The 56,570-nt window shown below is 62.6% G+C and carries 53 protein-coding genes (2 of these 53 running past the window's edge); 32 read left to right on the top strand and 21 right to left on the bottom strand.

The features are described 5' to 3' along the window. Positions 1-574, bottom strand: partial view of a folate-binding protein YgfZ gene (locus J3A98_RS02550; RefSeq protein ID WP_209963772.1) — the 5' portion only. 368 nt of this gene lie to the left of the window's left edge; only the first 574 of its 942 coding nucleotides appear in the window; it begins with the start codon at positions 572-574; the stop codon falls past the left edge of the window. A gap of 133 nt (positions 575-707) precedes the next feature. Here J3A98_RS02550 and J3A98_RS02555 point away from each other — a divergent pair, with 133 nt between their 5' ends. Both J3A98_RS02555 and J3A98_RS02560 read left to right on the top strand, forming a co-directional pair. Further along, positions 708-962 carry a succinate dehydrogenase assembly factor 2 gene (locus J3A98_RS02555; RefSeq protein ID WP_003252043.1) on the top strand — a complete coding sequence of 85 codons (255 nt, stop codon included), beginning with the start codon at positions 708-710 and terminating at the stop codon, positions 960-962. Then, positions 946-1,404, top strand: a complete 459-nt coding sequence (locus J3A98_RS02560) for a protein YgfX (protein ID WP_176682679.1) — start codon at positions 946-948, stop codon at positions 1,402-1,404. The genes J3A98_RS02555 and J3A98_RS02560 overlap by 17 nt, the downstream gene beginning before the upstream one ends. Positions 1,405-1,522: 118 nt before the next feature. Here J3A98_RS02560 and nadB read toward each other — a convergent pair whose 3' ends face one another. Continuing rightward, positions 1,523-3,127 (bottom strand): L-aspartate oxidase, encoded by a 1,605-nt coding sequence (nadB, locus tag J3A98_RS02565; RefSeq protein ID WP_176682680.1) that lies wholly within the window; start codon positions 3,125-3,127, stop codon positions 1,523-1,525. Between the two features lie 435 nt (positions 3,128-3,562). Between nadB and rpoE the strand changes: the two genes are divergently transcribed. From rpoE to pdxJ, 10 genes are all read left to right on the top strand, one after another. Further along, positions 3,563-4,144 carry an RNA polymerase sigma factor RpoE gene (rpoE, locus tag J3A98_RS02570; protein WP_003252049.1) on the top strand — a complete coding sequence of 194 codons (582 nt, stop codon included), beginning with the start codon at positions 3,563-3,565 and terminating at the stop codon, positions 4,142-4,144. 33 nt (positions 4,145-4,177) lie between these two features. Further along, positions 4,178-4,768: an RseA family anti-sigma factor gene (locus J3A98_RS02575; protein WP_209963777.1), complete on the top strand. Its 591-nt coding sequence runs from the start codon at positions 4,178-4,180 to the stop codon at positions 4,766-4,768. A gap of 12 nt (positions 4,769-4,780) precedes the next feature. Continuing rightward, positions 4,781-5,746: a MucB/RseB C-terminal domain-containing protein gene (locus J3A98_RS02580; RefSeq protein WP_209963781.1), complete on the top strand. Its 966-nt coding sequence runs from the start codon at positions 4,781-4,783 to the stop codon at positions 5,744-5,746. A 176-nt stretch (positions 5,747-5,922) separates the two neighbouring features. Further along, complete coding sequence (locus tag J3A98_RS02585; RefSeq protein WP_209963786.1) at positions 5,923-7,356, top strand: DegQ family serine endoprotease; 1,434 nt, start codon at positions 5,923-5,925, stop codon at positions 7,354-7,356. 180 nt (positions 7,357-7,536) lie between these two features. Continuing rightward, complete coding sequence (gene lepA / locus J3A98_RS02590) at positions 7,537-9,336, top strand: translation elongation factor 4 (RefSeq protein WP_176682684.1); 1,800 nt, start codon at positions 7,537-7,539, stop codon at positions 9,334-9,336. 5 nt (positions 9,337-9,341) lie between these two features. Next, entirely contained in the window at positions 9,342-10,196 is an 855-nt protein-coding gene (gene lepB / locus J3A98_RS02595; protein ID WP_176682685.1) for a signal peptidase I, read from the top strand. A 163-nt stretch (positions 10,197-10,359) separates the two neighbouring features. Further along, positions 10,360-11,049 (top strand): ribonuclease III, encoded by a 690-nt coding sequence (gene rnc / locus J3A98_RS02600; protein ID WP_003252059.1) that lies wholly within the window; start codon positions 10,360-10,362, stop codon positions 11,047-11,049. Further along, positions 11,042-11,944 (top strand): GTPase Era, encoded by a 903-nt coding sequence (era, locus tag J3A98_RS02605; protein WP_003252061.1) that lies wholly within the window; start codon positions 11,042-11,044, stop codon positions 11,942-11,944. The genes rnc and era overlap by 8 nt, the downstream gene beginning before the upstream one ends. A gap of 121 nt (positions 11,945-12,065) precedes the next feature. Continuing rightward, positions 12,066-12,749, top strand: a complete 684-nt coding sequence (recO, locus tag J3A98_RS02610) for a DNA repair protein RecO (RefSeq protein ID WP_176682686.1) — start codon at positions 12,066-12,068, stop codon at positions 12,747-12,749. 43 nt (positions 12,750-12,792) lie between these two features. Beyond that, positions 12,793-13,533, top strand: a complete 741-nt coding sequence (pdxJ, locus tag J3A98_RS02615; protein ID WP_209963789.1) for a pyridoxine 5'-phosphate synthase — start codon at positions 12,793-12,795, stop codon at positions 13,531-13,533. Positions 13,534-13,659: 126 nt separating this feature from the next. On the opposite strand, the gene J3A98_RS02620 is transcribed toward pdxJ, so the two are convergent. After that, a complete protein-coding gene (locus J3A98_RS02620) occupies positions 13,660-15,042 on the bottom strand; it encodes a heavy metal sensor histidine kinase (RefSeq protein WP_209963792.1) in 1,383 nt (460 codons plus the stop codon). Further along, positions 15,039-15,713, bottom strand: a complete 675-nt coding sequence (locus J3A98_RS02625) for a heavy metal response regulator transcription factor (RefSeq protein WP_176682688.1) — start codon at positions 15,711-15,713, stop codon at positions 15,039-15,041. The genes J3A98_RS02620 and J3A98_RS02625 overlap by 4 nt, the downstream gene beginning before the upstream one ends. A gap of 310 nt (positions 15,714-16,023) precedes the next feature. On the opposite strand from J3A98_RS02625, the gene J3A98_RS02630 reads away from it, so the two are divergent. Continuing rightward, complete coding sequence (locus J3A98_RS02630) at positions 16,024-16,227, top strand: hypothetical protein (protein ID WP_176682689.1); 204 nt, start codon at positions 16,024-16,026, stop codon at positions 16,225-16,227. A gap of 69 nt (positions 16,228-16,296) precedes the next feature. Here J3A98_RS02630 and cmoB read toward each other — a convergent pair whose 3' ends face one another. The 7 genes from cmoB to J3A98_RS02665 all read right to left on the bottom strand — a co-directional run bounded on the left by cmoB (position 16,297) and on the right by J3A98_RS02665 (position 27,362). Continuing rightward, positions 16,297-17,253 carry a tRNA 5-methoxyuridine(34)/uridine 5-oxyacetic acid(34) synthase CmoB gene (cmoB, locus tag J3A98_RS02635; RefSeq protein ID WP_084850807.1) on the bottom strand — a complete coding sequence of 319 codons (957 nt, stop codon included), beginning with the start codon at positions 17,251-17,253 and terminating at the stop codon, positions 16,297-16,299. After that, the gene (gene cmoA / locus J3A98_RS02640; RefSeq protein ID WP_021785730.1) at positions 17,250-17,993 is read right to left on the bottom strand and encodes a carboxy-S-adenosyl-L-methionine synthase CmoA; all 744 of its coding nucleotides are present in this window, start codon (positions 17,991-17,993) and stop codon (positions 17,250-17,252) included. The genes cmoB and cmoA overlap by 4 nt, the downstream gene beginning before the upstream one ends. Before the next feature lie 89 nt (positions 17,994-18,082). Further along, positions 18,083-18,475, bottom strand: a complete 393-nt coding sequence (locus J3A98_RS02645; protein ID WP_103462995.1) for a protease inhibitor I42 family protein — start codon at positions 18,473-18,475, stop codon at positions 18,083-18,085. A gap of 151 nt (positions 18,476-18,626) precedes the next feature. Beyond that, on the bottom strand, positions 18,627-21,044 hold the full coding sequence (gene lon, locus J3A98_RS02650) for an endopeptidase La (RefSeq protein WP_209963795.1): 2,418 nt from the start codon (positions 21,042-21,044) through the stop codon (positions 18,627-18,629). Between the two features lie 203 nt (positions 21,045-21,247). Next, positions 21,248-23,659, bottom strand: coding sequence for a glucose/quinate/shikimate family membrane-bound PQQ-dependent dehydrogenase (locus J3A98_RS02655; protein WP_209963800.1), 2,412 nt, complete (start codon positions 23,657-23,659; stop codon positions 21,248-21,250). A 30-nt stretch (positions 23,660-23,689) separates the two neighbouring features. Next, entirely contained in the window at positions 23,690-25,024 is a 1,335-nt protein-coding gene (locus J3A98_RS02660; protein ID WP_209963804.1) for a carbohydrate porin, read from the bottom strand. A gap of 295 nt (positions 25,025-25,319) precedes the next feature. Further along, the gene (locus J3A98_RS02665) at positions 25,320-27,362 is read right to left on the bottom strand and encodes a TonB-dependent receptor (RefSeq protein ID WP_209963806.1); all 2,043 of its coding nucleotides are present in this window, start codon (positions 27,360-27,362) and stop codon (positions 25,320-25,322) included. 163 nt (positions 27,363-27,525) lie between these two features. Here J3A98_RS02665 and J3A98_RS02670 point away from each other — a divergent pair, with 163 nt between their 5' ends. Together J3A98_RS02670 and J3A98_RS02675 are read left to right on the top strand one after the other, a co-directional pair. Further along, complete coding sequence (locus J3A98_RS02670; protein WP_021785724.1) at positions 27,526-27,747, top strand: VF530 family protein; 222 nt, start codon at positions 27,526-27,528, stop codon at positions 27,745-27,747. Between the two features lies 1 nt (position 27,748). Then, entirely contained in the window at positions 27,749-28,384 is a 636-nt protein-coding gene (locus tag J3A98_RS02675; protein ID WP_209963811.1) for a Pr6Pr family membrane protein, read from the top strand. A 160-nt stretch (positions 28,385-28,544) separates the two neighbouring features. On the opposite strand, the gene J3A98_RS02680 is transcribed toward J3A98_RS02675, so the two are convergent. From J3A98_RS02680 to J3A98_RS02695, 4 genes are all read right to left on the bottom strand, one after another. Beyond that, positions 28,545-33,071: a hemagglutinin repeat-containing protein gene (locus J3A98_RS02680; RefSeq protein WP_209963815.1), complete on the bottom strand. Its 4,527-nt coding sequence runs from the start codon at positions 33,069-33,071 to the stop codon at positions 28,545-28,547. 27 nt (positions 33,072-33,098) lie between these two features. Beyond that, on the bottom strand, positions 33,099-34,781 hold the full coding sequence (locus J3A98_RS02685) for a ShlB/FhaC/HecB family hemolysin secretion/activation protein (protein ID WP_209963818.1): 1,683 nt from the start codon (positions 34,779-34,781) through the stop codon (positions 33,099-33,101). 160 nt (positions 34,782-34,941) lie between these two features. Further along, entirely contained in the window at positions 34,942-35,496 is a 555-nt protein-coding gene (locus J3A98_RS02690) for a L,D-transpeptidase family protein (RefSeq protein WP_176682698.1), read from the bottom strand. A 22-nt stretch (positions 35,497-35,518) separates the two neighbouring features. After that, positions 35,519-36,070, bottom strand: coding sequence for an NUDIX hydrolase (locus J3A98_RS02695; RefSeq protein WP_021785719.1), 552 nt, complete (start codon positions 36,068-36,070; stop codon positions 35,519-35,521). A 123-nt stretch (positions 36,071-36,193) separates the two neighbouring features. Here J3A98_RS02695 and J3A98_RS02700 point away from each other — a divergent pair, with 123 nt between their 5' ends. The 5 genes from J3A98_RS02700 (at position 36,194) to purT (ending at position 39,476) form a co-directional block, all read left to right on the top strand. Next, positions 36,194-36,793: a CoA pyrophosphatase gene (locus J3A98_RS02700; protein ID WP_176682699.1), complete on the top strand. Its 600-nt coding sequence runs from the start codon at positions 36,194-36,196 to the stop codon at positions 36,791-36,793. A 44-nt stretch (positions 36,794-36,837) separates the two neighbouring features. Continuing rightward, entirely contained in the window at positions 36,838-37,362 is a 525-nt protein-coding gene (locus J3A98_RS02705) for a gamma carbonic anhydrase family protein (protein WP_103443794.1), read from the top strand. Further along, positions 37,352-37,555, top strand: a complete 204-nt coding sequence (locus J3A98_RS02710) for a DUF1289 domain-containing protein (RefSeq protein ID WP_209963821.1) — start codon at positions 37,352-37,354, stop codon at positions 37,553-37,555. Before J3A98_RS02705 ends, J3A98_RS02710 begins: the two co-directional genes overlap by 11 nt. Positions 37,556-37,750: 195 nt before the next feature. After that, positions 37,751-38,218: a VUT family protein gene (locus J3A98_RS02715; protein WP_209963825.1), complete on the top strand. Its 468-nt coding sequence runs from the start codon at positions 37,751-37,753 to the stop codon at positions 38,216-38,218. 76 nt (positions 38,219-38,294) lie between these two features. Then, positions 38,295-39,476 carry a formate-dependent phosphoribosylglycinamide formyltransferase gene (gene purT / locus J3A98_RS02720; protein WP_176682701.1) on the top strand — a complete coding sequence of 394 codons (1,182 nt, stop codon included), beginning with the start codon at positions 38,295-38,297 and terminating at the stop codon, positions 39,474-39,476. Between the two features lie 37 nt (positions 39,477-39,513). Here purT and J3A98_RS02725 read toward each other — a convergent pair whose 3' ends face one another. The 3 genes from J3A98_RS02725 to J3A98_RS02735 form a co-directional block, all read right to left on the bottom strand. Continuing rightward, positions 39,514-40,812, bottom strand: a complete 1,299-nt coding sequence (locus tag J3A98_RS02725) for an MFS transporter (RefSeq protein ID WP_021785713.1) — start codon at positions 40,810-40,812, stop codon at positions 39,514-39,516. Between the two features lie 267 nt (positions 40,813-41,079). Next, positions 41,080-42,285 carry a transporter associated domain-containing protein gene (locus J3A98_RS02730; protein ID WP_209963829.1) on the bottom strand — a complete coding sequence of 402 codons (1,206 nt, stop codon included), beginning with the start codon at positions 42,283-42,285 and terminating at the stop codon, positions 41,080-41,082. 9 nt (positions 42,286-42,294) lie between these two features. Beyond that, positions 42,295-43,104, bottom strand: coding sequence for an inner membrane protein YpjD (locus J3A98_RS02735; RefSeq protein WP_209963834.1), 810 nt, complete (start codon positions 43,102-43,104; stop codon positions 42,295-42,297). A 311-nt stretch (positions 43,105-43,415) separates the two neighbouring features. Here J3A98_RS02735 and ffh point away from each other — a divergent pair, with 311 nt between their 5' ends. The 6 genes from ffh (at position 43,416) to J3A98_RS02765 (ending at position 47,496) form a co-directional block, all read left to right on the top strand. Beyond that, positions 43,416-44,792, top strand: coding sequence for a signal recognition particle protein (gene ffh, locus J3A98_RS02740; protein ID WP_176682704.1), 1,377 nt, complete (start codon positions 43,416-43,418; stop codon positions 44,790-44,792). A gap of 259 nt (positions 44,793-45,051) precedes the next feature. Continuing rightward, positions 45,052-45,303 (top strand): 30S ribosomal protein S16, encoded by a 252-nt coding sequence (rpsP, locus tag J3A98_RS02745; protein ID WP_003252142.1) that lies wholly within the window; start codon positions 45,052-45,054, stop codon positions 45,301-45,303. A gap of 5 nt (positions 45,304-45,308) precedes the next feature. Continuing rightward, positions 45,309-45,845, top strand: coding sequence for a ribosome maturation factor RimM (gene rimM, locus J3A98_RS02750; RefSeq protein WP_084850792.1), 537 nt, complete (start codon positions 45,309-45,311; stop codon positions 45,843-45,845). Positions 45,846-45,848: 3 nt separating this feature from the next. Further along, positions 45,849-46,601, top strand: a complete 753-nt coding sequence (gene trmD, locus J3A98_RS02755) for a tRNA (guanosine(37)-N1)-methyltransferase TrmD (protein ID WP_003252146.1) — start codon at positions 45,849-45,851, stop codon at positions 46,599-46,601. A gap of 42 nt (positions 46,602-46,643) precedes the next feature. Further along, positions 46,644-46,994, top strand: a complete 351-nt coding sequence (gene rplS, locus J3A98_RS02760; RefSeq protein WP_003252148.1) for a 50S ribosomal protein L19 — start codon at positions 46,644-46,646, stop codon at positions 46,992-46,994. Positions 46,995-47,088: 94 nt separating this feature from the next. Continuing rightward, positions 47,089-47,496 carry an acyl-CoA thioesterase gene (locus J3A98_RS02765; protein ID WP_014592194.1) on the top strand — a complete coding sequence of 136 codons (408 nt, stop codon included), beginning with the start codon at positions 47,089-47,091 and terminating at the stop codon, positions 47,494-47,496. Positions 47,497-47,499: 3 nt separating this feature from the next. Here J3A98_RS02765 and J3A98_RS02770 read toward each other — a convergent pair whose 3' ends face one another. Further along, on the bottom strand, positions 47,500-49,305 hold the full coding sequence (locus tag J3A98_RS02770; RefSeq protein ID WP_209963837.1) for a sodium:proton antiporter: 1,806 nt from the start codon (positions 49,303-49,305) through the stop codon (positions 47,500-47,502). Positions 49,306-49,373: 68 nt separating this feature from the next. Between J3A98_RS02770 and xerD the strand changes: the two genes are divergently transcribed. From xerD to J3A98_RS02800, 6 genes are all read left to right on the top strand, one after another. After that, positions 49,374-50,270 carry a site-specific tyrosine recombinase XerD gene (gene xerD, locus J3A98_RS02775; protein ID WP_209963840.1) on the top strand — a complete coding sequence of 299 codons (897 nt, stop codon included), beginning with the start codon at positions 49,374-49,376 and terminating at the stop codon, positions 50,268-50,270. A 153-nt stretch (positions 50,271-50,423) separates the two neighbouring features. Continuing rightward, positions 50,424-51,167, top strand: coding sequence for a thioredoxin fold domain-containing protein (locus tag J3A98_RS02780; protein WP_104962463.1), 744 nt, complete (start codon positions 50,424-50,426; stop codon positions 51,165-51,167). A gap of 83 nt (positions 51,168-51,250) precedes the next feature. After that, positions 51,251-52,555, top strand: coding sequence for a homoserine dehydrogenase (locus J3A98_RS02785; protein WP_003252157.1), 1,305 nt, complete (start codon positions 51,251-51,253; stop codon positions 52,553-52,555). A 60-nt stretch (positions 52,556-52,615) separates the two neighbouring features. After that, positions 52,616-54,025: a threonine synthase gene (gene thrC, locus J3A98_RS02790; protein WP_010952565.1), complete on the top strand. Its 1,410-nt coding sequence runs from the start codon at positions 52,616-52,618 to the stop codon at positions 54,023-54,025. Between the two features lie 130 nt (positions 54,026-54,155). Next, complete coding sequence (locus J3A98_RS02795; RefSeq protein WP_209963843.1) at positions 54,156-54,575, top strand: histidine kinase; 420 nt, start codon at positions 54,156-54,158, stop codon at positions 54,573-54,575. A gap of 79 nt (positions 54,576-54,654) precedes the next feature. Beyond that, entirely contained in the window at positions 54,655-54,936 is a 282-nt protein-coding gene (locus tag J3A98_RS02800; RefSeq protein WP_176682709.1) for a DUF3509 domain-containing protein, read from the top strand. Between the two features lie 188 nt (positions 54,937-55,124). Here the strand turns inward: J3A98_RS02800 and J3A98_RS02805 are convergent, their stop codons facing one another. After that, complete coding sequence (locus J3A98_RS02805) at positions 55,125-56,000, bottom strand: TIGR02285 family protein (protein ID WP_209963847.1); 876 nt, start codon at positions 55,998-56,000, stop codon at positions 55,125-55,127. A 19-nt stretch (positions 56,001-56,019) separates the two neighbouring features. Continuing rightward, positions 56,020-56,570: the final stretch of a CaiB/BaiF CoA-transferase family protein gene (locus J3A98_RS02810; RefSeq protein ID WP_209963849.1), read on the bottom strand. 649 nt of this gene lie beyond the right edge of the window; 551 of the gene's 1,200 nt are visible here — the last part of the coding sequence; the start codon falls outside the window, past its right edge; it ends in the stop codon at positions 56,020-56,022.

Consider the following 56,570-nt stretch of genomic DNA (forward strand, 5'->3'; position numbering starts at 1 on the left):
ACAGCTCACGGGTCGGGCCCATGACCTGGCCGATACCTGCGCGAATCTGCCCCAGCAGCCAGTCGTTGATACTGCCTTCGGGCAGCGCTGCGGCAAGGGCCTGGCGTACAGGCTCGGCTTCAGTTGCCGGCACCCACAGTTCAACCCGGCCAGCGGATGCGGTGATGGCGATCAGCCTATCATGGCGCACGGTGCTACCGGCGGCTGCGGGCACGACAAGCCCCAGCGCCTGCAGTGCAGAGTCGCCACCTTGCAGGCCGAAGCGTACCCATGCTGTGCTTTCGTCGGTCAGCGTGGCCTTGGAGAACACGGCGTACTTTTTCAGGTCGGCCAGTTGTGCGTCGAGCAGTTCGCTGGCCATGGCCAGCAGGTAGCCGTTGCCTTCGGGCACTATACGGAAGCTCGACTGCATGCGTCCCTTGACCATGCAGCGGGCGCCGAGGCTGGCGTATTCCTGGCTGAGGTAGTTGATGTTGCAGGTCAGCTGGCCTTGCAGGAACTTGCCTGCATCGGAGCCGCGGACGGCGAGGATGCCCTCGTGGGACAGGGGGCAGAAGAAAGCGGAATCGGCCATGGGTCATCGCGGTGGCTAAAGACTGGCGGCCATCATAGAACGCCGGTAACAAAATAGGTAGGTGACTAGACCAACGCCCGGTGTCGCTTCGCGCGCCTGGCTGTATACTGGCGGCCCATTCGAGGAGGGCCCCATGGTCGAACAAACTGAACTCAACCGGCTTTTCTGGCACAGCCGCCGCGGCATGCTGGAACTGGACGTACTGCTGGTGCCTTTCACCCAGGAAGTCTACCCCACCCTCAATGAGACCGACCGTGAACTGTACGTGCGTCTCTTGAGCTGCGAGGATCAGGACATGTTCGGCTGGTTCATGGAGCGCACCGAGTCCGAAGACCCGGAACTGCAGCGCATGGTCCGCATCATTCTGGACCGTGTCCAGCCCAAGTGAGTGCTTCGAGTGCCGCTGGCAAGGCTCGCGCCTGCTGCTGGCGGTCTACCTGGCTTGTCAGGTTCTGGCGTGGCTTGCCGTGTGGGCGAGCCCGCTGCCCGGGTGGTTGGCCTTATCGGTTGTCGCCGCCTGCTCGGCCCACGCTTGCTGGGCCATTCCCCGACGTATTCTGCTGACCCATGACCATGCTGTTGTCGGCCTGCGCCGTGATGTGCGGGGCTGGCAGGTGCTCAGCCGTGCCCGTGGCTGGCAGCGGGTTCGGTTGTGCCGGGACAGCGTGGCGTTGCCACGGCTGGTGGTTTTGCGCTTTGAGCGGGTGGGGCGTTGGCTGGGGCAAAGCCAGTGCATACCTCAGGATGCGCTAGGGGCTGACGAGCATCGGCGCTTGCGGGTGCGGTTGAAGTTCAGCCGGCGGCGCTGGGCCGAGGTGAGCCGGGCATAGATCAAGACCGGGTCAGCTTCTTCGCGGGCTCGCCCGCTCCCACAGGTACCGCGCAATGCTGCAAGGCAGTCAAATTCCTGTGGCAGCGGGCGAGCCCACGAAGGCCGCGACGCCGTTTTCAGAGCGGGCTGAGGATGGTGTCCTTGGCCTCGTCCAGCATCCCCGGATAATCCAGTGTGTAATGCAACCCACGGCTTTCCTTGCGCTGCATGGCTGACAGGATCATCAGCTCGGCCACCTGCGCCAGGTTGCGCAGCTCGATCAGGTCACGGCTGACCTTGTAGTTGCTGTAGAACTCGTCGATTTCATCCAGCAGCAGGCGAATGCGGTGCTGGGCCCGCTGCAGGCGCTTGCTGGTGCGTACGATGCCGACGTAGTCCCACATGAAGCGCCGCAGTTCGTCCCAGTTGTGCGCAATGATCACATCCTCGTCCGAGTCGGTCACCTGGCTGGCGTCCCAGCCGGGCAAGGCCTTGGGCAGGGCCACTTGCTCCAGGTGCGCCTGGATGTCGGCAGCGGCGGCGCGACCATAGACAAAACATTCCAGCAGCGAGTTGCTGGCCATGCGGTTGGCGCCGTGCAGGCCGGTGAAACTGGTTTCGCCGATGGCATACAGGCCAGGCACGTCGGTGTGGCCGCAGTCGTCGACCATCACCCCGCCGCAGGTGTAATGCGCCGCAGGCACCACCGGTATCGGCTGACGGGTGATATCGATGCCAAAGGCCAGGCAGCGCTCGTACACCGTGGGGAAGTGGCTCTTGACGAAATCAGCAGGCTTGTGAGTGATGTCCAGGTATACGCAGTCCACGCCCAGGCGCTTCATCTCGTGGTCGATGGCGCGGGCCACGATGTCCCGGGGGGCCAGCTCTTCGCGCGGGTCGAAGCGCGGCATGAAACGTTCGCCGTTGGGCAGGCGCAGCAGGGCGCCTTCGCCGCGCAGGGCTTCGGTGATCAGGAAGCTCTTGGCCTGCGGGTGATACAGGCAGGTGGGGTGGAACTGGTTGAATTCCAGGTTCGCCACCCGGCAGCCGGCCCGCCAGGCCATGGCGATACCGTCGCCGCAGGCACCATCGGGGTTGCTGGTATAGAGGTAGACCTTGGCCGCACCGCCAGTGGCCAGCACGGTGAAGCGCGCGCCGAACGTGTCTACCTCACCGGTGTTGCGGTCGAGCACGTAGGCGCCCAGGCAGCGTTCGCCGGGTAGGCCCAGACGGCGTTCGGTGATCAGGTCGACCGCCACCCGCTGCTCCAGCAGCTGGATGTTCGGGCGCTGGCGAGCCTGTTCCAGCAGCGTGGTGAAAATTGCCGCGCCGGTAGCGTCGGCGGCGTGGATGATGCGCCGGTGGCTATGGCCCCCTTCACGGGTGAGGTGGAACTCGAAGCCACCATCGTCGACGCTGTAGTGCTCATCGCGGGTGAAGGGCACGCCTTGCTCGATCAGCCACTGGATCGCTTCGCGGCTGTGCTCGACGGTAAAGCGCACCGCGTCTTCATGGCACAGCCCGCCGCCAGCATTGAGGGTGTCCTCGACATGCGACTGCACAGTATCGGTATTGTCCAGCACGGCAGCGACGCCGCCCTGGGCCCAGAAGGTCGAGCCATTGGCCAGGTCGCCCTTGCTCAACACGGCAACGCGAAGGTGGTTGGGGAGGTTAAGTGCCAGGCTGAGACCGGCGGCACCGCTGCCGATCACCAGGACATCATGTTGGAATTGTTGGCTCATGTCGGGACACTAGTAATCTTTGGGAGGGGCACGGCACAATGGTCACGCGCGGATGGCATTGTGAAACTATCGTTAAACGTGGTCGGATGCCTTTATAGCAGCCCCAGGTGGCCAATTTCCATGCTGCCTGCCAGGTTGCGATAACCTTTGTGGGAACTTTCCGACATGGCCGGAAATCCTATGAAGGCTGCCCGCACGCCACAATTTGCCGCGGCGACGCAGGGCGGCAGGCCTTTCCGGGCTTTACCCCTGCGTATTTGAAACCTGATTATCGACGTAGCCGGCCGTGACCGCGCCGCGTCTTCCGTGCAAGCCGACCAAGGGCTGCAGGAAACTTGCTTGGAGGGGAGAACTTTTGCGCAAAGCCCGAGTCTATGGTTGCAAGCCTGAACGATGGCTGATGCAACGCTCCTTCGAGTTCACTGAGGAGTGTTCATGCTAACCCAGGAAGAGGATCAGCAGCTTGTCGAGCGCGTGCAGCGCGGCGACAGGCGAGCTTTCGATCTGTTGGTGCTGAAGTATCAGCACAAGATTCTCGGGTTGATCGTGCGGTTTGTCCACGATACCCACGAGGCCCAGGATGTAGCACAGGAAGCCTTCATCAAGGCCTATCGTGCGCTTGGCAACTTCCGCGGCGACAGTGCGTTTTATACGTGGCTGTACCGCATCGCCATCAACACGGCGAAGAACTACCTGGTGTCCCGTGGAAGACGGCCGCCAGACAGTGATGTGAGCTCCGAGGATGCGGAGTTTTACGACGGCGATCATGGCCTCAAGGATCTCGAGTCACCAGAGCGCTCGTTGTTGCGGGATGAAATCGAAGGCACCGTCCATCGCACCATCCAGCAACTGCCCGAAGACCTGCGTACGGCATTGACGCTACGCGAGTTCGACGGGCTGAGTTATGAAGACATTGCCAGTGTCATGCAATGTCCGGTGGGTACCGTGCGCTCTCGAATCTTCCGCGCTCGGGAGGCCATAGATAAAGCCCTGCAGCCGTTGTTGCAGGAAACCTGAGACAGCGGCGACAGCGCCAAGAGAGGAACCGCCATGAGTCGTGAAGCTTTGCAGGAATCGCTGTCCGCGGTGATGGATAACGAAGCGGATGAACTGGAATTGCGTCGGGTGTTGAACGCCGTCGACGAAGCCGAAACCCGTGCCACCTGGTCGCGTTACCAGGTTGCCCGTGCAGCCATGCACAAGGAGCTGCTGCTGCCTAATCTGGATATCGCATCGGCGGTGTCTGCTGCACTGGCCGACGAAGCCGTGCCAGCCAAGGTCAAGAAAGGCCCCTGGCGCAGCATTGGCCGTCTGGCGGTAGCGGCCTCGGTTACCGTGGCGGTGCTGGCTGGTGTACGTATGTACAACCAGGACGAGATCACTGGGGCTGAGCTTGCTGCCCAGCAGCCAGTCCAGCAAGGCCTGAGTGTGCCACAAGCGCAAGGCCCGGCCGTTTTGGCAGGCTATAGTGAGAGCAGTGAGCAACCGACCGGGCCAATGGCCAATGGCGTGCTGCAGAACCAGGCCGGCTGGGATCAGCGTCTGCCAGGCTACCTGCGCCAGCATGCCCAGGAGTCTGCGCTCAAGGGCACTGAAACCGCATTGCCGTATGCCCGCGCCGCCAGCCTGGAAAACCGTTAAGTAAGGAGGATCATGCGCGCGCTACCTCTCCTGTCGCTGCTGATTGGCAGCTGCATGACGGTGCCAGCATTGGCGGCCAATTCTTCGCCTGAGGCGAGTGAGTGGCTGAACAAGCTGGCACAGGCCGAGCAAAAACAGAGCTATCAAGGTTCGTTCGTCTACGAACGCAATGGCAGTTTCTCCTCTCACGACATCTGGCACAGGGTCGAGGACGGCAAAGTCAGCGAGCGGCTGTTGCAGCTTGATGGCACCGCCCAGGAAATCGTGCGCGTGGATGGCAAGGTGGAGTGCGTCAGTGGGGCCTTGGCCAGCGGTGTCATGGCGCCGCCGGACACCGCACCGCGTGTGCTTGATCCGCTGAAACTGATGGGCTGGTACGATTTGAGTGTGGCAGGCAAGTCGCGGGTCGCCGGGCGCGATGCCGTGATTATCACGCTCACTCCACGCGATCAGCACCGCTATGCTTTCGAATTGCATCTGGACCGTCACTCGGGCTTGCCGCTGCGTTCGTTGATGCTCAACGACAAGGGGCAGTTGCTGGAACGCTTCCAGATGACCCGTCTCGATATCGATGACATCCCCAGCGACGCAGACCTGCGTCCAGGTGCTGCTTGCAAGCCAGTGCAGCACCTGGCGGCCGGGAGCAATGATAGCGCCGCGGGTTGGCGTTCGGACTGGCTGCCACCCGGTTTCGAGCTGGTCAACAGCTCGGTACGCCGCGATCCCAAGCGCAACAGTTCGGTCAGCAGCCTGATGTACGACGACGGCCTGGCGCGTTTTTCGGTATTCATCGAGCAAGTGAGCGATGATGGCGGCACCGACATGCGCACCCAGTTAGGCCCGACTTCGGCGGTTTCGCGTCGCCTGAATACACCAAAGGGCAAAGTGATGGTGACCGTGGTTGGCGAAATCCCGCTGGGTACGGCAGAGCGCGTCGCCCTGTCGATGCGCCCCCAGGATGCCCAGGCGCGCCAGTAATGGCACGTTTTTGCGGGTTGAGCCAAGGTGGGCGGTCATGCGGCTGAAATGAAATTAAAGCATTGTCATTTGCAATCTATCGGCAAATTTTCTATAGGTCAGGCTTTGAAGAGCCTGGCCTTTTCTGCTTTGTGCAGGGGTCTTTCTAAACTACCGCTCGTTGTGACGGGAGTCGTATGTCAATACCACGCTTGAAATCCTACCTAATAATGTTCGCTGCTGTGCTGATGCTCGGCCAGGTACTCACCGCCCAGGCCGAGGAAGCCCTGCCGGACTTCACCACCCTGGTGGAGCAGGCTTCGCCGGCGGTGGTCAACATCAGTACCAAGCAGAAGCTGCCTGACCGCCGGATCGCGGCAGGTCAGATGCCGGACCTGGAAGGCCTGCCGCCGATGTTCCGTGAATTCTTCGAGCGCAACATGCCACAGCAGCCGCGCTCGCCGCGCGGCGACCGCCAGCGCGAGGCGCAGTCGCTGGGCTCGGGCTTCATCATTTCCAGTGATGGCTATGTGCTCACCAATAACCATGTGGTGGCCGATGCCGATGAGATCATCGTCCGCCTGTCGGACCGCAGCGAGCTGAAGGCCAAGCTGGTTGGCACCGATCCGCGTACCGACGTGGCGCTGCTGAAGGTCGACGGCAAGAACCTGCCGATCGTGAAGCTGGGGGATTCCGAAAAGCTCAAGGTGGGCGAGTGGGTACTGGCCATCGGTTCCCCGTTCGGCTTCGACCATTCGGTGACCAAAGGTATCGTCAGCGCCAAGGGCCGGACCCTGCCCAATGACACCTACGTGCCGTTCATCCAGACCGACGTTGCCATCAACCCGGGTAACTCCGGCGGCCCGCTGTTCAACATGAAAGGCGAAGTGGTGGGTATCAACTCGCAAATCTTCACCCGTTCTGGCGGTTTCATGGGCCTGTCGTTCGCCATCCCGATCGATGTAGCGATCGATGTCTCCAACCAGCTGAAGAAAGACGGCAAGGTCAGCCGCGGCTGGCTGGGCGTGGTGATTCAGGAGGTCAACAAGGACCTGGCCGAATCGTTCGGCCTGGACAAGCCGGCGGGTGCCCTGGTGGCCCAGGTGTTGGAAGACGGCCCGGCGGCCAAGGGCGGCCTGCAGGTGGGCGACGTGATCCTCAGCATGAACGGTCAGCCAATCGTCATGTCGGCCGATCTGCCGCACCTGGTTGGCAGCCTCAAGGATGGCGAGAAGGCCAAGCTGGAAATCATCCGCAACGGCAAACGCCAGACCCTCAACATCAGCGTCGGTGCACTGCCGGACGACGACGTCGACATCGGCACCGGTGCCGACGGCAGCGCCGAGCGCAGCAGCAACCGCCTGGGGGTATCGGTCGCCGACCTGACCGCCGAGCAGAAAAAGTCGCTGGAGCTCAAAGGTGGCGTGGTCATCAAGGAAGTGCAGGATGGCCCGGCAGCCATGATCGGCTTGCGCCCGGGTGATGTCATCAGCCATCTGAACAACCAGGCCATCGGTTCGGCCAAGGAATTCACCGAAATCGCCAAGGAACTGCCGAAGAACCGTTCTGTGTCGATGCGCGTGCTGCGTCAGGGCCGCGCCAGCTTCATCACCTTCAAGCTCGCTGAATAAGCGGTTTCGCAAGGCGAAAGGGCAGCTTCGGCTGCCCTTTTTCATGAATATTCACAATTGCGGGAATGATTGCTGTGTACAGTCGGACAGAGGAATCTCCCATAACCCAGCAGCTTAAGGTACAATTCCCGGCTATTTTTCGGCGGGCGTCCGGCTCGCAGCCTTTTCGAGTGTTGACCCGTGAGTGATTTGAGTCATATCCGCAATTTCTCCATCATCGCCCACATCGACCATGGCAAGTCGACGCTGGCTGACCGTTTCATCCAGATGTGCGGCGGCCTGACGGCGCGCGAGATGGAAGCCCAGGTGCTCGATTCCATGGACCTGGAGCGTGAGCGCGGTATCACCATCAAGGCCCACAGCGTCACGCTTCACTACAAGGCGCAGGACGGCAAGATCTACCAGCTGAACTTCATCGATACCCCCGGCCACGTCGACTTCACCTACGAAGTCTCGCGCTCGCTGGCGGCCTGTGAGGGGGCGCTGCTGGTGGTCGACGCCGGCCAGGGCGTGGAAGCCCAGTCCGTAGCCAACTGCTACACCGCTATTGAGCAGGGCCTGGAGGTCATGCCGGTCCTGAACAAGATGGACCTGCCCCAGGCCGACCCTGACCGTGTCAAGGACGAGATCGAGAAGATCATCGGTATCGACGCCACCGACGCCGTAGCCTGCAGCGCCAAGAGCGGCATGGGCGTGGACGAGGTGCTCGAGCGCCTGGTGCACACCATCCCCGCGCCGAAAGGCGAGATCGATGCACCGCTGCAAGCCCTGATCATCGACTCCTGGTTCGACAACTACCTGGGTGTGGTCTCGCTGGTGCGCGTGCGCCAGGGCCGCGTCAAGAAAGGCGACAAGATCCTGGTCAAGTCCACCGGCAAGGTGCACCTGGTCGACAGCGTCGGTGTCTTCACCCCGAAACATACCCAGACTGCCGATCTGAAAGCCGGTGAAGTAGGCTTCATCATCGCCAGCATCAAGGACATTCACGGCGCCCCGGTTGGCGACACCCTGACCCTGTCCTCGACCCCTGAGGTCGAAGTGTTGCCAGGCTTCAAGAAAATCCAGCCGCAGGTCTACGCCGGCCTGTTCCCGGTCAGCTCCGACGACTTCGAGGATTTCCGCGACGCTTTGCAGAAGCTGACCCTGAACGACTCCTCGCTGCAGTACATGCCGGAAAGCTCCGACGCGCTGGGCTTTGGCTTCCGTTGCGGTTTCCTGGGCATGTTGCACATGGAGATCATCCAGGAGCGCCTGGAGCGCGAGTACGACCTGGACCTGATCACCACCGCACCAAGCGTGATCTACGAGCTGGAGTTGAAAACCGGCGAAACCATCGTCGTCGACAACCCGTCCAAGCTGCCGGACGTCTCGGCTGTAGCCGACTTCCGCGAGCCGATCGTCACCGCGACCATCCTGGTCCCGCAAGAGCACCTGGGCAACGTCATCACCCTGTGCATCGAGAAGCGTGGCGTACAGCGCGACATGCAGTTCCTCGGCAGCCAGGTGCAGGTGCGTTACGACATGCCGATGAACGAAGTGGTGCTCGACTTCTTCGACCGTCTCAAATCCACCAGCCGCGGCTATGCTTCGCTGGATTACCATTTCGACCGCTACCAGTCGGCCAACCTGGTCAAGCTGGATGTACTGATCAACGGCGACAAGGTCGATGCCCTGGCATTGATCGTGCACCGCGACAACGCGGCCTACAAAGGCCGTGCGTTGACCGAGAAGATGAAGGAACTGATCCCTCGGCAGATGTTCGACGTAGCGATCCAGGCAGCCATTGGCGGCCAGATCATTGCGCGGACAACCGTCAAGGCGCTCAGAAAGAACGTACTGGCCAAGTGCTACGGCGGTGACGTCAGCCGTAAGAAAAAGCTGCTGGAGAAGCAGAAGGCCGGTAAGAAACGCATGAAACAGGTGGGCAATGTGGAAATTCCACAAGAAGCCTTCCTCGCCGTGCTCAGGTTGGATAGCTAGGTCCTATGTCGCTAAATTTCCCGCTGTTGTTAGTCATCGCCGTCTTCATCTGCGGTCTGCTGGGCTTGATCGACCTGCTGTTCCTGGCTCCGCGCCGGCGTGCGGCAATCGCCAACTATCAAGGCAGCGTCAGCCAGCCTGAGATGGCGGTGGTCGAACGGCTGAACAAGGAGCCGTTGCTGGTCGAGTACGGCAAGTCGTTCTTCCCGGTGCTGTTCATCGTGCTGGTGCTGCGTTCGTTCCTGGTCGAGCCGTTCCAGATCCCTTCGGGATCGATGAAGCCGACCCTGGAAGTGGGCGACTTCATCCTGGTGAACAAGTTCTCGTACGGCATTCGCCTGCCGGTGATCGACAAGAAGGTCATTGCGGTCGGTGACCCGCAACGCGGGGATGTGATGGTGTTCCGCTACCCGAGCGACCCGAATGTCAACTACATCAAGCGTGTGGTCGGCCTGCCGGGTGACGTAGTCCGCTACACCAACGACAAGCGGCTGTTCGTCAACGGTCAGTCCGTTGCCGAACAACTGGTGGGCAGCGAGCCGGGTACCCTGGGCAGCGCTCAGCTGTACAAGGAAAAGCTCGGCGAGACCGAGCACCTGATCCGCAAGGAAATGAGCCGTTATCGCATGCCGCCGGACCAGCAGTGGACCGTGCCAGCGGGCCATTACTTCATGATGGGCGACAACCGCGACAACTCCAACGATAGCCGTTTCTGGGATGACCCAAACATTCCCAAGGAACTGCACGGCATGGTTCCGGACCGGAACATTGTCGGCAAGGCCTTCGCGGTGTGGATGAGCTGGCCAGAGCCCAAGCTCAGCCACTTGCCCAACCTGTCGCGGGTTGGCCTGATCCATTGATACCCATCGGCGCTGTCCAGCAGGCAGCGCCGAATGCATTTCTGACATAGGCTGTGTTCTCAGGGATCGGGAGATTCGCCGCAGATCGATCGGCGGACCACAGCCAAACAGTCTTTCAGGATGTTGATTTGAACAACGCGTTGAACAACGATCGGGTGGCCGCATGAGTGCTTCCCTTGCCGGTCTGGAGCGAAAGCTCGGTTACACCTTCAAGAACCAGGACCAGATGCTCCTGGCGCTGACCCATCGCAGTTACGCCGGGCGCAACAATGAGCGCCTGGAGTTCCTCGGTGACGCCATTCTCAACTTCGTTGCCGGTGAAGCGCTGTTCGAGCGTTTTCCGCAGGCCCGTGAAGGCCAGTTGTCGCGGCTGCGTGCGCGGCTGGTCAAGGGTGAGACCCTGGCCCGTCTGGCCCGTGGATTTGACCTGGGCGATTACCTGCGCCTGGGTTCCGGAGAACTCAAGAGCGGCGGCTTTCGCCGCGAGTCGATCCTGGCCGACGCCCTGGAGGCACTGATTGGTGCCATCTACCTGGACGCTGACATGGACACCGCCCGGGAGCGCATCCTGGCCTGGCTGGCCGATGAGTTTGAAGGCCTGACACTGGTCGACACCAATAAAGATCCGAAAACTCGCCTGCAAGAGTTCCTGCAGTCGCGCAGCTGTGAGCTGCCGCGTTACGAAGTAGTGGATATCCAGGGTGAACCACACTGCCGGACCTTCTTCGTCGAATGCGAAGTGGTACTGCTGAACAACAAGAGCCGTGGTCAGGGCGTTAGCCGGCGTATTGCCGAGCAAGTCGCCGCCGCGTCTGCACTGATCGCCCTGGGCGTGGAGAATGGCAATGACTGATAGCAACCCGACCCGCTGCGGCTACGTAGCCATTGTCGGCCGCCCCAACGTCGGCAAGTCGACCCTGCTCAACCACATCCTCGGTCAGAAGCTGGCGATTACCTCGCGCAAGCCCCAGACCACCCGCCACAACATGCTCGGCATCAAGACCGAAGGTGATGTGCAGGCGATCTATGTCGATACCCCGGGGATGCACAAGGCCAACGACAAGGCGCTGAACCGCTACATGAACCGCAACGCCTCGGCAGCCCTCAAGGACGTCGACGTGGTTATCTTCGTGGTCGACCGTACCAAGTGGACCGACGAGGACCAGCTGGTTCTGGAGCGCGTGCAGTATGTGACCGGCCCGCTGATCATCGCAGTCAACAAGACCGACCGCATGGAAGAGAAAGCCGAGCTGATCCCGCACCTGCAGTGGCTCCAAGAGCAACTGCCGAACGCCGAGGTGATGCCGATTTCCGCGCAGCAGGGGCACAACCTTGAAGCGCTGGAAGCACAGATCGCCAAGCACCTGCCCGAGAACGATCATTTCTTCCCCGAAGACCAGATCACCGACCGTAGCAGCCGCTTCCTCGCCGCTGAACTGGTACGCGAGAAAATCATGCGCCAGTTGGGTGCGGAGCTGCCGTACCAGATCACCGTCGAAATCGAGGAATTCAAGCAGCAGGGTCATGTGCTGCACATTCACGCGCTGATCCTGGTTGAGCGCGACGGCCAGAAGAAAATCATCATTGGTGACAAGGGCGAGCGCATCAAGCGCATCGGGTCCGAGGCGCGCAAGGACATGGAAGTGCTGTTCGATTCCAAGGTCATGCTCAACCTGTGGGTCAAGGTCAAAGGCGGCTGGTCCGATGACGAGCGTGCACTGCGTTCGCTGGGCTACGGCGACCTGTAATTACCTGACCGGTCGGTTATTGCTGTGGGAGCGGGCGTGCCCGCGAATGCGATAGTGAGTTCACTGACGCTTTCGCGGGCACGCCCGCTCCCACACGTACATCAGGCCCCAGAGATAGTGCATGGACCAACCCACCCCCCAGCCAGCCTACGTACTGCATAGCCGTGCCTACAAGGAAACCAGCGCGCTGGTGGACTTTTTCACCCCGCAGGGCCGCATGCGTGCCGTGTTGCGTCGCGCACGGGGTAAGGGCGGCAGCCTGGTGCGACCGTTCGTGTCGCTGGAGGTGGAGCTGCGTGGGCGCGGCGAGTTGAAGAATGTCGGCCGCATGGACAGCACCGGCATCGCCGCCTGGCTACACGGCGATGCCCTGTTCAGCGGGTTGTACCTCAATGAGCTGCTGATGCGCCTGCTGCCTGCCGAAGCGCCGTTCCCGGCCCTGTTCGAGCACTACGCCTTGACCTTGCAGGCACTGAGCGCCGGGCGCCCGCTGGAACCCCTGCTGCGCTCGTTCGAATGGCGGCTGCTGGACGAACTCGGTTATGCGTTTTCCTTGCACCATGACGTCGACGAGCAGCCCATTGCCGCCGATGGCCTGTACCGCTTGCGCGTCGATGCCGGCCTGGAGCGGGTAGAGCTGGCGCAGCCCGGTTTGTTCCGTGGCACCGAACTGCTGGCCCTGGCCCAAACCGACTGGGACGCCCCTGGCGCCTTGCTTGCCGCGAAGCGGCTGATGCGCCAGGCACTGGCGGTTCACCTGGGGGCAAAACCGTTGGTCAGCCGGGAACTGTTTCGCAAGCGCTGATCAGGACGTATGCTGTTGGGCTCAATCTTCAGGAGAGCCTTTCGTGACTCACAGCAACCGCATGCTTCTTGGCGTAAACATCGACCACGTGGCGACCCTGCGCCAGGCCCGTGGCACGCGCTACCCTGACCCGGTCAAGGCAGCCCTGGACGCCGAGGAAGCAGGCGCCGATGGCATCACCGTGCATCTGCGTGAAGACCGCCGGCACATCCAGGAGCGTGATGTCTTGCTGCTCAAGGATGTGCTGCAAACCCGCATGAACTTCGAGATGGGCGTCACCGAAGAGATGATGGCCTTTGCCGAGAAGATTCGCCCGGCGCACATCTGCCTGGTTCCCGAAACCCGTCAGGAGCTGACCACCGAAGGCGGCCTGGATGTGGCGGGGCAGGAAGCGCGGATCAAGGCTGCAGTGGAACGGCTGGCGCGTACCGGTGCCGAGGTGTCGCTGTTCATCGACACCGACGAGCGGCAGATCGAGGCCTCGCGTCGGGTTGGCGCACCGGCCATCGAGCTTCACACCGGCCGTTATGCCGATGCAGAAACTCCCACCGAAGTGGCTGAAGAGCTCAAGCGCATCGTCGATGGTGTGGCGTTTGGCGTGGGGCAGGGGCTGATCGTCAATGCGGGTCACGGGCTGCACTACCACAACGTCGAGGCGGTGGCGGCGGTCAAGGGTATCAATGAGCTTAACATTGGCCATGCACTGGTGGCGCATGCCCTGTTTGTCGGCTTCAAGGCTGCTGTGGCTGAAATGAAGGCGCTGATCGTGGCGGCTTCGCGCTGATTGTTGGTCGCCTGTACCGGCCTCTTCGCGGGCTTGCCCGCTCCCACAGGGGCTGCACAGCCTCAAGGCCTGCGGGGTATCTGTGGGAGCGGGCAAGCCCGCGAAGAGGCCGGTACAGGCGGCCGATCACTCGGCAGGAAACACCAAGGTAAACCGGGTAGGCCCCAGGGGGCAGCTGCTGACCTCGACCCGCCCGCCATGCAACTGCATGATCGACTTCACGATCGCCAACCCCAGCCCGGTTCCGCCCTCCAGCCGCGAACGCCCCGAACCTACCCGGTAAAACCGCTCGAACAAGCGCGACTGTTGCTCTGCCGCCACCCCCGGCCCCTGGTTCTCCACGGATAGCCGTACTTCGCTGCCCGAGCGTTCGATGCGCAGAGCTATGGGTTTACCCTCCGGACTGTGCCGTATGGCGTTGCTCAACAGGTTCGACAGTGCCCGCTGAAACATCAGCCGGTCTCCCTGCGCTGTTCCCCAGCCTTGAACGCTTAGCTCAATTTCTTTCAGCTCGGCACTGTAGGCAAACAGCTCGACAACCCGCGCTGCCTCGTCGGCCAGCGCCAAGGGCTTCAATGCGACCTGCGTATGCGGCTGGCTGACTTGGGCAAGAAACAGCATGTCGTTGATAATGCGGTTGAGCCGGGTCAGCTCTTCGATACTGTCTTCCAGCACTTCCCGATAGTTGGCGTTGTCCCGCTCACGGGCCAGTGTCACCTGCGCCTTGCCCATCAGGTTGCCCAAGGGTGTACGCAGTTCATGGGCCAGGTCGTCAGAGAACTGCGACAACTGCCTGACACCTTGGTCGAGGCGGTCGAGCATCACGTTGATACTGCCGGCCAGTTCCGCCAGTTCCTGTGGCAAGCAGGTAGCGGGCAGGCGATGCTGCAGGTCCTGGGCCGACACCTGCCCGGCAATGCGCCGGAAGTGCCGCAACGGTTTCAGGCCGCGCTGCATCAGCCACCATGCCCCCGCACCAATCAAAACCAGTAGCAGTGGCAATGCGAGCAACGTGGAGTGCAGGTAGGCTTGCAGCAGGGCGTTGTCGTCGGCGCGGTTGAGCGACATCATCACCTTGACGGGGGTGTTGTCGCGCAGGCGCATCAGCCGGGTAACGGTGAGGATCTGGTTACCGCCGCTGTCACGCCAGGCGTGAAAGGCCAGGCGCGCATCGGTGTGCAGTTCACCGACCCGCGATTCCAGGGCCGGGCCAAGGCTGAGCAGGTGGGGGTGGCGGCCGTCGAGGGCCAGTACACTGAGGCTCAGGTTGTCATGCCCCATCACCAGGTCCAGCAGTGGATGAGCGCGGCTGCCCAGATCCTCGCTGCGCAGGTCGACACGCAGGTTGTGCTCGACCTGAAGCATCTTGCGCGCCAAATCCTTGCGCGCGCGGCTGTCCAGTTCGTGATCCAGGGCAAACACGGCCAGGCAGGCCAGCAGCAGCACCAATGCGGCGCCCATCACTGTCACGCTCAGGCCCAGGCGTAACGACAGGCTGGCGTTTTTCAAAGGCGAGCCTCAAGTACGTAGCCCACACCACGCAGGGTATGGATCAGCTTGTTGTCGAACGGGTCGTCGATCTTCGCCCGCAGGCGCCGGATCGAGACCTCGACCACGTTGGTGTCGCAATCGAAGTTCATGTCCCACACCAGTGAGATGATCTGCGTGCGCGACAACACTTCGCCAGTCTGGCGCATTAGCAGGTGCAGCAGGGCGAACTCCTTGGCGGTCAGGTCGATGCGTTGCCCGGCGCGGTAGGCGCGGTGGCGGCCGGGGTCCAGTTCCAGGTCAGCGACGCGCAGGGTGCTGGGTTGCAGTTGCTGGTCGTTGCGGCGCAGCAGGCTGCGGATGCGCGCCAGTAGCTCAGGAAACTCAAAAGGCTTGAGCAGGTAGTCATCCGCGCCCAGGTCCAGGCCTCTTACCCGATCGGCCAAGCGACCGTGGGCGGTAAGCATCATGATGCGGGTGGCCGATTCCGCACGTAGCCGCTGCAGCACGGTCCAGCCATCGATTTCGGGCAAGTTGACGTCGAGGATGATCAGGTCGTAGGCCTGTTGGCGGGCCAGGTGCAGGCCGTCGGTGCCTGTGCGGGCGCAGTCGACCACGTAACCGTTTTCGCGCAGGCCTTGTTGCAGGTAGTCGGCGGTACGCAGCTCGTCCTCGATGATCAGTAGGCGCATTGGGGGCTCGGTTTGTTGAAAGGGGGCGATTCTTGACCCTGTAGTGACATCAGGGTCAAGGGCCCCCATGTTACGGCATGAAAAAAGGCCTGCGATGCAGATAACGGATTTGTAATTCTGCTGTTATCTGGCGGTCTGTTCGGGCCTCTTCGCGGATAAACCCGTTCCTGTAGGAGCGGGTTTATCCGCGAAGAGGCCCGAACAGTCCACACAAGGCCACATTGCAGGACTGTAATCCCCGCCTCACCTTGCCGTTAGCCAGCCCTCGCTAGGATGGCCGTGTCCGATCGGTTATTACGAGGCAAACACGATGAACCTGACCAAATACCTGCTGTTGGCCACCCTTGCCCTGGGCAGCGCCAGTGTTTATGCCGAGGGCGGTGCGGAGCGCTCCAGGCAGTTCTGGCAAGCCTTCCGCGAAGACCAGCAGCGACTGCACGGCGACAAGCAACAGGCTGTTGCAGAGCGCGAGCGCAATGCGCAAGAGAAGGCGCGTGAGGTGGCCAAGGATTGAGGTAACAACACCTGCGCCGCGACGGCTCCTCGACGCAGGTGTATTCAGGCGCCCGTGCGGGCGCCTTTTTTATTTGCGCGCCAGCAGGGTGGCGCGGCGTGGGGCTGGCAGGCCTTCGACGGTCTTGCTGTGGTCGTTCGGGTCGAGGAAGTCGCTCAGCGACTGGTAGCGCATCCATTCGGTGCTGCGCTGTTCCTCGACGCTGGTCACGCTTACGTCGACGCAGCGCACATCGCTGAAGCCGGCACGGCGCAACCAGCGGGCCAGCGCCGGTACCGACGGCAGGTACCAGACATTGCGCATCTGTGCGTAGCGGTCCTCAGGCACCAGCACCTGGTTTTCGTCGCCCTCGATAACCAGCGTTTCCAGTACTAGCTCGCCACCTTTGACCAGGCAGTCCTTGAGCGCCAGCAGGTGCTCGATGGGCGAGCGGCGGTGATAGAACACGCCCATGGAAAACACGGTGTCGAAACCTTCCAGGTTGGCGGGCAGGTCTTCCAGGGCGAATGGCAGGTGCCAGGCCGGCAACTCCGGCAGGTACTGCTGCACGGCCTGGAACTGGCAGAAGAACAGCCAGTTGGGGTCGACCCCGATCACCATGTCCGCGCCGGCACCGAGCATGCGCCACTGGTAGTAGCCATTGCCACAGCCCACGTCGAGTACGCGCTTGCCCTTGAGGTCCAGGTGCGGGCCAACCCGCGACCACTTCCAGTCCGAACGCCATTCGGTGTCAACGTGCACGCCAAACAGGTCGAACGGCCCTTTGCGCCAAGGCGACAGGCCCATCAATGCCTGGCGCATCTGCGCGCGGGTGGCGTCGTCGCAGTCGCAATCCAGACGCAACCCGTTGACCAGGTCGATTTCACTGGGTTGCAGGGCGGGCAGGGCTTCCAGCGCCCCGCGCCAGCGGTCGAGGTCACCGTGGCCCTTTTCCAGCTTGGCGTCCAGTTGCGCTTGCAGGCCTTGCGACCAGGAAGCCAGAGGCGTGCCCGCCAGGCGGCGGACGAGGGGAGACAGATCGATCATGGCAGGGCTATCAACGAGGCGAAGTTAAGGCATTGGAACCAAGGCACCACTTTCGAGAAGCCGGCTGCGCGCAGGCGTTCCTGGTGGGCTTCGAGTGTATCGGGCTTCATCACGTTCTCGATGGCGCTGCGCTTCTGGGCGATCTCCAGTTCGCTGTAGCCATTGGCCCGTTTGAAATCCAGGTGCAGCTCATTGAGCAGGTCCTGCTCTTGCTCATCGGCGAAGCGCAGCTTCTCCGAGAGAATCAGCGCGCCGCCGGGCAGCAGCGCCTGGCGGATTCGCCCGAGCAGTTCAAGGCGCTGGTCAGGGGCGATGAACTGCAGGGTGAAGTTCATCGCCACTACCGAGGCGGGCTCGAAGGGCAGGGCAAGGATATCGGCCTCCAGCACGTGCACTGGCAGCAACTCCTGGAACATCGAATCTTGTGCAGTGAGGTACTGGCGGCAGCGCTCGACCATGGCGGCGGAGTTATCCACCGCGATTACCCTGCAGCCGTCGCTGCGTACATGACGACGCAGCGACTGGGTAACGGCACCCAGCGATGCGCCCAGGTCGTACAGCGCGGTGCCTGGCTGGGCGAACCGAGCGGCCAGTACGCCGAGGTTCTCGACGATGGTTGGGTAACCGGGCACCGAGCGCTTGATCATGTCCGGGAACACACGCACGACGTCTTCGTTGAAGACGAAGTCGGGCACCTGCTCCAGGGGTTGGGAGAAAAGGCGGTCGGGTTGTTTGCTCACGGCGAATCCAGGCGGCTGGTGATAGGCAGGGGGCGCATTCTAGCCAAACCGCAGACTGGATGCATGGTTGGCTGACCAGCGCTTTGCGTTCAATTGACCCGAATGGCGCAATCGAAGGTCTGCACCGGGCGCACTTCCGGGGCCCAGGGTTGCTGGTAGACCAATACCAGGTTCCCTTCGCCAGTCGCGCGGGCCTGGAAGCGCCAGGTCGACATGCCCGAGCTGCCGACGATACCGGTGTCTTCAGGCGCGCTGTAAACCTCGGGACCAAGGCTTTGCAACACGTTGGGCGCCGGGTTCTGTACCAGCCAGCGGTAGCCGGTGGTGGGGTTGCTGGGCAGGGTAAGCGTGAGGATCTGGCCGACCTGCAGGCGCTTGGGGCATTCGCTTTCGGCGTCCAGGTCAACGGGCTGTGACGGTTGTTGCGCGCAAGCAGAAAGCAGGGCAAAGCTCAGGGGAACGAGCAGACGAGGAGAGGTCATGGTGGCTCCGAAGGCTGGCGATGGCCTGAGGATAACCGATGATCGAGGAAATTTGTGTTGCCTGTGCCGGCCCTTTCGCGGGCAAGCCCGCCCCTGCAAGGGTTCGCTATCCCTGTAGGAGCGGGCTTGCCCGCGAAGAGGCCGGTGCAGGCTAGAACAGCACTTTGGCCACGTCGGCAAAGCGTTTGGCGAAGTGAACTGTCAGGCCTTCGCGCAGGTACTCCGGCAGTTCTTCGAAGTCGCCGCGGTTAGGCTCAGGCAGGATCAGTTCGAAAATCTTCTGTCGCCGCGCCGCAATCACTTTCTCGCGCACGCCGCCAATCGGCAGTACCTGGCCGGTGAGGGTGAGCTCGCCCGTCATGGCGACACCTTTTTTGGCAGGCTGGTCGCGGGCCAGTGAAAGCAAAGCGCTGGCCATTGTGATGCCGGCACTCGGGCCGTCCTTGGGTGTGGCGCCTTCGGGTACGTGCAAGTGGATGAACGCTTCGTTGAAGAAACCTGTATCCCCGCCAAATTGTTTGAGGTTGGAGCTGATGTAGCTATAGGCAATTTCGGCAGACTCCTTCATCACGTCACCCAGCTTGCCGGTCAGCTTGAAGCCTCGGTTGTGGGTGTGGATGCGGGTCGCCTCGATCGGCAGTGTGGCACCGCCCATGCTGGTCCAGGCCAGGCCGGTGATCACGCCTTTGCCAGCCAGAACCTGTTCGCTGCGGAACACCGGCATGCCGAGTGCTGTTTCCAGGTCTTTGGTACCGATCTTCAGCTTGGCTTCGGGGTTCTCCAGCAGCTTGACCACAGCCTTGCGCACCAGTTTGCCCAGTTGCTTCTCCAACTGGCGCACGCCGGCTTCGCGGGCATAGCCGTCGATCACCATGCGCAGCGCGCTGTCGCTGATGCTGAGGCTGGTCTTGGAAACGCCGGCCTTTTCCAGCTGCTTGGGCCACAGGTGGCGCTTGGCGATGGTCAGTTTTTCTTCGGTGATATAGCCGGACAGGCGGATCACTTCCATGCGGTCGAGCAACGGCCCGGGTATTGAATCAAGGGTGTTGGCAGTGCACACGAACAGCACCTTGGACAGGTCCAGGCGCAGGTCGAGGTAGTGGTCGAGGAAGTCAACGTTCTGCTCGGGGTCGAGGGTTTCCAGCAACGCTGATGCCGGGTCACCCTGGTAGCTCTGGCCCATCTTGTCAATTTCGTCGAGCATGATCACCGGGTTCATCACTTCGACGTCTTTCAAGGCCTGCACCAGCTTGCCGGGCTGGGCGCCGATGTAGGTGCGGCGGTGGCCCTTGATCTCGGCTTCGTCACGCATGCCGCCGACGCTGAAGCGGTAGAACGGCCGGCCGAGCGATTCGGCGATGGACTTGCCGATGCTGGTCTTGCCCACCCCGGGCGGGCCCACCAACAGCACGATCGAGCCGCTGATTTCGCCTTTCCAGGCGCCCACGGCGAGGAACTCGAGGATGCGCTCCTTGATGTCGTCGAGGCCGGAGTGATACTGGTCGAGGACTTTGCGCGCATGCTTGAGGTCGAGCTTGTCTTTGCCGTACACGCCCCACGGCAGGGCGGTGGCCCATTCCAGATAGTTGCGGGTGACGGCGTATTCGGGCGAGCCGGTTTCCAGGATGGCCAGTTTGCCCATCTCTTCATCGATGCGCTTGCGTGCCTGCGGTGGCAGGGTCTTGCCTTCCAGACGCTGTTCGAACTGTTCGAGGTCGGCGCTGCGGTCGTCCTTGGTCAGCCCCAGCTCCTGCTGGATGACCTTGAGTTGTTCCTTGAGGAAGAACTCGCGCTGGTGCTCGCCGATCTGCCGGTTGACCTCGGCCGAAATCTCGTTCTGCAAGCGTGCGACTTCCACCTCTTTGCGCAGCATTGGCAGTACTTTTTCCATGCGTTTGAGCATGGGGACGCAGTCGAGCACTTCCTGCAACTGGTTGCCGGTGGCCGAGGTGAGCGCGGCGGCGAAGTCGGTGAGCGGCGAAGGGTCGTTGGGGCTGAAGCGGTTGAGGTAGTTCTTCAGCTCTTCGCTATACAGCGGGTTGAGCGGCAGCAGCTCTTTGATCGCGTTGATCAGTGCCATGCCGTAGGCTTTGACCTCGTCGGTCGGCTCGGCGGGCTGGCGCGGGTATTCGACTTCGACCAGGTAGGGCGGGCGGTGGTGCTTGAGCCAGTTGCGGATACGCACCCGGGACAGGCCCTGGGCGACGAACTGCAATTTGCCGTTTTCGCGGCTGGCATGGTGCACCTTGACCAGCGTGCCGTACCGCGGCAATGCCGAGGTGTCGAAGTGGCGGTGGTCTTCTGGCGGGGTGTCCATGAAGAACAGCGCCAGGCAGTGGTCCGGTGACTTGGCCACCAGGTCGAGCGTTTCGGCCCAGGGCTCTTCATTGACGATGACCGGCAGTACCTGGGCCGGGAAGAACGGGCGGTTGTGGATCGGGATGACGTAGACCTTGTCCGGCAGCTGCTGACCGGGCAGGGCGAGGGCGTGGCCGGCTTCGGCCTGGAGGGTGTGTTCGACTTCGCTGTGTTCGTCAGGGTGTTCGGGGAAATCCTGCTGGTCGCTCATGGGGCACCTGCGTGAATGACTATGGTGCTTAGATGGGGCGGGGAGGGATGGGTTTCAATGGTTCGGGCGCAGCCTTGTGTCGCGATTGGGCTGCGCAGCAGCCCCAGAATCCATCCAGCATTCTAGATCGTTGGGGCCGCTGCGCGACCCAATCGCGACACAAGGCCGCTCCCACAGGGTTGAGCCTGCGGGAGCGGTGTAGCTTACTCAGCTAATTTGTAAGCGATGATGTAATCGCCCATCTTGGTGCCCAGCGAGCCATGGCCGCCGGCAGTCACCAGCACGTACTGCTTGCCGTCCTTGCCGGTGTAGCTCATCGGCGTGGCCTGGCCACCCGCTGGCAGGCGCGCTTTCCACAACTCCTTGCCGTTGTTCACGTCATAGGCGCGCAGGTACTGGTCGAGCGTGCCGCTGAGGAAGCCGACGCCACCGGCGGTGACGATCGAGCCACCCATGCTCGGCACGCCAACCGGCAGGCCGATCGGCAGCGGGGTGCTGTCGCGGGTGGTGCCGTTCTTGTGTTTCCACACCACCTTGTTGGTGAACAGGTCGATGGCGGCGACGTAGCCCCAGGCGGGTGCCTGGCACGGTACGCCGAGCGGCGACATGAACGGGTGCATGGTCACTGCATACGGTGCGCCGGTGTTCGGCTGCACGCCGCTGGTCTCGCTTTCGCGCTTGCTGCCTTCGGCAACCTGCTCACGCGGGACCATCTTCGACACGAAGGCCATGTAGTTGGGCGAGGTGAACAGCAGCTGGCGCACCGGGTCTACCGACACGCTGCCCCAGTTGAATACACCGACGTTGCCGGGGTAGACCAACGAGCCTTGCTCGGATGGCGGGGTGTACTGGCCTTCGTAGCGCAGCTCGCGGAACTGGATGCGGCACAGCATCTGGTCGAAAGGCGTGGCGCCCCACATGGCCTGTTCGGTCAGCTCTGGGCCGAGCAGGTTGAGGTCGGAGCGGGCCTGGGTTGGCGAGGTGTGATCGCCTTCCACTGCACCTTGTGGGGTGGGGATCTCGCGGATCGGCACGATTGGCGTACCGTCGCGGCGGTCGAGCACGTACAGGCTGCCTTGCTTGGTCGGTACGATGATCGCCGGTTTCACACCATCGTCGGTTTTCAGGTGTACCAGGGTCGGCTGGCTGCCGACGTCCATGTCCCACAGGTCGTGATGGGTGAACTGGTAGTTCCAGCGTGCCTTGCCGGTGGCCAGGTCAAGTGCGACCACGCCGGCGCTGTACTTCTCGGCGCCCGGGGTGCGGTCGGCGCCCCACTGGTCCGGGGTCTGGTTGCCCAGCGGCAGGTAGATCATGCCAAGGTCTTCGTCGACGCTGGCGATCGACCACATGTTGGCCGAGTTGCGGCTATACATTTTGCCGGCAGCCAATGGCTTGGTGTCGTCCGGGTTGTTGCTGTCCCAGTTCCACACCAGGTGGCCGTCGTGCACATCGTAGGCGCGGATCACCCCGGACGGCTCATTGGTCGACTCGTTGTCGGTGACGTGGCCACCGATGATCACCAGGTCACGGGTAATCGCAGCAGGCGAGGTGGAGTAATAGCCGCCGGCAGTGAACGGGCCAATGCCGGTGGTGAGGTCGATCACGCCCTGGTTGGCGAAGCCTTCGCAGACCTTGCCGTTGTCGGCGTTGATGGCGATCAGGCGGGCATCTGCGGTAGGCAGGTAGAGGCGACGTGGGCAGGCTTGGGCCACGGCCTGGCCTGCGTCGGTAATTTTCGGCGCCGGGCTGCCGTCGCGGCTGACGTAGCGGTTTTCGTCATAGTACGAGACGCCACGGCACGTCATGTGGGCAAAGCCCTTGAAGGTGCCGGTCGGGCTCTTGACCTGCGGGTCGTAGCGCCAGATTTCCGCGCCAGTGTCCGGGTCCAGCGCCAGCAGGCGGCTGTGCGCGGTGCAGGCGTACAGCATGCCGTTGACCTTCAGCGGGGTGTTCTGGTTGGTCAGCTCCACCGGGTCGTTTTCGGTTGGCAGATCACCGGTGCGAATGCGCCAGGCTTCTTCCAGGCGGTAGGCGTTCTGCGGGGTGATCTGGCGCAGCGGCGAGTAGCGGTCGCCATGCTCGGTACGGCCGTAGGCCTGCCATTCGCCGTCGGGCATGGCCGGGGCGGCGCTGGCCATTTCGCTGCTGTCGCGGCCCAGTTCGCCGAACACTTCACCGGGATGGGTGAACTGGCTGGCCAGCGCGCAAGCGCCCGAAGCGACCACCGCCACGCTGAGCAGTGCAGTGTTGGCTTTGCTGGCTGGGCCGATCAGCGGGCGACGTGCCCACGGTAGCAGCAGCACTACGCCGATGGCGAACCAGATGGCCAGCCGTGGCACCAGTTGCCACCAGTCCAGGCCTACTTCGAGCAGGGCCCAAACGGTGCTGCCGAGCAGCACCAGGCCATACAGGCCCAGGGCGATCCGGCGTTGGGCCAGCAGCAGGATGCCCGACAGGGCAAAGCCGATACCGGCGATCAGGTAGTACAGCGATCCGCCTAGCTGGCTCAGCTTGATACCGCCGGCCAGCAGGGCCAGGCCCATCAGCAACAGCAGCGCGCCAACCAGGCGCGGTAGCCAGCGGCTTCCTTGGTTCGCACCTTCAGTGCTCATCGTAGGTTCTCCGTCAGGTCAAAAAAGGGGTTAGAAACTGCTCTGGATCTTCAGGCCGCCGATCAGGGCGCCATCGACCTGCGACACCCCGCCCGGGTGGCGGATGTATTGCAGGTTGGGGCGTACCGTGAGCCAGTCGGCCAAATGGATGCCGTAGTACAGCTCGGCGCTGTACTCGGTGTCCTGCACTGGCAGGAAGCCCGGGTTGTCGTAGTCGTAGAGGCCGGCGGCCTGGTTGGCCAGGCGGGCGTTCTTGCGATAGGCAGGGTTGACGTGCACGCGGGCCAGGGCGAAACCGATGTCGTCCTTGGCGCGGGCATCGAAGGGCCCTTTGAATACCAGTCCTGCCTGCACATAGTTGTCGATGGCATTGGTCTTCTTGTCATGCACCGTGGCGTTGGCGAACACGCTCAAGCCGCGCGACTGGTCGGACGCCAGCGAGGTGACCTGCTGCTGGGCGCCGATCCACAAGCCGTGCTTGCTCGAGCTGCTGCGGTAGGCGGCGCCGCTGATGGCGGCCGGCTGACCGTTGCTGTCCTTGAGAACATCTTGTGCCTTGGCATTACTGTAGTAGTAGCCGGCACGATATTCCCCTTTCAAACCTTGGATACGTGGGGTCCATACCAGTTCGAACGGCATTACCGCACCTTGGGTGCCGCTGCCGCTGAGCTTGAAACCATTGCCAGATTCGAGGTTGGAAGGGTTCTGCTCGAAGACGCCGACCTGTGCGTACAGCTCAGGGGAAAGGTTGTAGCGCACGCGCAGGGCCCACTGGCTGACTGGCCAGTTGTACCAGATGCCACCCACCCAGTTGCCCACCTGCGAGCCGCAGAAGGCCAGGTTCTGGAAGTCGCAAGGGAAGCTGTTGAAGTCTTCGCCTTCACCGAAGCGGCCGAATTTCACATCCAGCGCACCATCGAAGTACTTCTGCTTGATCCACATCTGCGTCAGCCGCCAGGTTTCGCCTCGGCCCCAGACTTCCTGGGCGGAGGTGAAGCCGCCGACACGCGGGTCGTTGATGCGGTCGTTGCTGATGTTGTCGCCGTGGCGCTCGGTGATGGTCAGCTGGAGTTCGGTGTCGTGCCAGCCGAGGATCTTGTCCAGGTCCAGGTGGCTGCCAAAGGTGAACTGGTCGCTGTAGCGCGCGGTGCGGTCGTGGTCGTAGCCGCCGTGCAGGTTGCTGCCCATCTCGCCGGTATAGCCAAGGGTGAAGTCGTAGCCTTTTTCCAGCAGTTCGCTGCGGGTTCCACCCCAGTCGCCGAGCATCCACGGAGAGTCGCTGGCGAACATTTCGCTGGCGCTGGCGGGGGTTGCCAAGGCACTGAGGGCGAGGCCGATGTAACAGGTTTTAGGCAGTTGGAGCATGAGATAGCGCTATCTTTTGATTATTGAAAAAACGGCAAGCGCATCGAAGGGCGGGCCCCTCAATGGATATGGCGACAAGATTGTTCGATGAAGCGTTTCAGCTTGCGGCGGGGAGGATATAGGGGAAACTATAAGAAAAAAAGACAAATTGTCGCAGATGACTGTTGCTGAACGGGCAACAGTCGTCATTAATCGAGGCAGGTGTAGGAGCGGGTTCACCCGCGAATGCGCCGGTTGCCCTGCCATCGTATTCGCGGGTGAACCCGTTCCTACACCGATCTTCGTCGCTTGTGGTTCAGAAGGTGGTACGCAACCCGACTTCCACACTGCGCCCCGGCGCTGGTGCGATATCGCGCAGGATCGAACTGGCGTAGCGCACGGTCTGGTCGGTCAGGTTTTCGCCGCGCACAAACGCCAACCACTGGCTTTGACCAATGTCGAAGCGGTAGCCAACGCTCGCGCCCAAGGTGGTGTAGCCATCGGTGCTGGTTTCGTTGGCGGGTTTGCGGTGCTGCGACGCAGCGTGCTGCACGTCTACTCGCGCCTGCCAGCGGTCCAGCTCCCAGACCAGGCCGCTGTTCAGGCGTAGCGGGGCGATACGGGGCAGGGGCTCGCCACTGTCGAGGTTCTTGGCCCGGGTATAGTCACCGGACAGCTCCAGCGCGAAGCTGCCGTAACGATTCTCGGCCAGCTGCCAGCGGTCCTGGGCCTCGATGCCGTAGAAGCGCGCCCGCACGCCTTGGTACTGGTATTCCGGGAAGCCTTCATGGTCATGATCGTGATCGTGGTCATCCTCGTCATGGTCATGCCCGCCCTCGCGGGTGTTGCCGGTACCAATCAGGCCGATGTAGTTGCGGAAGTGGTTGTAGAACACCCCGACACTGCCTTTATGGGTGCCATTGTCGAAGCGTAGCGCCAGGTCGGCGGAAATGGCCTTTTCCTTGTTCAAACTGGCGTCGCCGACTTCAAAGGCGCCAGTGGCTACGTGCGCGCCATTGGCGTACAGCTCGTAAAAGGTCGGGGCACGCTCGGTGTAGCCGAAGTTAGCGGCCAGCGACCAGATGGGGTCGAGCTGGTACACAGCCCCCGACGACAGGCTGAAGGCGTTGAAGCTGCTGGCGCTGTCGGCGTCGACGAAGTTCTCGTTGCCTTTGGCGTCAGGATCTACGCGGGTGTGCTCCAGGCGCGCACCCAGGCTCAGGTTCAGGCGCTCGTTGGCTTGCCACTGCTCGAGCATGAACAGTGCCACGCTGTCGGTATCGGTATGCGGGACGAAGGCTTCCTCGCCGAGGGCCGAAAACTCGTTACGGCTGACCTGGGCCCCAATGACCCCTTCCACTGGTCCGAGCGGTTGGTGGCGGGCTTCGATACGCGCTTCGTAGCCTTTGTTCTTGAAGGTGGTATGGACCTCGCCTTCTTCGATTTCTTTGTGCTCGTAGTCGGTGTAGCCGGCATCTACCTTGACCGAGCTGAATGGGCCGTCCAGATCGCGCAGTTCGGAGGCGAAGGCGTAGTGATCCTGTTTCATGTCCAGGCGTACGCCGGACTCGGCCACCGAGCCATAGTTGCTGTCGTAGCCGCTGTACGACAGGCCGGCGTAACCGTGGTCCCAGTGGTAGGCACCACCGATTGCGCCGCCGTCCTGGCGACCGTCGCTGTTTTCCAGGCGGTGTTTGCTGCCGGGCTCGTCGGCATCGCGCACCTTGGCGCTGCGGGCGTAGCCAGGGATGCGCAGATCGTTGAACTGGCGACTGTTGGCGTCCAGGTGCAGGGCGAAGGCACCGTTACCGGCCTCTAGCTTGCCGGCACTGCTGCGGGTGGTGTCGGCACCGCCGTAACGCAGTTCACCGGCACCGTGAATGCCCTCGATCGGCGAGTCCGGGATGCGGTTGTCGAAGGTGTTGACCACCCCGCCAATGGCGTTGCCTCCGTAAAGCAGGGCGGCCGGGCCACGGACGATTTCGACGCGCTCGACGGTTACCGGGTCCAGCGGCACGGCATGATCGTAGGACAGTGACGAGGCATCCAGGGCGCCGACGCCATTGCGCAGGATGCGGATGCGGTCGCCATCCAGGCCGCGGATCACCGGGCGGCTGGCGCCAGGGCCAAACCAGGTAGAAGCGACACCGGGCTGCTTGTTCAGGGTTTCACCCAGGCTGCCGTGCTGCTGTTGCAGCAGGTTCTCGTCTTCGAGCACGGTGCTGGGGACGGCCAGTTGGCGGTTACCCAACGGGTTGGCGGTGATGACCTGTGGTTCGAGTTCTACGGCCTGGCTGGGGGATGCAGCCAGCCAGAGTGCGACGGCAAGGGGGGAGAGGCGAAGCGGTGTGTACAGCATGGGGATGAGGCGTTCCTTGGCAGATGCTCTTTAGTGTTACAACATAACATAACTATTCCATCACAGAGGTTTTGCCTCTGACCAGCGATTTTTCTGTCGACTCGACTGATCCCGCCCACCACTACACTCGTGTAAGGTGCGCATCTTTCCTACGGAGCACAGCATGAGCACGGCCCAACACAACGCGCTGCACGGCAAGACCCTTGAACAGATCCTCACCGAGCTGGTGGCGCATTACCAATGGCCTGGCCTGGCCGAGCGTATCGATGTGCGCTGCTTCAAGAGCAACCCGACCATCAAGTCGAGCCTGACGTTCCTGCGCAAAACACCGTGGGCGCGGGAAAAGGTCGAGCAGCTGTACGTGAAGCTGCAGCGCCAGGCCTGACATGTCGCGTCGCCCCTGGCTGACCGGCATGGCTGTGCTGGGCTGGTTCGGCCTGGCCGTGCAGGTGAACCTGGTGCTGCTGGCGCGTTGGCAAGAGCAGGCCAGCCTGATTGGCGGCCTGATCAATGTGTTCGGCTACTTCACCGTGCTTACCAATACCCTGGTGGCGACGGTGCTCAGCTATGCCGCGTTCGGTCGGGAAGGTCGTGGCAAACGCTTTTTCCTGTCGCCCTCGGTAAGCTCTGCAGTGGCCGTCAGTATCGTGCTGGTGGCGCTGGCCTACAGCGTGCTGCTGCGCCATTTGTGGCAACCACAGGGTTGGCAATGGCTGGCGGACGAGTTGCTGCACGACGTGATGCCGGTGCTGTATGCCTTGTACTGGTGGTGCGAAGTGCCCAAGGGCAGTTTGCGGCTATGGCATTTGCTGGTATGGGCGGTGTACCCGGCGGTCTACTTTGGTTATGCGCTGTGGCGGGGGAGCGAGATTGGCGTGTATGCCTACCCGTTTATCGATGTGGCGAGCCTGGGGTATGGGCAGGTGATGCTCAATGCGCTCGGGGTGCTGGCGGGTTTCTGGGGGATAGGGCTGGTGTTGCTTGGGCTGGATCGGTGGCGGGGGCTGCACAGACTGGCTTGACCTGTGCCGGCCTCTTCGCGGGCAAGCCCGCTCCCGCAGAGAAATCACAAGCCCAGGGGCTGTGGTATTCGCTGTGGAAGCGGGAGACACGCGGCCGGGGTGTCAGCAGCAGGGCACAAGATTTCTGACATCCCCAAATGGCCTGGGCCGCGATGGCGTCTTAGTGCTTCTTGCCCTGCATGCTCGAAACCCATTGCTCGCTGCGACTATGCCCACTGGTCCTCAACACGCCCAGGTCCAGCGCATTTTCGCCATCCGCCGCCATTTTGCTTTTGGCTATCTCGGCGATTGCCGTGCCCAGATCCACCGGTGAGTTGGACGCATCCAGCGACAGGTCTCGGCGATAGTCATTACCGCTTAGCGTTTCCTGGGTGACCGAGTTGGCGTCGAGCCTCACGTCACCCTTGGCCGACTGCAAGCGTGCCCCCACCAGATGGGCGCTGCCACCGACCTGCAGGTCGATGCCGTCGCTGCTTTTAAGCGTGGTCTGACGCGCCACATTGTCGCGCTGTGCATGCGACACGTCGAGGCTGACGGTTGGCGAGAACCCTGGGTCTGCCTTGCTCAGGGCCGAACCGGCCGTTTTCTCGACCTTGCCTCCCAGCGGGCCAGCCACCGATTTGGCCGCGTTGACATAGCCCTGCGGGTTTTTCTCCTGGCTCAGCCTGACATCGCCCTTCACGCTCAGGGTGTCGACGCTGTCCTTGAGGCTGGCGATGCGCAGGTCACCGTCGATTGTGCCGCCAATATGCCCTGCATCCAGGGTGGCACTCTCGATGCGGGTATCGCCACGGCTTTGCAGGTCGATGCGCTCGGCGCGCAGGTCACTGGTATTCCAGGTGAGGTTGTCGCGCTTGTCGAGCTCAACCTTGAGCCGGCCATGCAGACCGCGGGTGTCCAACGCGCCCTTGGCCATGTTGAAACCGGCGCCGGCCGAGATGTCGAGGTTGTCGCGTCGCTCCTGGCTGGAAGAGGCTTCAACCAGCATGCCGCCATTCGAGGCGTCGAGGGTTATCTGTTCGGCCGAGGCCTGCAGACCTTGCAGGTGCAGGGCGATGTCCTCGCGGGCGCTGCTGCTCAGGGTCAGTGTGCCGTTGCTGGCAAACTGGGCATCGACCGCCTGCCGTGCTTGTTCGTCTTGCTTGCCGTGGCTGAAGTGGCCGCCGATGGCTCCCCCCTTGGTCTGGCCAGCCTTGGCCGCCAGCTCCATGCCGCCACCCAGGTTGCTGCCTGCGGCTTGCTGGGTATTGCTGGCCGCCTTGACCTGCAACTGGCCGCCACTTTGCACCTGTATGTCGCCGGCCTTGGCCTCGCGGCTACCAATGCGCGTGCCTTCGAGCAACAGGTCGCCTGTGCTGGTCAGCTTTACCTCGCCCTTGGCGTCGATTTGTGCCACTTGTGCCTTGCCCTGCGTGCTCAGCTTCTGGCCATGGTCCAGATAACCCCGGCCATCGACACCGGTGCTGCCCGGGCGGTTGCCGACTTTGGCCCAGGCATTGCCATCGAGCTGGCGTGACTGCTGTTCGGCCTGGTCGGTCGCCTGGGGTAAGGCCAGCGACCCGGCACTGTGCATGACCACGCTGCCTTCACCGCCATCGATGTGGGCCCCTTCGTAGCGGCCATCGCTGCCCAGCTGTACCTGGATACCCTGTTGCCCGTAAAGGCTGCCGGGCACAGCGCTGCTGGCAATATCCTTTTTATCCAGCGACCCTCCTTTGCCGGCGGCGCGTACATTCAAGTCCTCGCCGGTGCTGGTGTCCAGGCGCGCGTCGCCACCATAGGCCAGGCGTTGAACGGTGGTTTCCTGGGTATTTTCGGCGGCGCTCACCTGGTGCTGTTGCGCCTCGATCTTCAGCGAGCCGGCATTGGCCCGCCAGGCTGTGCCCTGGTCGGCCAGTGTCTCAGCCTTGACCTCGACCTTGGCTGCGGACAACTCGCTGACCTGAGCAATGCCACGGCGCTGGTTTTCCAGGCGCTTGAGGTGTTCAACCGTCATGTCGGCACCCACGCTGGGCGGCGCCATGGCGTCTTCGGGTGAGGCTTGCTGGAAGCGCGGGGCTTCCTCACCCAGCACCAGGCGCTCGATAGGGCGGGTCAGGTCGCGGTATTCGATACTGGCGCCCAGGCTACCCGACCAGTCGTCACGGGTTTGTTCATGTTCATGGGTATCCTGCACCGCACGGTTGTCGATGCGTTCGGCGGTCACCTGCAGGGTGTTGCCGGCCTCGACGTGCGCGGCCTCGGTGAGCAGTGAATCACTGCGCAATTTCAGATCGCCGCTGGCCTGCAACTCGCTGCGCTGCACCTTGCTTTCGCGTTCGGCTTGCACCTCGCGGTTGTGATGGCCTTCGAACAAACTGCCCAGACGGTCGATGCCACCGGTTACCGTCAGCCCGCCACCACTTTCGGTGGTGCTGGTGGCTGTGTCACGGTCGTTGCGGGTCGCCCCCAGTGTCACTTCCCGTGCCTGCACATCGAGGTCGCCGGCAGTGGCCTGGACCTTGCTGCCGTTGACCTGCAGGTGCGCGCCGCTGCTCATGCCCACCGAGGCGCCTTTGAGCTCACTGGCAACCTGGGTGGTCGCGCGCTGCTTGCCGGTGGTGGTAACGACCTCATAGGCCACGCCAGCCGCATACTGGCGGGACTCGGGCTTGCCATCCTCGGCTTCCTGGGTCTGTCTGGCGCTGGCCGTGAAACCCCGTTGTTGGTCGCGGGTTTCGCGTTCATCGACCGATTGCGCACTGCCAATCAGCAGCTCGCCTTTGGCCTCGACTTGCAGGTGCTTGCCAGCTTCGACCTTGGCGCCCTGGATGCGCATCTCTTCGGCGCTGGCCAGGCGCAGGTTGCTGGTCGAGCTGACGTCGCTGACCAGTACCTGCTGTTTGCGGTCCGTGCTTTCGTGCGTGCTGCCGATCAGGCCGAACAGCTTACTGTCGCTGGTGCGCTGGGTGGAGGTCGTGCTGCCATGGTCTGCCTCGATGGCCAGCGAACCGTTATCGCTGTAGAGCACCGCGTCCTGTTTGCCGAACACGGTGCTGCCTTTGATGGCAACCTGGTCGGCTCTCACGGTGAGCTCGCCATCGCTGGTTACCGTGCTGCCCGCGACGACCTGGCCCTCGGTGTCGTTACCTTTGCGGTCACCAAAGAATGTGCCGGACACCAGGTCGCCTCGGTAGTCGCGTTGGGTGCCGTGTTCCTGCAGGGTGGTGGTGCCGATGTCTGCCTGTTTTGCCTGGATAGCCAGATCGCCGCGGCTGTGCAGGCTGCTGCCCTGCACGTTGAGGTTGTCGCTTGCCTTTATCGACATGTGCCCGGCGCTCAGGGTACTGCCCTTTGCGGTTTCCTTGAGCTGGTTGCTATCGCTGTCACCGCGCCATAAGTCCTTGCGATGACGCACCTGCTGTTCGATGCGCTTGCTGTCGATGCCGGCGATGATGTCCAGGCCGGCACCGCTGTCGACCGTCAGCTCGTTACCGGCGTCCAGCTTCGCTGCGGTCATGCGCATGTCGTCGCCGGACTGCAGCAGCACGCTGTCAGTGCCCAGCAATTGACTGCCCTGTTGCTGTTGGTGGGTGGTGGTGGTTTTGCTGTTGTAGGTTTCGCGGGTGACGAACCAGAACTTCTTGTTCCAGCTATCACTGTCGTGCTTGATGTGCTCGATTGTCTTGGCATCCAGTGTGAGCTTCTTGCCGGCCCTTGCTTCGATTCGCTGGGCCTGGCCGTCAACCGTTTCAAGCATCAGGTCATCGGCAGCGGTGAGTTTCAGTAGGCCACGCTCGCTGCGCAGCTCGGTCGGGCGGTCGCCAGTGCCGCTGACATGCAGGCCCCCGGCCGAGCTGATGTCGACCCCCTCGGTGCCCAGAATCTGCGAGGCCCCCACACGCACACCCGCGCCTTCGGCAGTACTTACCACACGGATACGCCCGGCGCGCATGGCGCCGAACAGGCTGGCGTCAATGCTCGAAGAGGGGCTGGGCAGGTGTTCGACCACCTCGCCGCTGCGGCTGTCGATACGGTTGCGACCGACGGTGATGTCGAGCGTTTCGCTGGCCATGAGCAGGCCTTTGCTGTCCACGCGCGGTGCGATCAGTTCGAGTGCGCCACCGGCATTGCTCTGGCCATGCTCAAGTACCTGCAGGGTCCCACTGGCAGTGAGCGTATCGAGGTACCTGAGCTGCTGCTCCTCGAATTGCGGGGTGCCCACCACGAAGCCCGCGCGGGTGGTGTTGATGAAACTGCCGCCGTTGAGGGTGATGCCATTGGGGTTGGCCAGGATGTAGTCGGCCGGGCGCCCGAAGATTTCCTGTGGCCCCTCGATCAGCGAGGCGTTGCGGCTGACCACTTCGTTAAGAATGGTCGAGGCGGCCTGGCCCTGAAACTGCGGGTTGGCCGCCAGGGCACCGGCCAGTTGCGATTGCCCGGCTGCGGTGGCGTTGTTCAGCACCAGGCCTGGGGTGCCAACGTTGTAGTCGATGAACTGGTTATGTGACAGCCCCCTGGCGTTGGGCGGCACAATGTCGATGACCGGTACCCCGTGGCCGTTGTGGATGACCGGGGTACCCCCGGGGCCGCTGGCTGCTTCCAGCCCGGTCTGAGCCAGTGCGGCGCTGGGCCCGAACACCGCGAAGAAGATTGCCCAGCGCAAGGTATCCGGGCGAACAGGCGGTAACTGCGAGAGTGTTTGCATTTTCTCGTTCTCTTTGTTGTGGGTGAATCAGATGCTCAGTGTCCAGTCCAGTACCCAGAAGCCGGGCTCCAGCCGCGGGCGGGGCAGGTCGCTGGTGTACAGGGCGCGTTGGTAGTCCAGGCGCAGGCGGCTGCCGGGCAGGGTCAGCTCCAACCCTGCGGCGGCCCCGGCCAGGCGCTGTGACGGTTTGCCTTCGGCGGTGCGAACCCAGCCCTGGTCCAGGCCGATGTAGGGGCGTATCTCGAAGGGGTGGGCCCAGGTCAGCGGCAGCGCTTGGCTGAACGTATTGCGCCAGACGGCGCTGCTGGCACCGGAGTAAGTGTGCAGACGAAAGCCGCGGACAGCCGAATCGTCGCTGACCAGCAGTTGTTCGACGGCAGGCAACAGGTCGCGGCTGTACTGCAGGGCCAACTCGCTCTGCCAGCGCCAGGGGTAGGGTGCCGGGCCCTGACGCAGGTGCAGCAGGTTGGCGCGGTATTTGCGAAAGTCCGGGCGCAGGCGTTGAACACCCAACGGCGAACGGTCGGCACCCAATGCGTCAATGCCTTGGGCAACGCCGAAGTAGCCGTTCCACAAGCCACTTTCGAGCCACAGCAGGTTGATGCCGGCCTCTACCGTGGTCAGCGTCGGGCTCTGCTGGACGATAACCGCGCCAGCGCTGCGGTTGACCAGTTGTTTGCGGTCCAGCCGGACGCTGGCGCTGAGCAGGCCTTGCTGGTTGCGCCACAACACCCGCTCGATACTCAGGCCCTGATAGCTGCTGCTGCCGTCGACAGCCTTGTCGCTGTAGGGGAGGGGGGCTTGATAACGTAGCTGGCTGGCGCTGAGGGCAAAGGTCCAGGCGCCATAGGGGATGCTGTAGTACAGCGACATGCCTTGGCTTTGGCCGGGCGTATCGAGCACCGTGCTGGTCAACGACAGGCGCAGCTCATCATTGAGGCCAAGCGGGCTGTCCAGGCCAATACCGAGGTTGAGGCGGTGGCGGCCGGTCAGCTCGCTGCCCCGGTTGTCGAAGCGGCTGTCCAGGTGCCAGCGTGAACCAACCTTGCCTGGCTGCACGACCACGCGGGTGCCGCCCTGCAGTTCGCCGGGCAGCAGGGTGGCGCCCAGCTCATAGGCGCGTAGGCGGTTGAGCTGGTCCAGGCCTTGCTCAAGGTCGGGCAGGTACAGTGGCTGCCCGAGCAGGCCAGGGAAGGCGCTGGAGAGGGACAACGGCAAGTCGGGGCCTGCCAGTTCGATGGTTTCGACAAAACCTTCGACAATGACGATGTCCAGCGGCATGCCCTCTTCTGGGGGCTGCCGCAGGTAGGGTCGGCTGGTTGGGTAGCCGGCTTGAACATAGCGTTGGGTGATGGCTTTGAGCAGCCGGTTGATGTCGGCGATGCCCATGCAGGCAGGTGTGAAAGCACGGAGCGTCGGCGCCAGTGCCGAGCTCGAAAGCCGGTGCATGCCAGCCACGCGCACGCCATCGACTGCCCAGCAGTGATCGTCGTGGGGGTGGCGGGAAGTGGTGTTGGTCGGTTCAGCCGGGACGGGGATACGCTGCCAGCGTTCCAGCCGCTGCTGTTGCTCCAGCTGCCGCAGCCCCTGCTGCTGATCGCGCAGTTGCTGGCTGGCAGGGTCGTCGGCCAGCACCTGGGGAATGGACAGCAGGCCTGAAAGGCAACTGGCCGACAGCCAATGGGCGATGCGGTGGATCAGACACGGCATTGAAGCACCCCGCAAATGACGTACGGTTTTCGTACTCGTCTGCGTGGATGCTAAAAATTAAGTCACTCGCCTGGATGCAGTACCCTGCCTAAGCACCTGTAAGGCAGGTTCTCGCAAAACGGTGGGAAGGTTCCTACAACCTTTACCGGAAGGCTCTATATCAAGGCCGGATCTCGATCAGCGTTCCATCCCGTACCAGATCCCACACTTCCTGCATGTCGCGGTTGCGCATGGCGATGCAACCATCCGTCCAGTCCAGGGTATGGAAGTACCATTCCGGGTATTCATCGTTGATCGGCGTGCCGTGAATCATGATCATGCTGCCGGCATTCACCCCTGCCCGGGTCGCGCGGGCGGCATCGCTGATGTTCGGATAGTTGATGTGCATGGCCAGGTTGAAGCGGTCGCTCTGCTTGCGCCAGTCCAGCCAGTACAAGCCCTCTGGGGTTTTCTTGTCGCCTTCGCGTTCCTTGGCACCCTTGGGCTGCTTGCCCAGCGAGATGCGGTAGGTTTTCAGCGGCTCGCCACGGCTGATCAGCTGCAGCCGGCGCTCGGACTTGATCACCAGCACCTTGTCGATCAACGGTTGCATGGCTTGCTGCGAAGGCGATGGGGATTGCGCTGCCGGCACGGGCTTGCGGATGATGGTTTCGGTGAAGGCCGCCTGGGACACCGAGGTAACGCAAAGGCAGAAGAAGGCAAGCAACCAGCGCATGGAACAGTATCCCTGAAGGCTTTTAGGTGTGTGGCGACACGTTCATCGGCGGCAGGTATTCATGGCCTATGGGGTAGTGCTGGCCGATGCGGTCGCGATAGTAGCATTCTAGTGTGCGGGTGACGGTGCGGAAAGCCAGCTCGTCCCACGGTATCTCATGTTCTTCGAACAGGCGTACCTCCAGGCTTTCCACACCGACGGCAAAGTCCAGGTCCGCCAACTCGGCGCGAAAGAACACATGCACCTGGCTGATGTGCGGTAGATCGAACAGCTGGTACAGGGATGTCGGCCCGACCCGGGCGCAGGCTTCCTCGACGGTTTCGCGACGCGCGGCCTGGTCGAGGGTTTCGCCGTTTTCCATGAAACCGGCGGGCAGGGTCCAGAAGCCCCGGCGCGGTTCGATGGCGCGGCGGCACAGCAACACCTGGCTACCCCAGGTCGGCAGCACACCGGCCACGATGTTGGGGTTCTGGTAGTGGATGGTCTGGCAAGAGCCGCAGACGTACCGCAGGCGGCTGTCGCCCTCGGGGATCTGCTGAGTGACCGGTTGGCCGCACGCGCTGCAGAATTTCATGTGTGGTTCCTTATGTTCAAGGCTATCTTGGCGCGGCCACCGTGCCGCCGCAAGCGCTGGGGCTTGGGTGCTTCGCGGCTTTGGTGCATCATGCAACACAGGACCTGGATACGAGCGTGCGCAATGCTGGACGAGCTACTTCGCCGAATGAGCAACCACCAACCCGCGTCATTGGAAACCGACAGACGGTTCCCTGAAGCGGCGGTCCTCTTGCCCATTACCCGCAGCGAAGCGCCCGAACTGGTTTTGACCCTGCGCGCCAAGGGTCTGTCTACCCACGGTGGTGAAGTGGCCTTTCCCGGTGGCCGTCGGGACCCGGAAGACCCGGACCTGGTGTTTACTGCCCTGCGCGAGGCTGAAGAAGAAATAGGCCTGCCCCCTGGCCTGGTGGAGGTGATTGGCCCGCTCAGTCCACTGATCTCGCTACATGGCCTGAAAGTGACGCCATTCGTCGGGCTTATTCCCGACTTCGTCGAATATCGCGCCAATGATGCCGAGATTGCGGCAGTGTTCACCGTGCCGCTGGAGTTCTTCCGCCAGGACCCGCGTGACCATACCCACCGTATCGATTACCAGGGCCGTAGCTGGTTCGTGCCAAGCTATCGCTATGGCGAATACAAGATCTGGGGGTTGTCGGCGATCATGATCGTCGAGTTGGTCAACCTGCTGTTCGATGCCGGTATCAGCCTGCATCAGCCGCCGGAGCGTTACATCAAAAATTGAGCGGGGCCTGACCCGCCGTCTGCGTCGCAGCCTGAGGAACAAGCATGAAATATCGCCTGGGTGACCTGCGGGTCGAGAGCCACCCCACCAGTTGGACCGCACCCAACGCCACGCTCATTGGCAGCGTGCGCCTGCAAGCCAATGCCAGTGTGTGGTTTGGCGCGGTGTTGCGCGGGGATAACGAGCTGATCGATATCGGCGAAGGCAGCAACGTGCAGGATGGCACGGTGATGCACACTGACATGGGCTCGCCACTGACGTTGGGCAAGGGCGTGACCGTTGGCCACAACGCCATGTTGCATGGCTGCACGGTGGGCGACTTCAGCCTGGTCGGTATCAACGCAGTGATCCTCAATGGTGCGCGCATCGGCAAACACTGCATCATCGGCGCCAACGCACTGATTGCCGAGGGCAAGGAAATCCCGGATGGTTCGCTGGTGATGGGCTCGCCGGGCAAGGTGGTACGCGAACTGACCGAGCAGCAGAAGCGCATGCTTGAAGCCAGTGCCGCACATTACGTGCACAATGCCCAGCGCTATGCGCGGGATCTGGTGGTTGATGATGAGTGAAGTGGTCGAGCGGCCGGTGGCTTCGCCGTGTGTGAGCATTTGTGCGCTGGACGAGCAGGATATCTGCACCGGCTGCCAGCGTACCGTGGCGGAGATTGGCCGCTGGGGGCGGATGGACAATGCTGAGCGCCGGGCGGTGCTCAAGCGTTGCCATGAACGGGCAGTAGAAGCCGGCCTCATCTTGCAGGCCTGACGCGAACCTGTGGGGGCGGGCGTGCTGGCGAACACCGGCGAAGCCGGTGCCATGCACCGCAGTGGCAGCTTCGCGGGCATGCCCGCTCCCACAGGTACAGCGTCAGCCTTTGGGGCCTCACAACATCTGTGGGAGCGGGTTTACCCGCGAACGGCCCAGCGGTAATCTGTGCGGCTTGCCCACAGACAGCCCGCCATGTTCTATCTGATTGCCTACATCAGCAGCGTAGTGCTGATCAACTACGCCTTCTCCAGTGCCCCGCACCTGGACATCATCTGGTCCGCCTGGGGCGGCCTGGTGTTCGTCCTGCGCGACATGGTGCAGACCCGTTTTGGTCATGGCGCCCTGTTCGCCATGCTGGTGGCACTGGTGCTGTCCTATGTCACCTCGGAACCGGCCATCGCCCTGGCCAGCGCCACAGCGTTCTTCATCTCCGAGCTGATCGACTGGCTGGTGTTCAGCATCACCCGTCGGCCGCTGCGCGACCGCCTGTGGCTCAGTTCGGCGCTGAGCATCCCGGTGGATACCTTCATTTTCTTCGGCATGATCGGCGCGTTGACCCCGGCAGTGATCGGCACCGCGATGGCCTCGAAGTTCGCCGGTGTAACCGCGGTGTGGCTGGCCATGGCATTTCGCGCTCGGCGGGCCGCCGTCGCCGGTTGATGGTGTAGAATAGCGGTCCTTTTTCAGCGGGTGGCGTCTAGCCTGGCGCGGCCCCGGTTGCCTTCGAGGACCTGAAATGACCCGTATCGGAACCCCATTGTCGCCCACAGCGACCCGTGTACTGCTCTGCGGCTGTGGCGAGCTGGGCAAGGAAGTGGTAATCGAACTGCAGCGCCTGGGCGTCGAAGTAATCGCCGTCGACCGGTACGCCAATGCTCCGGCAATGCAGGTGGCGCACCGCAGCCATGTGATCAATATGCTCGATGGCGTTGCCCTGCGCGCGGTGATCGAAGCCGAGAAGCCGCATTACATCGTTCCGGAAATCGAAGCCATCGCCACCGCCACCCTGGTCGAGCTGGAAAACGAAGGTTTCACCGTGGTGCCGACCGCCCGCGCCACCCAGTTGACCATGAACCGCGAAGGCATCCGCCGCCTGGCTGCCGAAGAGCTGGACCTGCCAACCTCGCCGTACCACTTCGCCGACACCTATGAAGACTACGCCAAGGCCGTAGCCGACCTGGGTTACCCGTGCGTGGTCAAACCGGTGATGAGCTCGTCGGGCAAGGGCCAGAGCCTGCTGCGCAGCGATGCTGACCTGCAGACGTCGTGGGACTATGCCCAGGAAGGCGGTCGCGCTGGCAAGGGCCGGGTGATCGTCGAGGGTTTCATCGACTTCGAATATGAAATCACCCTGCTGACCGTGCGCCACGTGGGCGGCACCACCTTCCTCGAGCCCGTCGGCCACCGTCAGGAGAAGGGCGATTACCAGGAGTCCTGGCAGCCACAGGCCATGAGCCCGAAGGCGTTGGCCGAATCGCAGCGCGTGGCCAAGGCGGTCACCGATGCCCTCGGCGGTCGCGGCCTGTTTGGTGTAGAACTGTTCGTGAAGGGCGACCAGGTGTGGTTCAGTGAAGTGTCGCCGCGCCCGCATGACACCGGTCTGGTCACCCTGATTTCCCAGGACCTGTCGCAATTTGCCCTGCATGCCCGCGCCATTCTCGGCCTGCCGATTCCGGTGGTGCGTCAGTTCGGCCCGTCGGCCTCGGCAGTGATCTTGCCCGAAGGCCAGTCCCAACAGACCAGCTTCGCCAACCTGGGCGCAGCGCTGAGCGAGCCGGATACCGCCATTCGCCTGTTCGGCAAGCCGGAAATCAACGGTACCCGCCGCATGGGTGTGTGCCTGGCGCGTGACGAGTCGGTTGAACTGGCGCGGGCCAAGGCGACCCGTGCTTCGCAGGCGGTCAAGGTCGAGTTCTGATCCGAGAGTGCTGGGGCCGCAAAGCGGCCCCAGTCGCTTACAGCGCAGTATTGCGCGTCTCTTTCAGGCACAGCACGGCAATCAGGCTGATCACCGCCGCTACCGACACATAGCCCCCCACCCAGCTCAACCCGCCCATGCTCACCAGCTTCTGGGCAAAGAACGGAGCCGCCGAGGCGCCGACGATACCGCCCAGGTTATACGCCGCCGAGGCACCGGTATACCGCACGTGAGTCGGGAACAGCTCTGGCAGCAGTGCCCCCATCGGCGCAAAGGTCACGCCCATCAGGAACAGCTCGATGGCCAGGAACAGCGCCACACCCGTGGTCGATCCCGAAGTCAGCAGTGGCTCCATGGTAAAGCCCGACGCTATCGCCAGCAGGCCGCCGACGATCAGTACCGGCTTGCGCCCGTAACGGTCACTGAGCCAGGCCGACAATGGTGTGGCCAGGGCCATGAACACCACCGCGAAGCACAGCAGGCCAAGGAACGTTTCGCGGCTGTAGCCCAGTGTGGTCACGCCGTAGCTCAACGAGAACACCGTGGAAATGTAGAACAGTGCATAGCACACCACCATGGCCGCAGCGCCCAGCAGGGTTGGCAGCCAGTATTTGGAGAACAGGTCGACCACCGGCATTTTCACCCGCTCGTGGCGGGCAACGGCCTTGGCAAACACCGGGCTCTCTTCGAGCTTCAGGCGCACATACAGACCAACCAGTACCAGTGCGGCGCTGAGCAGGAACGGAATGCGCCAGCCCCACTCGCGGAACTGCTCGTCGCTGAGCACCAGGGCCAGAGTCAGGAACAGGCCGTTGGCAGCCAGGAAACCGATTGAAGGGCCCAACTGTGGGAACATGCCGAACCAGGCACGCTTGCCTTCCGGAGCGTTTTCGGTGGCCAGCAGGGCCGCTCCACCCCATTCGCCGCCCAGGCCCAGGCCTTGGCCAAAGCGCAGCAGGCAGAGAATGATCGGCGCCCACACGCCAATGCTGTCATAGCCCGGCAGCACGCCGATGGCGGTGGTGGATACGCCCATCAGCAGCAGCGAGGCAACCAGCGTCGACTTGCGGCCGATGCGGTCGCCAAAATGGCCGAACAATGCCGAGCCCAGTGGGCGGGCGAGGAAGGCGATACCGAAGGTGAGGAAGGCGGCCAGCATTTGCGCGGTGCCCGACCCGGACGGGAAGAACACCGGGCCGATCACCAGGGCTGCGGCGGTGGCGTAGACATAGAAATCATAGAACTCGATGGCGGTGCCGATGAAGCTGGCAGTGGCTACCCGCGCAGGCGAGTTGACTGGCGCGGCAGGCGCTTGGGCGTAAGTACTGCTTGTCATTGAGTAAGTCCCTGACAGTCTGGTCCGGCTCCATGGGCTTGGCCCGCGATGGCTTGCCATGTAAAAGGCACGGTTACGCGGACGCCGGAGCGTTTCGTTGTGTGCGCCCGACTGACGATGGCCCAAGGGGGGTAGGGGCGGGGCGGGTACTGTTCGGGGTATTGACGCAGGACCGCAGGGCGTATCAGTGGAGCGGACTGGCCGTGGAGCGCCGGGTGCGGGTAGCAGGCGTGACGGCGGGGCTGGGTAAGCGTGACCCGAGTATAGCTATCGGGTCACGGTCCACACCAGTACCTTGCTGGCACAATTGTCCTCTGTTTCAAGGATTTCCAGGCGATAGCGGCCTATCTTCAGGCAAACAGCGCTTTCCGGGATGCTTTCCAGCGCTTCGGTCACCAGCCCGTTGAGGGTTTTCGGCCCGCCGTCGCAGGGTAGGTGCCAGCCCAGGGTGCGGTTGATTTCGCGTAACGAAGCGGTGCCATCGATGACGAAGGTGCCATCGGGCTGCGGGTGGACATGCGGGTTATCCAGGCTTTGCTCGTCCTCGAACTCGCCGACGATCTCTTCGAGAATGTCTTCCAGGGTGACGATACCCAGTACTTCGCCGTACTCGTCCACTACCACGCCCAAGCGGCGTTGTTGCTTGTGGAAGTTCAACAACTGCATTTGCAGGGGCGTGCTTTCCGGTACGAAATAGGGTTCGTAGCAGGCGCCGTGCAGCGCTTCGAGGGTCAGCCCGGCCTTGGGCAGCAGGTGGCTGATCAGCTTGGTGTTGAGAATCGCTTCGACCTGGTTGATGTCGTTATGGTAGACCGGCAGGCGGGTGTGGCGGCTGACGATCAGTTGCTCGATGATGCGTTCGATCGGCTCGTCGAGGTTGATACCATCCACTTCGTTGCGCGGCACCAGGATGTCGTTGACGGTGATTTTGTCCAGCGACTGCAGGCCGTCGAGCATGCCATGGCGAGGCGCTTCGTGCTGTTCATCCTCATCGAAGTCGTCGGCATCCTGCGCGTGCAGGGCCACCGCTGTGGGCTGTGCACGGAACGGGCGCAGAATCAGCTTGGCGGCGCCGTCCAGCAGGCAGGCCAGTGGCTGCAGCAGGGCGAGGGGTACTTTCAGCAGGCTGGCCCCAAGGCTCACGAACGCCTGCGGGTTACGCCGGGCCAGGCGTCGCGGCAGGTATTCGGCAAACACCAGCAAGGCGAGGGTGGCGGCCATGCCTGCCAGCCAGAAGCCATGCTCGCCACTCTGGCGCTGGCCGACCAGGCAGGCCAGCCCCAGTACCAGCAGCTTGCCCAGGCTGGCGCACAGCACCAAGGCCTGGGCTGGCAGCACGGGCTGGTTGTCTTCGCCGGCGCGCAGTGCGCCATTGAGCTGCAGGCGGGCAGCATCCACAGCGGTGAACAGCGCTGACCACAAAAGGGCCAGTGCCAGAGTGCCGAATAGCGGTGCGTACGGCAGGGTGTTCATGGGCGGCCGTCAGATATGCAAGATGAATTCGCGAACCAGCTTGCTGCCAAAATAGGCCAGCATCAGCAGGCAGAAACCGGCCAGCGTCCAGCGGATGGCCATGTGGCCCCGCCAGCCCAGGCGGGTGCGGCCCCACAGCAGCACGCTGAACACCACCCAGGCGACACAGGCCAGCAAGGTCTTGTGCACCAGGTGCTGGGCGAACAGGTTGTCGAGGAACAGCCAGCCGGAGATCAGCGACAGCGACAGCAGACACCAGCCGGCCCAGAGGAAGCCGAACAGCAGGCTTTCCATGGTTTGCAGCGGCGGGAAGTTGCGGATCAGCCCGGACGGGTGCTTGTTCTTCAACTGGTGGTCCTGCAGCAGCAGCAGTAGCGACTGGAACACCGCGATGGTGAACAGCCCGTAGGCCAGGATCGACAGCAGGATATGCGCAAGGATGCCCGGTTCTTCGTTGATCAGCGGTACCGTACCGGGTGGTGCGAACTGGGCCAGCAGCGCGGTCACCGCACCCAGCGGGAACAGTAGCACCAACAGGTTTTCCACGGGTATGCGCAGGCAGGCCAGCAGGGTCAGGGAGATGACGGCCACGGCGATCAGGCTGGCGGCGCTGAAGAAGTCCAGGCTCAGGCCCAGCGGGGTGATCAGCTGGAAGAACAGTGCACCGGCCTGGGCCAGGACCGCGATGACACCCAGCAGGCCAAGCAGGCGCTTGTCGGCCTTGCGGCCCTGGGACAGGTATGAGCCCTGGTAGATGGCCGCCGCTATATATAGGCCGGCAGCGATCAGGTTGGGGATGAGGCTGGGAGAGGAGACCATAAGTCCTGGTTGGCGAGCCTTAAAGAGACGGAGTTTGGCATAGATTCCGCTGATCAAGGAAGACTGAAGGCTTGTGTCAGGGCATTCGCGGGCACGCCCGCTTCCGCAGGTGTGGCGCAGGCCTGCAAGCAGTGAGGATCCTGTGGGAGCGGGCGCACCCGCGAAGAGGCCAGCACAGCCACCGAATATCTACCAAGGTGTGCGTCGCCGCTGCACTTCGCTATAATCGCCGCCTTGCTGTGCCCGGCGGGTGGGTAGTTCCCCCCTGGCACCTGACAAACCTCGGCTTTACTGGGCCTGAAAGGATCACCATGTTCGAAAACCTGACCGACCGCCTGTCACAGACGCTGCGCCATGTCACCGGCAAGGCCAAGCTGACCGAAGACAACATCAAGGACACGCTGCGCGAAGTGCGCATGGCCCTGCTCGAGGCCGACGTCGCCCTGCCGGTAGTCAAGGATTTCGTCAACAGCGTCAAGGATCGTGCGGTCGGTACCGAGGTGTCGCGCAGCCTGACCCCGGGCCAGGCCTTCGTGAAGATCGTCCAGGCCGAGCTGGAAAGCCTGATGGGCGCGGCCAACGAAGACCTCGCACTGAACGCCGCCCCGCCTGCTGTCGTACTGATGGCGGGCCTGCAGGGCGCCGGTAAGACCACCACCGCCGGCAAGCTTGCGCGCTTCCTTAAAGAGCGCAAGAAAAAGAGTGTGATGGTGGTATCTGCCGACGTCTATCGCCCTGCGGCGATCAAGCAGTTGGAAACACTGGCCAACGATATTGGCGTCACCTTCTTCCCGTCCGATATCAGCCAGAAACCGGTGGCCATCGCCGAAGCTGCCATCCGTGAAGCCAAGCTGAAGTTCATCGACGTGGTCATCGTCGACACCGCCGGCCGTCTGCACATCGACGCCGACATGATGGACGAGATCAAGGCGCTGCACGCGGCCGTCAAACCGGTCGAGACGCTGTTCGTGGTCGACGCCATGACCGGCCAGGACGCCGCCAACACCGCCAAGGCGTTTGGCGAGGCGCTGCCGCTGACCGGTGTGGTGCTGACCAAGGTCGACGGTGACGCCCGTGGCGGTGCCGCGCTGTCGGTCCGTGCAATCACCGGCAAGCCGATCAAGTTCATCGGTATGGGTGAGAAGACCGAGGCACTCGAGCCGTTCCACCCCGACCGCGTCGCTTCGCGCATCCTCGGCATGGGCGACGTGCTCAGCCTGATCGAGCAGGCCGAGCAGACCATCGACAAGGCCAAGGCCGACAAGCTGGCCAAGAAGCTGAAGAAGGGCAAGGGCTTCGACCTCGAAGACTTCCGCGATCAGTTGCAGCAAATGAAGAACATGGGCGGCCTCGGCGGCCTGATGGACAAGCTGCCGAGCATCGGTGGGGTCAACCTCTCACAAATGGGCAACGCCCAAGGCGCGGCCGAAAAGCAGTTCAAGCAGATGGAAGCGATCATCAACTCCATGACCCCGGCCGAGCGCCGTGACCCTGACCTGATCAGCGGTTCGCGCAAGCGCCGTATTGCATTGGGTTCCGGTACCCAGGTGCAGGACATCGGGCGGCTGATCAAGCAGCACAAGCAGATGCAGAAGATGATGAAGAAGTTTTCTGCCAAAGGCGGCATGGCCAAGATGATGCGCGGCCTCGGTGGGATGCTGCCAGGTGGCGGCATGCCAAAGCTGTAACCCCTGATCCGGGTGCCTGCCTTTTGTCTGGCAAGCGCCCAGAATCCCCGCTGTAGCGGGGCAACGGCCGCGAATTTCGCGGCGCAACCGGCAAATCTGGACGGCAGGGCGAGGTCTTGCCGAAAAAGTCATTTGCAAATGTCCGTGTATTCCCCGAGAATATGCGGCCTTTTGGGCACCCGTGTGCCTATTTGGCATTCAGATTTGCAGTACCAGCTGCTGTATCAACTGCAGCACCGACTATAGGAACGATGTTCACATGGTAACCATTCGTCTGGCCCGTGGCGGCTCGAAAAAGCGCCCATTCTACCACCTGACCGTGACCAACTCGCGTAACGCCCGTGACGGCCGTTTCGTTGAGCGCGTAGGTTTCTTCAACCCGATCGCTGCTGGCGCCGAAGTCAAGCTGTCGGTCAACCAAGAGCGCGTCACCTACTGGCTGAGCCAGGGTGCACAGCCGTCTGAGCGTGTTGCTCAGCTGCTGAAGGAAGCTGCCAAGGCCGCTGCCTGAATAGTATGAACGCGACGCCAGAAAAGGCTGACGACCTCATCGTCGTTGGCAAGATTTTTTCGGTTCACGGCGTTCGCGGCGAGGTGAAGGTGTATTCCTTTACCGATCCGATTGAAAACCTGTTGGATTATCCGCGCTGGACGCTTCGGCACGAAGGCAAGGTAAAGCAGGTCGAACTGGTCAGCGGTCGTGGCTCCCAAAAGGGCCTGGTCGTGAAACTGAAAGGTCTCGAGGATCGCGATGAAGCCCGTCTTCTGAGCGGTTACGAAATCTGCATCCCGCGGAGCCTTTTGCCCAACCTGGCTGCCGATGAGTACTACTGGTACCAGTTGGTGGGTCTGAAGGTCATCAACCAGGACGAACAACTGTTCGGCAAGGTCGATCACCTGTTGGAGACCGGTGCGAACGATGTAATGGTGGTCAAGCCCTGCGCAGGCAGCCTGGATGATCGCGAGCGTCTGTTGCCCTATACAGAGCAATGTGTGCTGGCAATCGACCTGGAAGCAGGCGTGATGCGGGTCGAATGGGACGCGGACTTCTAAACGATGGGTAACCTTCGCGTAGACGTCATCACGTTGTTCCCCGAGATGTTCTCGGCCATCACGGAGTACGGCATTACCAGCCGCGCGGTGAAACAAGGGTTGCTTCAGGTGACTTGCTGGAACCCGCGGGACTACACCACAGATCGTCACCACACGGTAGATGATCGGCCGTTTGGCGGTGGTCCGGGCATGGTGATGAAAATCAAGCCTCTGGAAGACGCCCTGGTTAGCGCCAGGCAGGCGACCGGAGCAGCGGCGAAGGTGATCTACCTTTCGCCACAAGGCCGCAAGCTGACTCAGCAGGCGGTCAAAGGCCTGGCCGAACAGGAATCGTTGATCCTGATCGCCGGTCGTTATGAAGGCATCGACGAGCGCTTTATCGAGGCTCATGTCGATGAGGAGTGGTCGATTGGCGACTATGTGCTTTCCGGTGGCGAGCTGCCGGCCATGGTACTGATCGATGCGGTTACGCGGCTGCTGCCCGGAGCTTTAGGGCATGTGGACTCGGCGGAAGAAGATTCCTTCACCGACGGTCTGCTCGATTGCCCGCACTACACCCGGCCTGAGGTGTATGCGGATCAGCGTGTTCCCGACGTGTTGCTAAGTGGCAACCATGCACATATCCGGCGTTGGAGGATGAAGCAGTCCCTTGGTAGGACCTTCGAACGACGCGCCGATCTTCTGGAAAGTCGCTCGCTTTCTGGAGAAGAGAAGAAGCTGCTCGAGGAATATCTCCGCGAGCGGGACGATAGTTAAACGTATCGATGGTGGATCGCGTATCCATCTTAGGAGCACAGCATGACCAACAAGATCATCCAGCAGCTCGAAGCCGAGCAGATGAGCAAGGAAATCCCGACCTTCGCACCAGGCGACACCGTTGTCGTTCAGGTTAAAGTGAAGGAAGGTGAGCGTTCCCGTCTGCAGGCGTTCGAAGGCGTCGTTATCGCCAAGCGTAACCGCGGTCTGAACAGCGCCTTCACCGTGCGCAAGATCTCCAGCGGCGTTGGCGTAGAGCGTACCTTCCAGACCTACAGCCCGCAAATCGACAGCCTGGCCGTGAAACGTCGTGGTGACGTGCGTAAAGCCAAGCTGTACTACCTGCGCGACCTGTCCGGCAAAGCCGCTCGCATCAAGGAAAAACTGTCCTGAGTGCAGTTTGCCCGGTGGCCGAGGCCGCCTAGCGAGAAAGAAGCAGCCTTCGGGCTGCTTTTTTGCGTTTTGAACCCCCGAAAATGTGATTGCCATGACGACCCGAGACCAGGAAATCCAGCGCCGCACCGAACTGTCGGTGACCCGCGTGACCAAGGCGGTGTTCCCCAATACCACCAACCACCACAACACCCTGTTCGGCGGCACCGCCCTGGCCTGGATGGACGAAGTGTCGTTCATCGCTGCCACGCGCTTTTGTCGCCTGCCGCTGGTGACCGTGTCTACCGACCGCATCGATTTCAAGCACCCGATTCCGGCGGGCTCGATCGTCGAGCTGGTGGGTACGGTGATCAAGGTCGGCAATACCAGCTTGCAGGTGCAGGTGGATGTGTTTGTCGAGAACATGTACCTGGATGGCCGTGACCGGGCGATCCATGGGGTGTTCAGCTTCGTCGCCATCGACGAGGACAAGCGCCCGGTGCCCGTGCTTCCAGGCGCCTGAGTATCACGGCTCCGGTGCTCGCTCGATCAATGCCACCAAGGTCCATCCCGGTTGCGGCTGCAACGGGTTATCAGGGCTGGCTACATGGACCCAGCCATGGTCATCGCGCGCGAACAGCAAGTGTGCACGCTCGCCATGCAGCGCCTGGTAGGCGTCCCAGCCAAAGCCTTCGGTCAGGTTGGTACTGTACAGCTCGGCGCCCTGATGCATGCGGTTGGCCAGTTGCAAATAGGTCATCGGCTTGGCCCCCAATAGATGCCCGCGGTGCTCTTCGGCCGCCCGATGCTTGTCGCTACGTTGTTTTTCCAGGCCACTGGCAAGCACGAACAGCCGGCTGTGCCCGAAATCATGACGGAACCTGGCGCAGGCCAAGGCATTGATTTCGCCGGCAGGAGAGAGGCCCAGCAAGTGCCCGAGGCCGACCAGGTCCAGATGGGCGTCGGCATGCTGCGAGGCTGGGTTGCCAAAATAGGTCGTGAGCCCGTCCATACGCGCGGCGCGGATGTTTTCCCAGCTGGAGTCCGTCAGCAAAACCCGGCAGCCCAATTGCTGAAGGGTTTTGGCGATGGCCCGGGCCGGCTCGTTGGCGCCGACGATGAGAAACCCGCTGGGGGCCGGTTCAGCGACCTTGAGCAAGCGTGCCAGCGGCCTGGCCGTAGCGCTTTGCAGTACCACCGTGCCGATGATTACCGCGAAGGTCAACGGTACCAGCAGCAAGGCATCCTGGTGGCCGGCCTGGTCCAGACGGATGGCAAAAATGGCTGAAACGGCTGCGGCAACGATGCCGCGTGGAGCAATCCAGGCCAGCAGCGCGCGCTCCCGCCATTTGAGTGTCGAGCCCAGTGTGGCCAGCCAGACGCTGAGAGGGCGTGCCAGCAGTTGGATCACCAGCAACAGCGCCAGGACGGCAGGGCCAAGGCCTAGCAGGGCATGCAGGTCAAGGCGTGCAGCCAGCAGGATGAACAGGCCGGAAATCAGCAGCACGCTGAGGTTTTCCTTGAAGTGCAGGATCTGTCGCACATCAACCCCGCGCATGTTGGCCAGCCACATTCCCATCACGGTGACCGCCAGCAGCCCCGACTCGTGCACGATCTGGTTGGCGGCGATGAAAATACCCAGTACCGCCGCCAGTGACGCGAGGTTGTGCAGGTACTCTGGTAGCCACTGTTCGCGCATGATTTGCCCCAGCAGCCAGCCCCCCGCCGCGCCCAGGGCGGTACCGCAGAAGATCACGCCGGCGAAGGTAACAAGGCTCTGGCTCAGGCCGTTACCCTCGGCGCTGGCGATGATGAAGCTGTATACCACCACGGCGAGCAGCGCGCCGATCGGGTCGATCATGATCCCTTCCCAGCGCAGGATGTTCGCGATCGCTGCCTTTGGTCGCACCACGCGCAGCATGGGCACGATCACTGTTGGGCCGGTCACCAGGGTCAGGGTGCCGAAGAGAATCGCCAGCGGCCAGTCGAACCCGAGCAGCCAGTGGGTTGCCAGTGCAATCACCAGCCAGGTGACCAGTGCGCCCACCGTGACCAGGCGATGCACCACGCTGCCGATCTCGCGCCACTGCGACAGGTGCAGGGTCAGGCTGCCTTCGAACAGAATCAGCGCTACCGCCAGCGACACCAGCGGCATCAGCAATGGGCCGAACAGCGCCTCGGGATCGAGCCACCCCAGCGCTGGGCCGGCAATGATCCCGGCCAACAACAGAAACAGAATTGCCGGCAGCTTCAGGCGCCAGGCCAGCCATTGGCAGGCGAGCGCTGCTGCGCCGATGCCGCCCACACTCAGAAGGATCTGCTGTTCGTTCATGCGGGCTCCCTATGCCGGCGTTGTTATGAAAGACTAAGCGCCATTTCCTCGTTTGCCACCGAGATTTCATGCCCGCCCTCGACCACCCCTTGATCGACCAGTTCCTTGACGCCTTATGGCTGGAAAAAGGCCTGTCCGACAACACCCGCGTGTCCTACCGTAGCGACCTGGCCCTGTTCAATGGCTGGTTGCAGGAGCGTTCGGTATCGCTGCCAGACGCCGGCCGCGACCTGATCCTCGATCACCTGGCCTGGCGCCTGGATCAAGGTTACAAGCCACGTTCCACGGCGCGTTTCCTGTCTGGTTTGCGCGGTTTCTTCCGTTACCTGCTGCGGGAAAAGCTGGTGGCGATCGACCCGACCCTGCAGGTCGACATGCCGCAATTGGGCAAGCCGCTACCCAAGTCGCTGTCTGAAGCCGACGTCGAAGCCTTGATGCAGGCTCCGGACCTGGGCGAAGCCATTGGCCAGCGCGACCGTGCCATGCTCGAAGTGCTCTACGCTTGCGGCCTTCGGGTCACCGAACTGGTCAGCCTGACCCTCGACCAGGTCAACCTGCGCCAGGGTGTGCTGCGGGTGATGGGCAAGGGCAGCAAGGAACGCCTGGTGCCTATGGGGGAAGAGGCGGTAGTGTGGCTGGAGCGCTACCAGCGCGATGGGCGCGCCGAACTGCTCAATGGCCGTCCCAGCGATGTGCTGTTCCCCAGCCAGCGCGGCGAGCAGATGACCCGCCAGACCTTCTGGCACCGTATCAAGCACCACGCACGGGTTGCCGGCATCGACAAGCCGCTGTCGCCACACACCCTGCGGCATGCCTTCGCCACCCACCTGCTCAACCATGGTGCCGACTTGCGTGTGGTGCAGATGCTGCTGGGGCACAGTGACCTGTCGACCACGCAGATCTATACCCACGTCGCCAAGGCCCGGCTGCAGCAGTTGCACGCCCAGCACCATCCGCGTGGATGAATGTTACTCATGTTCCGCCGACCGGTCCTTGCGAGCCCCTTCACTGGCAGCGTGATGTGGTAGGCTTGAGCGGTTTGCACCACGGGCCGCACGGTCACCGCGTATTTTCCGCAGGTGGCGCCCTCCGGCCCCTGTCCGCCTTCAGGAGTTCCCATGCGCGTGACCCAGTTTTTCGCCGCCGCCGCGTTGGCGCTGGCCAGTACCTTTGCCGTTGCCGCGGCAACCGATAGCAACGCCGGTGCGGAGCAGGCCATCCGTAAATCGTTGCAGAACCTCGAACTGGAAGTGCCCGTGGAAAGCGTGGCCAGCAGCCCGCTCAATGGCCTGTATGAAGTCAAGCTGCAGGGCGGGCGCGTGCTGTACGCCAGCGCCGACGGTCAGTTCGTGATGCAGGGCTACCTGTTCCAGATCCAGGACGGCAAGCCGGTCAATCTCACCGAGAAAGCCGAACGCCAAGGTATCGCCAAACTCATCAACGGCATTCCAGCCGCCGAGATGGTGGTTTATCCTGCCAAGGGCGAGACCAAGTCGCACATCACCGTGTTCACCGACACCACCTGCCCGTACTGCCACAAGCTGCACGCCGAAGTGCCCGAGTTGAACCGTCGCGGTATCGAAGTGCGCTATGTCGCCTTCCCGCGCCAGGGCCTCGGTTCGTCGGGTGACCAGCAGTTGCAGGCGGTGTGGTGCTCCAGTGACCGCCGTGGGGCGATGGACAAAATGGTCGAAGGTAAAGAAATCAAGGCCGCCAAGTGCACCAACCCGGTCAGCAAGCAGTTCCAGCTGGGTCAGTCGATCGGGGTCAACGGCACGCCGGCCATTGTTCTTGAAAGCGGCCAGGTCATTCCTGGCTACCAGCCGGCACCGCAGGTCGCCAAGCTGGCACTTGCCAAGTAATTCAGTTCAGTACGCCGTCGTCATGGGGTGACGGCAAGTTTCACGGTCGGCAAACGTGTCGGCCGTTCAATGGGGAGTTCACAGTGAAACCGGTCAAAGTAGGCATCTGTGGGTTGGGGACCGTCGGTGGCGGAACCTTCAATGTACTTCAGCGCAACGCCGAGGAGATTGCCCGCCGTGCCGGGCGCGGTATTGAAGTGGCACAGATCGCCATGCGCTCGCAGAACCCGAACTGCCAGATTACCGGTACCCCCATTACCGCTGACGTGTTCGAAGTTGCAAGCAACCCGGAGATCGACATTGTCATCGAGCTGATCGGTGGCTATACCATCGCCCGCGACCTGGTGCTGAAGGCCATCGAAAACGGCAAGCACGTGGTCACCGCCAACAAGGCGCTGATTGCCGTGCATGGCAACGAAATCTTCGCCAAAGCCCGCGAGAAGGGTGTGATTGTCGCGTTCGAGGCGGCCGTAGCCGGTGGCATCCCGGTGATCAAGGCCATTCGCGAAGGCCTGTCGGCCAACCGCATCAACTGGCTGGCTGGCATCATCAACGGCACCGGCAACTTCATCCTCACCGAAATGCGTGAGAAGGGCCGTGCCTTCCCGGACGTGCTGGCCGAAGCTCAGGCGCTGGGCTACGCAGAAGCCGACCCGACCTTTGACGTAGAAGGCATCGACGCTGCGCACAAGCTGACGATCCTGGCGTCCATCGCGTTCGGTATCCCGCTGCAGTTCGACAAGGCCTACACCGAAGGTATCACCCAGCTGACAACGGCAGACGTGAACTACGCCGAGGCCCTGGGCTACCGCATCAAGCACCTGGGCGTGGCGCGTCGCACCGCCGAAGGTATCGAGCTGCGCGTGCACCCGACGCTGATCCCGGCCGACCGCCTGATCGCCAACGTCAACGGCGTGATGAACGCTGTCATGGTCAACGGTGATGCTGCAGGCTCCACCCTGTACTACGGTGCCGGCGCGGGTATGGAGCCTACCGCTTCGTCAGTGGTCGGCGACCTGGTCGACGTGGTCCGTGCCATGACCTCCGACCCGGAAAACCGCGTGCCGCACCTGGCCTTCCAGCCAGACTCGCTGTCGGCCCACCCGATCCTGCCGATCGAAGCCTGCGAAAGCGCCTACTACCTGCGCATCCAGGCCAAGGATCACCCGGGCGTACTGGCCCAGGTCGCCAGCATCCTCTCGGAGCGTGGTATCAACATCGAGTCGATCATGCAGAAGGAAGCCGAGGAACAGGATGGCCTGGTGCCAATGATCCTGGTGACCCATGGCGTGGTCGAGCAGCGTATCAATGATGCCATCGTCGCTCTGGAAGCCCTGCAGGACGTGGTCGGCAAGGTTGTGCGCATTCGCGTCGAACAGCTCAACTAACAAGTATTTGCCGACGGGCCGCCTGCGCGGCCCCGGCCCCAGCATCGAAGGTTTGCACCCATGCGCTATATCAGTACCCGCGGCCAGGCACCGGCCCTCAATTTCGAAGACGTGCTGCTGGCTGGCCTGGCCAGCGACGGCGGCCTCTACGTGCCGGAAAACCTGCCACGCTTCACCCAGGAAGAAATCGCCTCGTGGGCAGGCCTGCCTTACCACGAGCTGGCCTTCCGCGTGATGCGCCCGTTCGTCGAAGGCAGCATCGCCGACGCCGACTTCAAGAAGATCCTCGAAGAAACCTACGGCGAGTTCGCCCACGCCGCGGTCGCCCCGTTGCGTCAACTGAACAGCAACGAGTGGGTGCTGGAACTGTTCCACGGCCCGACCCTGGCGTTCAAGGACTTTGCCCTGCAGTTGCTCGGCCGCCTGCTGGACCATGTGCTGGCCAAGCGCAACGAGCGCGTGGTCATCATCGGTGCCACCAGCGGTGATACCGGTTCCGCCGCAATCGAAGGCTGCCGCCGTTGCGACAACGTCGACATCTTCATCCTGCACCCGCACCAGCGTGTGTCGGAAGTGCAGCGCCGCCAGATGACTACCATCTTTGGCGACAACATCCACAACATCGCCATCGAAGGCAACTTCGACGATTGCCAGGAAATGGTCAAGGCCAGTTTCGCCGACCAGTCGTTCCTCAAGGGCACCCGCCTGGTCGCCGTCAACTCGATCAACTGGGCGCGGATCATGGCCCAGATCGTCTACTACTTCCATGCAGCCCTGCAGCTGGGTGGCCCGGCGCGCTCGGTGGCGTTCTCGGTACCAACCGGCAACTTCGGCGACATCTTCGCCGGCTACCTGGCGCGCAACATGGGCCTGCCGGTCAGCCAATTGATCGTCGCCACCAACCGCAACGACATCCTGCACCGCTTCATGAGCGGCAACCAGTACGTCAAGGAAACCCTGCACGCCACCCTGTCGCCGTCGATGGACATCATGGTCTCGTCCAACTTCGAGCGCCTGCTGTTCGACCTGCATGGCCGCAACGGCGGTGCGATTGCCGAGCTGATGGCCAACTTCAAGCAAGGTGGCGGCTTCAGCGTCGAGCAAGACCGCTGGACCGAAGCCCGCAAACTGTTCGACTCGCTGGCTGTCAGCGACGAGCAAACCTGCGAGACCATCGCAGAAGTGTTCGCCGCCACCGGTGAAGTGCTCGACCCGCATACCGCAATCGGCGTCAAGGCTGCCCGCGAGTGCCGCCGCAGCCTGGACACGCCAATGGTGGTGTTGGGTACCGCGCACCCGGTCAAGTTCCCGGAAGCGGTGGAGAAGGCCGGTGTGGGCAAGGCGCTGGAGCTACCCGCACACCTCAGCGACCTGTTCAGCCGTGAAGAGCGTTGCACGGTACTGGCCAATGACCTGAAGGCTGTACAGGGCTTTGTCAGCCAGCACGGCAACCGCGGCAAGCCGCTGTAATAGCATTGCGTTTGGGGCTGCAGAGCGGCCCCGACGTCTCAGCCTTTTCCCTCAGGCCTATCAGAAACATCCTATTCGGCCCGCCGAGCTTCAAGCATAAATTAGCCGGTCCTCCCACCAGGAGCGGCTCATGCACCAGCCCTATGTGTTGATCCACCAGGCTCGCCCATCCCACCAGATCCTCTTGCATCAGGCCCTCAACGGCCAAGGCGTCTTCAACGTACGCATCAGCGAGAGCATCGCTGACCTCGACGCCTGCCTCTGTGCTGAGCGTCGCCCCGACCTGCTGATCCTCGACCACGCCATGCCAGCCCGGGCCGGCCTTGCCCTATTCGCCCAGCGGCAGCGAGCGCGCGCATTGCTGTTCGTCGGGCAGCCTGCCCCAACGCGTCAAAACCTTGCCCAAGAGGCCAGAAAGCGCGGCATGTGGGTGCTCGACGAGTTGCCCTGGCCGCTGTCGATGCCACGCCTGCAGCATGCCTTGCAAACACTGCAGGTGCGCCCAGGGTCGCGTATTCAAACTGTCACGCCAGCCCCGCATGCTCACTGAAGCGGGCGCGGTTTGACGAACTTTATGCGGCGCCTGCTGGTCAGTCACTTTAGGTCCCACCACGCAGCGAGTGATCCGGATGGAAAGAATCTGCAGCCTGCTCAACGAAGCCCTGACGCCCTATCAGACCCACCTCGGCATCGCCGATCCCGGCGGTAATCGCCAACTGACCGTTCACGATCCCCTCTCAGGTATTACCTTGCGGCGCACGGTCAGCGAGCGCCAATTGCAAGAGCAACGCCTGCTGATCGACCTCGTGGACGGCTTGCACCGAGACCTGCAGATAGCTGAGGGGCGGTTGCAGCCTTGTGTGATCGCGGCATTGCAGCATCGTCAGCAACCGCAGGGAACCTTTGCCTGAGTGGCTTATCAGACAGTGTAGGGGCAGCCAGCCAGTGCTTTGCTCCAGCGCTGGCAAGGCTGTCACGGGAAGTCCTCAAGGGCTTTCGCTTGGCCCCGGGCGTCTTCCCCAGCGCCCGGGGTTTCTTTTTCCGGGCGGGCACTTACCCCCAAGGCTGCTCCTGCAACGACGGTGCGTGCCGGGTGGGCTTATCTGTCCTCAAAGAAAAGACTGCTGTCCTTCAGGTAGTCTTCCCGCAATGCCATGTCCAGCCAGCGGGCATACAACCCTGGCAACACATCCCGGCGCAGGGCAGGCAGCAACTGGTCGATGTGTGCAACTGCCGCACGCCCCCGTTCGTTATCTGAGCATCCCACATGCAGAAACTGGTAGCGCTTCACGCCCTGCACAGTATGAAACTGGTAGTCAGCCAGTGACCCGCCTTGTTGTTCGATCAGGTAGCGCACCTCTGGCCAGTAGCCGAGCACCAGGCGCAGACGCCCCAGTTGCTGCATTTGCAGCAGGTTGGCGGTGGCCTCGTTGCCGTAGTGCCGGCTGAGCGTGCTTTCGGGCAACTGGCTCAGGATGGTGTCGATCTGGGTGCCATAGCTGCGCTCGGCGACAATCCCCAGCTTCAGCGAGGCCTTGCTCAGCAGGCCATTCAGGTCCACCTGCTGGCCGTCGAGGTAGGGTGCCACCAGCGCCTGGTTTTCCTTGCGCAACACCAGGCCACCGCTGAGCGCGCCCAGCGATGGAACGGAAAAGTGCACATACCCGGCCCGTTTCGGGGTCCACAGCACGGTTGGGTCGCAGGTGAAGGTGTCACGGTCTTGCAGCATCTGGAGGCTGCGGGCGCGGTTGACCCGCACGATGCTGTGTTCGTACTCGGGCATCTGCCTGATCAGCAGCGGTAACAACTGATCGATCACCCCCCGGCCTTCTTCCGGGCCATCAAAAATGGTGAACGGTGGCAGGTCACGCACCAGCCAGAAGAGGTGCTCCTTGGCGTTCGCTGGCTGCAACAGCAACGCAGGCAACAGCCCGCAGAGCAGGACCAGATGGCGTAGGCAGCGGGTCGCGTACATGGAACCGGTAGCGCCAGGGTCAGACCGTGCCCGCTGCGCGCAGGCTGGCGATGGCCGCTGCGTCGTAGCCCAGGCTGCCGAGGAGCGCATCGGTATGCTCGCCCAAGGCCGGGCCGACCCATTCGCTAGAGCCGGGCGTTTCCGACAGCTTGGGCACGATGCCGGGCATGTGGAATGGCTTGCCATCCGGCAGCTTGGCCTGCAGGAACATCTCGCGCGCCAGGTACTGGGGGTCGTTGAACATGTCTTCGGCCGAATAGATACGGCTGGCCGGCACTTCGGCGGTGGTCAGCACCTGCATCAGTTGCTCCAGTGGCAGGCTGTTGGCCCAGCGGTCGATTACCCCGTACAGCTCGTCACGACGCAGGTCGCGGCCGTCGTTGCTGGCCAGGGTCGGGTCATTGGCCAGGTCGTCACGACCGATGGCCTGCATGAAGCGCTTGAAGATCGCATCACCGTTGGCGCCGATCTGCACATGCTTGCCGTCGGCGCTTGTGTGGATGGAGGAGGGCGTGATGCCTGGCATGATGTTGCCGGTGCGTTCGCGGATGAAACCGAACACATCGAACT

Source organism: Pseudomonas sp. BP6 (assembly GCF_017875935.1).
GTDB lineage: Bacteria > Pseudomonadota > Gammaproteobacteria > Pseudomonadales > Pseudomonadaceae > Aquipseudomonas > Aquipseudomonas putida_Y.

What these genes read in the sequence shown, in the direction of transcription:
- J3A98_RS02555 (WP_003252043.1), top strand. Translation starts at nt 708, where the DNA reads ATGGTCGAACAAACTGAACTCAACCGGCTTTTCTGGCACAGCCGCCGC.
- nadB (WP_176682680.1), bottom strand. Translation starts at nt 3,127, where the DNA reads ATGAGCCAACAATTCCAACATGATGTCCTGGTGATCGGCAGCGGTGCC.
- rpoE (WP_003252049.1), top strand. Translation starts at nt 3,563, where the DNA reads ATGCTAACCCAGGAAGAGGATCAGCAGCTTGTCGAGCGCGTGCAGCGC.
- J3A98_RS02575 (WP_209963777.1), top strand. Translation starts at nt 4,178, where the DNA reads ATGAGTCGTGAAGCTTTGCAGGAATCGCTGTCCGCGGTGATGGATAAC.
- J3A98_RS02580 (WP_209963781.1), top strand. Translation starts at nt 4,781, where the DNA reads ATGCGCGCGCTACCTCTCCTGTCGCTGCTGATTGGCAGCTGCATGACG.
- J3A98_RS02585 (WP_209963786.1), top strand. Translation starts at nt 5,923, where the DNA reads ATGTCAATACCACGCTTGAAATCCTACCTAATAATGTTCGCTGCTGTG.
- lepB (WP_176682685.1), top strand. Translation starts at nt 9,342, where the DNA reads ATGTCGCTAAATTTCCCGCTGTTGTTAGTCATCGCCGTCTTCATCTGC.
- rnc (WP_003252059.1), top strand. Translation starts at nt 10,360, where the DNA reads ATGAGTGCTTCCCTTGCCGGTCTGGAGCGAAAGCTCGGTTACACCTTC.
- era (WP_003252061.1), top strand. Translation starts at nt 11,042, where the DNA reads ATGACTGATAGCAACCCGACCCGCTGCGGCTACGTAGCCATTGTCGGC.
- recO (WP_176682686.1), top strand. Translation starts at nt 12,066, where the DNA reads ATGGACCAACCCACCCCCCAGCCAGCCTACGTACTGCATAGCCGTGCC.
- J3A98_RS02625 (WP_176682688.1), bottom strand. Translation starts at nt 15,713, where the DNA reads ATGCGCCTACTGATCATCGAGGACGAGCTGCGTACCGCCGACTACCTG.
- J3A98_RS02630 (WP_176682689.1), top strand. Translation starts at nt 16,024, where the DNA reads ATGAACCTGACCAAATACCTGCTGTTGGCCACCCTTGCCCTGGGCAGC.
- cmoB (WP_084850807.1), bottom strand. Translation starts at nt 17,253, where the DNA reads ATGATCGATCTGTCTCCCCTCGTCCGCCGCCTGGCGGGCACGCCTCTG.
- J3A98_RS02645 (WP_103462995.1), bottom strand. Translation starts at nt 18,475, where the DNA reads ATGACCTCTCCTCGTCTGCTCGTTCCCCTGAGCTTTGCCCTGCTTTCT.
- lon (WP_209963795.1), bottom strand. Translation starts at nt 21,044, where the DNA reads ATGAGCGACCAGCAGGATTTCCCCGAACACCCTGACGAACACAGCGAA.
- J3A98_RS02655 (WP_209963800.1), bottom strand. Translation starts at nt 23,659, where the DNA reads ATGAGCACTGAAGGTGCGAACCAAGGAAGCCGCTGGCTACCGCGCCTG.
- J3A98_RS02660 (WP_209963804.1), bottom strand. Translation starts at nt 25,024, where the DNA reads ATGCTCCAACTGCCTAAAACCTGTTACATCGGCCTCGCCCTCAGTGCC.
- J3A98_RS02665 (WP_209963806.1), bottom strand. Translation starts at nt 27,362, where the DNA reads ATGCTGTACACACCGCTTCGCCTCTCCCCCCTTGCCGTCGCACTCTGG.
- J3A98_RS02670 (WP_021785724.1), top strand. Translation starts at nt 27,526, where the DNA reads ATGAGCACGGCCCAACACAACGCGCTGCACGGCAAGACCCTTGAACAG.
- J3A98_RS02675 (WP_209963811.1), top strand. Translation starts at nt 27,749, where the DNA reads ATGTCGCGTCGCCCCTGGCTGACCGGCATGGCTGTGCTGGGCTGGTTC.
- J3A98_RS02680 (WP_209963815.1), bottom strand. Translation starts at nt 33,071, where the DNA reads ATGCAAACACTCTCGCAGTTACCGCCTGTTCGCCCGGATACCTTGCGC.
- J3A98_RS02685 (WP_209963818.1), bottom strand. Translation starts at nt 34,781, where the DNA reads ATGCCGTGTCTGATCCACCGCATCGCCCATTGGCTGTCGGCCAGTTGC.
- J3A98_RS02690 (WP_176682698.1), bottom strand. Translation starts at nt 35,496, where the DNA reads ATGCGCTGGTTGCTTGCCTTCTTCTGCCTTTGCGTTACCTCGGTGTCC.
- J3A98_RS02695 (WP_021785719.1), bottom strand. Translation starts at nt 36,070, where the DNA reads ATGAAATTCTGCAGCGCGTGCGGCCAACCGGTCACTCAGCAGATCCCC.
- J3A98_RS02700 (WP_176682699.1), top strand. Translation starts at nt 36,194, where the DNA reads ATGCTGGACGAGCTACTTCGCCGAATGAGCAACCACCAACCCGCGTCA.
- J3A98_RS02705 (WP_103443794.1), top strand. Translation starts at nt 36,838, where the DNA reads ATGAAATATCGCCTGGGTGACCTGCGGGTCGAGAGCCACCCCACCAGT.
- J3A98_RS02710 (WP_209963821.1), top strand. Translation starts at nt 37,352, where the DNA reads ATGATGAGTGAAGTGGTCGAGCGGCCGGTGGCTTCGCCGTGTGTGAGC.
- J3A98_RS02715 (WP_209963825.1), top strand. Translation starts at nt 37,751, where the DNA reads ATGTTCTATCTGATTGCCTACATCAGCAGCGTAGTGCTGATCAACTAC.
- purT (WP_176682701.1), top strand. Translation starts at nt 38,295, where the DNA reads ATGACCCGTATCGGAACCCCATTGTCGCCCACAGCGACCCGTGTACTG.
- J3A98_RS02725 (WP_021785713.1), bottom strand. Translation starts at nt 40,812, where the DNA reads ATGACAAGCAGTACTTACGCCCAAGCGCCTGCCGCGCCAGTCAACTCG.
- J3A98_RS02730 (WP_209963829.1), bottom strand. Translation starts at nt 42,285, where the DNA reads ATGAACACCCTGCCGTACGCACCGCTATTCGGCACTCTGGCACTGGCC.
- J3A98_RS02735 (WP_209963834.1), bottom strand. Translation starts at nt 43,104, where the DNA reads ATGGTCTCCTCTCCCAGCCTCATCCCCAACCTGATCGCTGCCGGCCTA.
- ffh (WP_176682704.1), top strand. Translation starts at nt 43,416, where the DNA reads ATGTTCGAAAACCTGACCGACCGCCTGTCACAGACGCTGCGCCATGTC.
- rpsP (WP_003252142.1), top strand. Translation starts at nt 45,052, where the DNA reads ATGGTAACCATTCGTCTGGCCCGTGGCGGCTCGAAAAAGCGCCCATTC.
- rimM (WP_084850792.1), top strand. Translation starts at nt 45,309, where the DNA reads ATGAACGCGACGCCAGAAAAGGCTGACGACCTCATCGTCGTTGGCAAG.
- trmD (WP_003252146.1), top strand. Translation starts at nt 45,849, where the DNA reads ATGGGTAACCTTCGCGTAGACGTCATCACGTTGTTCCCCGAGATGTTC.
- rplS (WP_003252148.1), top strand. Translation starts at nt 46,644, where the DNA reads ATGACCAACAAGATCATCCAGCAGCTCGAAGCCGAGCAGATGAGCAAG.
- J3A98_RS02765 (WP_014592194.1), top strand. Translation starts at nt 47,089, where the DNA reads ATGACGACCCGAGACCAGGAAATCCAGCGCCGCACCGAACTGTCGGTG.
- J3A98_RS02770 (WP_209963837.1), bottom strand. Translation starts at nt 49,305, where the DNA reads ATGAACGAACAGCAGATCCTTCTGAGTGTGGGCGGCATCGGCGCAGCA.
- xerD (WP_209963840.1), top strand. Translation starts at nt 49,374, where the DNA reads ATGCCCGCCCTCGACCACCCCTTGATCGACCAGTTCCTTGACGCCTTA.
- J3A98_RS02780 (WP_104962463.1), top strand. Translation starts at nt 50,424, where the DNA reads ATGCGCGTGACCCAGTTTTTCGCCGCCGCCGCGTTGGCGCTGGCCAGT.
- thrC (WP_010952565.1), top strand. Translation starts at nt 52,616, where the DNA reads ATGCGCTATATCAGTACCCGCGGCCAGGCACCGGCCCTCAATTTCGAA.
- J3A98_RS02795 (WP_209963843.1), top strand. Translation starts at nt 54,156, where the DNA reads ATGCACCAGCCCTATGTGTTGATCCACCAGGCTCGCCCATCCCACCAG.
- J3A98_RS02800 (WP_176682709.1), top strand. Translation starts at nt 54,655, where the DNA reads ATGGAAAGAATCTGCAGCCTGCTCAACGAAGCCCTGACGCCCTATCAG.
- J3A98_RS02805 (WP_209963847.1), bottom strand. Translation starts at nt 56,000, where the DNA reads ATGTACGCGACCCGCTGCCTACGCCATCTGGTCCTGCTCTGCGGGCTG.